This window comes from Paraburkholderia acidicola, assembly GCF_002362315.1.
Classification (GTDB): domain Bacteria; phylum Pseudomonadota; class Gammaproteobacteria; order Burkholderiales; family Burkholderiaceae; genus Paraburkholderia; species Paraburkholderia acidicola.
This window is the reverse complement of the sequence record NZ_MTZV01000005.1, coordinates 111827-168757: the sequence shown is the minus strand read 5'-3', so window position 1 is coordinate 168757 and position 56931 is coordinate 111827. Positions and strand designations below refer to the sequence as shown.

Here is a 56931-nt window from a genome sequence, read left to right as displayed (position 1 = left end):
ATCTGTCACGGCGGCCTGATCTTCACGCTCGCCGATTCGACCTTCGCTTTCGCGTGCAACTCGTACAACGTGAACACCGTGGCATCCGGATGCTCGATCGAGTTTCTGCGCCCGGTGCCCGGCGGCGACGTGCTGACTGCCGAAGCCGTCGAGCAGACCTTGAGCGGACGCACCGGCATCTACGATATTCGTGTGACCAATCAAACCGGCGAGACCGTCGCGATGTTCCGCGGCAAATCGGCACAGATTCGCGGCAGCGTGATTCCGCCGGCGGCCGGCTAGCCCGTACCAGCGTCAATTGCCCGCGCGCGCATCTATTCTGAAGAAGACAAGGAGACCTTCGATGACCACCTCGCTCCCGCTCGACCCGATCGAAACAGCGAGCCGCGACGAACTCGCTGCACTGCAGCTCGAACGATTGAAATGGTCGCTCACACACGCGTATGAGAATTCGCCGGTGTACCGCCGCAAGTTCGATGACGCCGGCGTTCATCCGGCTGAGCTACGCACGCTCGCCGACCTGTCGCGCTTCCCGTTCACGACGAAGCAGGACCTGCGCGACAACTACCCGTTCGGTATGTTCGCGGTGCCTCAACAGCAGGTTTCACGAATCCACGCTTCGTCGGGTACGACCGGCAAACCGACCGTGGTCGGCTACACGAGCCGCGATATCGACACATGGGCGAATCTCGTCGCACGATCGATCCGCGCGGCCGGCGCGCGGGCCGGCGACAAGGTGCACATCAGCTACGGCTATGGCCTCTTCACCGGCGGACTCGGTGCACACTACGGCGCAGAGCGCGCGGGTCTCACTGTCATTCCGTTCGGTGGCGGCCAGACCGAAAAACAGGTCCAGCTGATCCAGGATTTCCGGCCGGACATCATCATGGTGACGCCGAGTTACATGCTCTCGATCGCCGACGAACTCGAGCGGCAAGGCATCGACCCCGCTGCGTGCTCGCTGCGCATCGGCATCTTCGGTGCGGAGCCGTGGACCAACGACATGCGCCGCGCGATCGAGCAACGCATGGGTATCGATGCGGTCGACATCTACGGTCTGTCGGAAGTGATCGGCCCGGGCGTCGCGTCGGAATGCGTGGAAACCAAAGACGGTCCGACCATCTGGGAAGACCACTTCTATCCTGAAGTGATCGACCCCGTCACCGGCGAAGTATTGCCCGACGGCGAACTGGGCGAACTCGTATTCACGTCGCTAACCAAAGAAGCGCTGCCTATCGTCCGCTACCGCACCCGCGATCTCACGCGTCTGTTGCCCGGCACAGCACGCACGATGCGGCGGATGGAAAAGATCACTGGCCGCTCGGACGACATGATGATCGTGCGCGGCGTGAACGTCTTCCCGACGCAGATCGAGGAACTGCTGCTCAAGCAGCACGCGCTCGCGCCGCACTATCAGATCGTGCTGACGAAGGAAGGCCCGCTCGACGTGCTGACGCTGAACGTCGAGCCCTGCCCCGAATCGGCACCCGACACGACTGCGCTCCATGCAGCAAAACAGGCGCTGACCTACGACATCAAGGCGCTGATTGGCGTGAGTGCGGTGGTCAACGTGCTGGCGGTGAATGGTATCGAGCGGTCGGTGGGTAAGGCGCGGCGGGTGATCGACAGGCGCCAGGCGGGCGCCTGAGCGAAAGAAGGACAGCAGGAAAATGCAGCTTCGTGGTATCAGACCACGAAGCTGCGCATCTGCGCATCTGCGCATCTACGTATTACGACCTCGGCAGCAACAACCACATCCGGCCAGCCTGCTTCATCTTGCCAGCCAGATCGCCGGCATCGTCGCCGAGCCCCCAGAAGTAGTCGGCACGTACGCCGCCCTTGATCGCGCTGCCGGTGTCCTGTGCGAACACGAGACGGTTCATCGGCTGGTTGGTGAGCGGACGTGTGGTCTGCAGGAAGACCGGTGTGCCGAGCGGGATCGAGGATGGATCGACGGCGATCGACCGCTCAGGTGTGAGCGGCACGCCCAGCGCACCGATCGGACCATCCGCGCCGCCGCCTGGTGCCGGTTCCGAGTTCGGCATCTCGCGAAAGAACACGAAGCGCGGATTCGTATCGAGCAACGCATCGACTCGCCCAGGATTCGCGCGCGCCCACGCCTTGATGCCCTGCATCGTCGCCTGGGCAGGCGTGACTTCGCCGCGATCGAGCAGCCAGCGGCCAATCGACCGGTACGGCTGATTGTTCGTCCCGCCGAAGCCCACACGCATCACGCTACCGTCTTCCATCACGACGCGGCCCGATCCCTGGACCTGCAGGAAGAACGCCTCGATTGGATCGTCGACCCACACGAGTTCGTTGCCGTTCAGCACGCCGGCGCGTTCGAGTTGCGCGCGCGTCGGCAATTCAGACCCTGCACGATAGCCGGCAGGCCAGCGGTACAGCGCAGTCTGATAGATACCGTGACGCGTACGCGAACCACGCAGCAGCGGCTCGTAATAACCGGTCACGAGACCATCGAGCGTGCCGTCGTTGTTCGCGAGCTGAAATGGTGCGAAATAGGCTTCAAAAAACGTCCGCGCACCGGATACATCGAGATCGTCGATCTGCGCCGCCGCTGCGCAGGCGCGCTGCCAGTTTTCCATACGGGCCAGCCGCACGCAGTTCTGCCGCAGCGCTGCGGTCGCACCGATCAGCGAATCGTCGCTCCAGCCCGGCACCTGCTGCCACGTGACCGCCGTGAGACGCGCGGGCGCAATCTGCCCCGGAATGATCGCAGCCCCGGTGGGCGGCGACACCGGGCGCCGCACCGGCGCACTACCGCACGCAGCAAGCAGGACTGCCATCGAAACAGCACCGGCCCACGCTACGGCGCGCCGGACAAAACGCATACAATGTTCGCTCTTGATGGAAACCGCCATGTCTGAACTACTCGACGAATACCCGATGCTCATATTCGCGCTGGAATCACTTCTGGCGCTCTCGCTGCTGATTTTCATCGTGGTCTGGACCGCGTCCGGAAAGAAGAAGACGTCGCGCAACAAGCCGCGTTAGGACCTGCTGCAAACCTGTTAGCAGACCCTGAACGCGCCGCGACGTTCAATGCAGCGTGCGCGGCATGCGCAGAATGAACTCGGGCACCGGCGCGTCGAAGCGCTCTCCGTCTTCGGCGACGCAAAAGTACTCGCCGCGCATCGTACCCACGGGTGTCGCGATCACCGCCCAGCTCGTATATTCGAATTGCTCGCCGGGTTTGAGCAGCGGCTGATGCCCCACCACACCGAGCCCTTTTACTTCCTGCACACGCTCTTCGCTGTCCGTGATCACCCAGTGGCGAGCGATCAGTTGCGCGGGTACCTGCCCGCTGTTGCGGATGGTCAGCGTATAGGCAAACGCATACTGGCGATGCTCCGGGTCCGATTCCTCGGGCAGATACTGCACCTGCGACGACACGTTGAATTCGTACTGACTCATCCTGATTCCGCCCGCTTCCGGTCTGGTAATGGTGTGTGGTTAAAGTCCTCGCGAAGCCCGTACGCCAGTGCTTTGCGACGCGTCGGCGGGAACCTCGTTCATGGGTTGGCATTCTGCTTGATGCCGCGCAGGCCCGCAACCAGACTGTCCCGCCCCGCACAAGGCCGGGTTGCCCGCGAACCGGTAAAATAGCCGTTTTCCGTCGATCTCTCCTCGCCATGACGCAATTCCGCATCGCTCCCAGCATCCTGTCCGCCGATTTCTCGCGGCTCGGCGAAGAAGTTCGCAACGTCGTCGCCGCCGGCGCCGACTGGATCCATTTCGACGTCATGGACAACCATTACGTGCCGAACCTGACGATCGGACCGCTCGTCTGTGAGGCGCTGCGCCCGCACGTTCAGGTGCCGATCGATGTGCATCTGATGGTGCGTCCGGTCGACCGGATCGTGCCGGATTTCGCGAAAGCCGGTGCAAACAGGATCAGCTTTCACCCTGAAGGCTCCGATCACATCGACCGTACCCTGTCGCTAATCCACGATCACGGCTGCAAGTCGGGGCTCGTGTTCAACCCGGCCACGTCGCTCAGTTACCTCGATCATGTGATGGACAAGGTGGATCTCGTGCTGATCATGTCGGTGAATCCGGGGTTTGGCGGACAGTCGTTCATTCCCGAAGCGCTCAACAAATTGCGCGAAGCGCGTGCGCGCATCGATGCGTACAAAGAAAAGACCGGCCGCGAAATTCTTCTCGAAGTGGATGGCGGCGTAAAAATCGACAACATCGCGGAGATTGCCGCGGCGGGGGCGGACACGTTCGTCGCCGGATCAGCCATATTTGGCAAGCCAGACTACAAGGCTGTGATCGACCAGATGCGCAGCGAGCTCGCCAAGGTCGCGCATTGATGACGATAGACGAAGCACATCCGTATGCCGCGCCGGTTTTCACCGGGCCGCGCCTGCAGGCCGCGATCGTCGACCTCGACGGCACGATGATCGATACCGTCGACGATTTCACCGCCGGCCTGAACGGCATGCTCGCGCAACTCGACGCGGCGCCGATCTCGCGTAGCGAAGTCATGGGCTATATCGGCAAAGGCTCGGAGCATCTGGTTCGCACCGTGCTCGTGTCGCGCCTCGGCGAAGATCGCGCGCAGGCGCACTTCGACAACGCACTCGCGATTTATCAGACCGAATACGCGAAGATCAACGGTCGCCATACCCGTCTTTATCCGGACGTCGAAGCCGGTCTGATCGCGATGCGCGCCGCGGGTCTCAAGCTCGCCTGCGTGACGAACAAGCCGCACCGCTTCGCCGTCGAACTGCTCACACAGTACGGATTGCTCGACTACTTCACTCTCGTGCTGGGCGGCGACAGCCTGCCGAAAAAGAAACCCGATCCGCTGCCGATCCTGCATGCGTGCGCCACGCTAGACGTCGCGCCGCAAGCGACGGTTGCCATCGGTGACTCGGAAAACGACGCGCTGGCGGGCCGTGCGGCGGGCACAGCGACCCTCACCGTCCCCTACGGCTACAATCATGGCCAGGCTATACAAACGATAAAATCGGATGGTATAGTTGCCTCGCTGCTCGATGCCGCCAAGGCGATCGCGGCACACAACCCACCGGCTTAATAAAGTCCTTCCTCATGTTTCTGAATAAAAAACGGAGTCTGAGCAGCATCGACCGGGGAGCATGGCCCTGGCGTCGCTGGTCGCGCTGATACCTCGCTGAGGTATGCTGAAGCTTCGCTTCGGCACCGTTTTTTACTTCGCTGCGCTCGCGCGCTTTCCCTGGTTTTCCGCTGCTGGCTTCGCTGTACCGTTTCGATTGCCGCCATGTACACGATGTAACACGATGTACGGCAGCTAACCGGACGATGCGCGCGTAGCGGTCAACCTCCGGTCAAGCTCGCACAGGTCGTCCCAGCAAACCCCGGCCACACACCGTCGGCGGCACGACCAGGCAGCAGCGCAATACCCCGCATTGTCCGGCGCATCCAGGCCGCCGAACGCATGAACAGGATCGGAACATGACCGAACTCGAATTCCAGTCCCTCGCCAACGAGGGCTACAACCGCATCCCGATGATCGCCGAGGCGCTCGCCGATCTGGAAACGCCACTGTCGCTGTATCTGAAGCTCGCGCAACCCGAGCGCAACGGCGCGAATTCGTTTCTGCTCGAATCGGTGGTGGGCGGCGAACGGTTCGGCCGTTATTCGTTCATCGGCTTGCCGGCGCGCACGCTGCTGCGCACCCGCAACGGTGTGTCGGAAGTGGTGCGGGACGGCAAGGTCGTCGAAACACATGAAGGCGATCCGCTCGAGTTCATCCAGCAGTTCCAGAAACGCTTCAAGGTTGCGCTACGACCGGGTTTGCCGCGTTTCGCGGGCGGTCTTGCCGGATACTTCGGCTACGACGCCGTCCGCTACATCGAGAAGAAGCTCGCTCACACTGCCCCGCCCGACGATCTCAACCTGCCCGACATCCAGTTGCTCCTGACCGAAGAAGTCGCGGTCATCGATAATCTCGCGGGCAAGCTCTACCTCGTCATCTACGCCGATCCGTCTACTCCTGAAGCCTATGCCCGCGCGAAACAGCGCCTGCGCGAACTGCGCCAGCGTCTGCGTACCACCGTCCAGCCGCCGGTAACGTCGGCGAGCGTGCGCACCGACATCTACCGCGAGTTCGCCAAAGACGATTACCTCGCCGCCGTGCGCAAGGCGAAGGAATACATCGCGGCCGGTGAACTGATGCAGGTCCAGGTCGGTCAGCGGCTCACCAAGCCGTATCGCGACAATCCGCTGTCGCTGTATCGCGCGCTGCGCTCGCTGAACCCATCGCCGTACATGTACTACTACAACTTCGGCGACTTCCATGTGGTCGGCGCATCGCCGGAAATTCTCGTGCGCCAGGAAAAGCGCGGCGAGGATCGTATCGTGACGATCCGTCCGCTCGCCGGTACGCGGCCGCGCGGCAACACGCCGGAACGCGACGCCGAACTCGCCACCGAACTGCTGAACGACCCGAAAGAAATCGCCGAACACGTGATGCTGATCGACCTCGCGCGCAACGACGTCGGCCGCATCGCGGAGATCGGCTCGGTCGCGGTGACCGACAAGATGGTGATCGAAAAGTATTCGCATGTGCAGCACATCGTCAGCTCGGTGGAAGGCAAGCTGAAGCCCGGCATGACGAACTTCGACGTGCTGCGCGCCACCTTTCCGGCCGGCACGTTGTCGGGTGCGCCGAAGGTCCGCGCGATGGAACTGATCGATGAACTCGAACCCGTGAAGCGTGGCCTGTACGGCGGTGCGGTCGGCTACCTGTCGTTCACCGGCGAAATGGATCTGGCCATCACGATCCGCACTGGCGTGATTCACAACGGCAATCTATATGTGCAGGCCGCGGCGGGCGTCGTCGCGGATTCGGTGCCCGAGTCCGAATGGCAGGAGACCGAGAACAAGGCGCGCGCGGTGCTGCGCGCAGCCGAGCAGGTGCAAGACGGCCTCGATAGCGACTTCTGACCGGAGACAGACCATGCTGCTGATGATCGACAACTATGATTCGTTCACCTATAACCTGGTCCAGTACTTCGGCGAACTCGGCGAAGACGTGCGGACCTATCGCAATGACGAAATCACGCTCGACGACATCGCGAAGCTCGCGCCGTCGCGCATCTGTCTGTCGCCGGGACCGAGCAATCCGCAACATGCGGGCATTACGCTCGACGTGCTGCGCGAGTTCTCCGGCAAACTGCCAATTCTGGGTGTGTGCCTCGGCCACCAGGCCATCGGCGAAGCGTTCGGCGGTCGCGTCGTGCGTGCGCAGACCATCATGCACGGCAAGGTGAGCCAGATCGAAACCGACGGCCGCGGCGTGTTTGCCGATCTGCCCAAGCACTTCATCGTCACCCGCTATCACTCGCTCGCGATCGAACGCGAGTCGCTGCCCGATTGCCTCGAAGTCTCGGCGTGGACCGAAGACGGCGAGATCATGGGTGTGCGTCACAAGGAACTCGCCGTCGAAGGCGTGCAGTTCCATCCGGAGTCGATCCTGTCCGAACACGGTCACGCGCTGCTCGAGAATTTCGTCAAGCAGTCGAAGCTGGCCAGCCAGCAGCAGCATCACGCATGACGATCGAGAGCGACACCATGACGATTACTCCGCAGGAAGCATTGCAGCGCACGATCGAACATCGCGAGATCTTCCACGACGAAATGCTGCATCTGATGCGCCTCATCATGCGCGGCGATATGTCGCCGGTGATGTCGGCGGCGATCATCACCGGGCTGCGCGTCAAAAAAGAGACCATCGGCGAAATCACCGCGGCCGCCACGGTGATGCGTGAATTTGCCCGGCACGTCGAGGTGCAGGACAACTCGAACTTCGTCGATATCGTCGGTACCGGCGGCGACGGTGCGCATACGTTCAACATTTCGACGGCGACGATGTTCGTCTCGGCCGCCGCGGGCGCGAAGGTCGCAAAGCACGGCAACCGCGGCGTGTCGAGCAAGTCGGGCAGCGCGGACGTACTCGAAGCGCTCGGCGTGAACATCGATCTGCAACCGGACCAGGTGGCAGCATCGATTGCCGAAACGGGCATGGGCTTCATGTTCGCGCCGAACCATCATCCCGCGATGAAGAACATCGCGCCGGTGCGCCGCGAACTCGGCGTGCGCACCATCTTCAACATCCTCGGCCCGTTGACCAACCCGGCCGGCGCACCGAATCAGTTGATGGGCGTGTTCCACCCCGACCTCGTCGGGATTCAGGTTCGCGTGATGCAGCGGCTCGGTGCAAAGCACGTGCTGGTCGTGTACGGGATGGACGGCATGGACGAGGTATCGCTCGGCGCGGCGACTCAGGTCGGCGAGTTGCGCGATGGCGAAGTGCGTGAGTACGAGATTCATCCGGAAGACTTCGGTATGCAGATGGTGTCGAACCGCTCGCTGAAAGTGACCGACGCGCAGGAATCGAAAGTGAAGCTGCTCGAAGCGCTCGACAACAAACCGGGCGTCGCGCGCGAAATCGTCGTTCTCAACTCGGGCACCGCACTCTATGCGGCGAATGTCGTCGAATCGATCGAGGCTGGTATCGAGCTGGCGCGCGAGGCAATCGCAAGCGGTCGTGCGCGCGCCAAGGTCGACGACCTGATTCGCTTCACCCAGCAATTCAAGCAGTAACTTCTGTACGGAACTCTCATGAGCGATATCCTCAACCGCATCATCGACGTCAAGCGCCAGGAAGTTCGCGTCGCCCAGCAGAGCGCGCCGCTTGAAGAACTCAGACTCGAAGCGTCAGCGCGCGATCACCGCGACTTCGTCGGCGCACTGCGCGCGAAGCACGCGGCCGGCGTGCCCGCAGTGATCTCCGAAGTGAAGAAGGCCAGTCCCTCGAAAGGCGTGATCCGCGAGCATTTCGTGCCGGCCGACATTGCGCGATCGTATGCGAAGCATGGCGCAGCCTGCCTGTCGGTGCTGACCGACGTGCAGTTCTTTCAGGGCAGCACCGCCTACCTTGAAGAAGCGCGCGCCGCGTGCGATCTGCCGGTACTGCGCAAGGATTTCATCATCGATCCGTATCAGATCGTCGAAGCCCGCGCGATGGGTGCCGACGCGATCCTGCTGATCGCGGCCGTGCTCGATACGCCGCAGATGCAGGACCTCGAAGCGTTTGCTCATTCGCTGGGACTCGCGGTGCTCGTCGAAGTCCACGACCGCGACGAGCTGACCGAGGCACTGACGCTAAAGACACCGCTGATCGGCATCAACAACCGCAACCTGCGCACGTTCGAAACCACGATCGAAACGACGATCGGCATGCTCGATTCAGTTCCGGACGACCGTATCGTTGTCACCGAATCGGGCATCCTGTCGCGTGCCGACGTCGAGCAGTTGCGTGCGATGGACGTGCATACGTTCCTCGTCGGCGAAGCGTTCATGCGCGCCGACGAACCGGGTGTGGAACTCGCGCGTATGTTTTTCTGATCGCGGCATAGAACGGACACAGCACACGGTAACGCACCATGGGACTTGAACGCGAAATCAAACTGGCGTTGCCGGCTGACCAGACGGCCGCGGCGACGCAGTGGTTTGTCACGCGTACGGGGCAAGCCGGACAAATTGTGCCGCTCGCGAACCGCTATTTCGACACGCCTGCGCTCGCGCTTGCGCGCGCGAAAAGTGCGCTGCGTCTGCGCCATACGCCGGAAGGCTGGCTGCAGACGTTCAAGACGGCGGGCACGTCGCGGGCTGGCCTGCATAGCCGGCACGAATGGGAAATGCCGGTAGCCGGCCCAGCGCTCGACATCGATGCGCTGCTGCGCGCCTGCGACGACGAACCTTCCGCCGCGGCACTGCGCCAGGCCGCACCGGAACTCGTCGAACTGTTTCGCACCGACTTCACGCGCACGATCTGGCACATCGACCACGCAGATGCGGCAATCGAAGCCGCGATCGATCAGGGCGAGGTCGTGGCCCAGGTGAACGGCGAAACGCGCCGTGCGCCGTTGTGCGAGATCGAACTTGAATTGAAGCGCGGCGACGAAAGCGCACTGCATACACTCGCCGCCGAGCTTCGCGCTCATATTCCCGGCCTCGCACCCGACGACATCAGCAAGGCGCAGCGCGGATACCATCTGCGGGAACGCTAGGCGACGATCTCCGCTCGCCTTCGCCTTGAGCTGCCGCAAGTTTGCTGCGACACTTGCGCCTCATGACCTCTTCCTCCCGCTCACGCGACCGCGCGTCGCACGCTTCGCAGGCATCGCTGTTTGCCGACGAGCCAGCCACTACCGCACCCGTACCTGTTCCCACCGGCGTTCAGCCGCTCGAAGCGCAGTTTGGCGCGCTGCCGCCCGCGTGGCGCGCGCTGCTCGATCCGTTTATCGGCAGTGAGGCTTATACGGCGCTGTGCCGTTTCGTCGATGGAGAGCGCGCCGCCGGCAAGACCGTCTATCCGGCGGATGTATTCCGCGCGTTACGTCTGACGAGTCCCGACGAGGTCAAGGTCGTGATCCTCGGCCAGGACCCGTATCACGGCGAAGATCGCGACACGCCGCAAGCGCACGGGCTCGCGTTTTCGGTGCCACCCGGCGTGCGGCCGCCGCCGTCGCTCAAGAACATCTTCAAGGAAATCGCCGCCAGCCTCGGGCATGAGCCGCCCGCTCACGGTTGCCTCGATGCATGGGCACAGCAAGGCGTGCTACTGCTGAACACCGTGCTGACCGTCGAGCGCAACAACGCCGCGAGTCACGCGAAACGTGGCTGGGAAAAATGCACCGACATGCTGATTCATGAGCTTGCGCAGCGTCATGACGGTCTCGTGTTCATGCTGTGGGGTGCGCATGCGCAGGCCAAACGTGTGCTGCTCGGCGGTCGTTCGCACAAAGTGCTGGAAGCACCGCATCCGTCGCCGCTATCGGCACATCGTGGCTTTCTGGGCTGCGGACATTTCGCGCTTGCTAACGCGTATCTCGTCGAAACGGGGCGTAAGCCTATCGACTGGCGTCTGCCCGAGATCGCGCGAACGCTTGCATAGGGTTTGCTCTCGCGCCCCGCTGAGCACTGAACGTTCAACAGCAAGAAGCAAACGCCAACAACCCGGTTCAAACAAAAACGCCACGAAAAGATTTCGTGGCGTTTTGCCGTGCATTACATCTGCACATCGCGGCACACACCGTGCCGCGCAACATCTACAGCGAGTACGCGAATCAGGCAGCCGTCGCGATCGCTTCGCGTGCACCGGCCAGTGCGGCAGCAGCAGCGTCCGGGCCCATGTTCAGACCTTCCGCATAGATGAAGTCCACGTCGGTCATACCGAGGAAACCGAGGAACGTCTTCAGGTACGGCGTGTGGGTGTCGCCGGGCGTGCCAACGTACTTGCCGCCGCGCGCCGCGACGATAAATACCTTCTTGCCCTTCACCAGACCTTCCGGACCCGATGCGCCGTAGCGGAACGTGATGCCGGCGCGGGCGATGAAGTCGAAGTAGGTCTTCAGTTGCGACGAGATGCCGAAGTTGTACATCGGCGCGGCGATCACGACGATGTCGGCGGCTTGCAGTTCAGCGATCAGCGCTTCGCTGCGTGCGGAGATGGCTTGCTGCTCGGCGGTGCGTTGTTCGGCCGGCGTGAAGAACGCTCCGAGGATCGCGTCGTCGAGATGGGGCAGCGGTTCAGCGTGCAGCTGGCGGACGACGACTTGCGCGCCCGGGTTCGACTGTTGCAGCTTGGCGGTCAGTTCATCGGCAAGCAGGGTCGACTGCGCGCCTTGCGAGCGGGCCGCCGAATTGATTTGAAGGATCGTGGTCATCGTTGACTCCAGTTGGGGCGCGCAGCGTTGCGCGAGTGGAGTCATTGTGTTTTTTTGCGAGGCCGCGAAAAAGTAGCGCGGCAGCGACGCATTGTTGCATCAGTAGAACAATCGGCTGCCTGAACGGACATACAGCCGTCGCATTGTATCGACCCCGACAGGCAATCGAAAGCCGCGGAGCGCCCGCGAGCGAGTGGGCACTCCGTCGCAGCGCGTTGCACGGCGGGGCTTTGCGCTTTCAGGCCTTCAGCCAGCGTTCGCGGGCACGGGTCGCGGCGGCACGGGAATCGGCGGTGGAGAGCACGTAGCGTGCGACCTCCGGAGCATCCAGTTTCAGCTGAACAACCCGCAGTTCGTCGCGCCGGAACGCATGGATTTCCACTTTCGCGCCCGCCAGGTAGCGCGCGAGCAACGCGTCGAGGTTGGCACCGGTGACACGCAACCCGTCGATCGCAACCAGCACATCGCCGGCCGAGAGCCCCGCTTTCTGCGCGGCACTGCCGTCGTGAACGGCAGCCAGCGTGCAGTCCGCGCCGCCCCGCACGCGTGCGCCCAGCGAAGGCTTCGCGCCCGCATCGGTTTCAGGCTTCAGCGACACGCCGAACGGCGCGAGCAACGCCGCCAGCGGCAGGTCGACCGTGCCGCGTACGCCATCGGTGAACAGTTCCGCAAGGTTTGCACCGGTCGCTTCGGCAAACAGCGCTTCGACATCCGCTTCCTCGACACCGACCGGCTTGCCGCGGTAAAAATCGCGGCCGTAGCGTTGCCACAGCAGGCGCATCACGTCGTCGAGCGATTTGCGGTTGCGGGTTTGCGCGCGAATCGTCAGATCGAATGCCAGTGCGATGAGCGAACCCTTCGTGTAATAGCTGACGATCGCGTTCGGTGCGTTTTCGTCCTGCCGGTAGTACTTGACCCACGCGTCGAACGAGCTTTCGGCAACCGTCTGCTTCAGGCGACCGCTGCCGCGCTGCACGCCGCCGACCACCTTGCCGACGAGGCCGAAGTAATCGTCCTGCGTGATAACGCCGCTACGCACGAGGATCAGATCGTCGTAATAGGACGTAAAACCTTCGAACAGCCACAGCAGCGACGTGTAGTTCTCGCGCGTCAGATCGTACGGTGCGAACGCGGCGGGCTTGATCCGCTTCACGTTCCACGTATGGAAGTACTCGTGGCTGCACAGGCCCAGGTAGGTCCGGTAGCCTTCGGTCATCGGCTCGCGCCCGGTCACCGGCAGATCGCCGCGATTGCAGATCAGCGCCGTCGACGCACGATGTTCGAGCCCGCCATAACCATCGCTGACCGCCTGGGTCATGAACACATAGCGGTCGACGGGCGCCTTCTTCGATTTCGGTTCGAAGAGCGCGATCTGCGCTTCGCAGATGCGCTTCAGGTCGGCGGCGAGCCGCTCCATGTCGAGCCCGACGACGCGCCCGGCAATCACGATGTCGTGCGGCACACCGTGCGCCTTGAAGGTCGCGAGCGCGAATTCGCCAAGCGTGACCGGATGGTCGATCAGCTCATCGTAGTTCTGCGCACGATATTCGCCGAAGCCATAGCGCTTCGTGCCGCGCGCTTCGGGCAGCGCGGTTGCGACACGCCATTGCCGGTACTGCGCGCCGGCCGGCTTCTGGATCTCGACGACGCAAGGTGCGTCTTCATGCCCCGGCACGGCGAGAAACACGCTCGTGCCGTTGAAGAAACCGGTCGTGTCGTCCAGATGCGCCGCACGCACCGACAGATCCCACGCGTAGACCTCGTAGCGCAGCGTCAGCGCACCTTTAACCGCCGCGGCCTGCCACGTGTGCTTGTCGGTCTTCGTGACGCGAACCTTGCGGCCCGCATCGTTGAACGCGCGCAGCGTGACGATGTTGCGCGCGAACTCACGCACCATATAGCTGCCGGGAATCCACACGGGCAGCATGAAACGCTGTCCGGCCGGATCGGGATCGGCGACGGTGACGGTGACTTCGAACAGGTGGGCAGCGGGCTGGCTGGGGACGATGGTGTAGCGGATCGGCTTCATCTGCGGGGTGGGTGCGAGCGATGAGATAGGGACGGCAGGAGGCGGTACCGTGCGCAGCGCGCTGAATCAGGCTGTGCCCGTGGGGCTACCTGCCGGTACGACGGAAGGAGGCGACGCTTTTAGCAACGCGCCGCCCGCCATCCGCGGTACCAGCACGTTTAGCGCACTGCCGAGATCTGTTTGTTCAGTTCGTCAGCGGGAACTGCGCCGGGCAAACGCCGGCCGTCGGCGAGGAACACCGTCGGCGTGCCGGTGACGTTCATCTCATGACCGAGCTTGAGGTTCTTGTCGATGGCGGCGGTATCGCAGGTACCCGCGGCTGTCGGCGCGGTGCGGTTCTGCATCCACGATTCCCATGCCTTCGCGCGATCGGTCGAACACCAGATCGACTTCGACTTCACCTCGGAATCAGGCGACAGCACTGGGTACAGGAACGTATAGACGGTGACGTTATCAACCGATTTCAGCGTGTTTTCGAGCTGCTTGCAGTACGGGCAGTTCGGATCGGAGAACACCGCGATCTGGCGGCTGCCGTTGCCCTTCACGACCTTCACTGCATTCGCGAACGGCAGGCTCGCAAAGTTGATGCGGTTGGTTTCCGACAGGCGCGCTTCGGTGAGGTTCTTGTGATTCTTCGCATCGATGAGATCGCCGAGAATCAGGTAGTCGCCGGTAGCGTCGCTATAGATGATCTGCGAGCCGAGATTCACCTCGTACAGCCCGGCGATCGGCGACTTCTCGATACTCTTGATCGTCGCGTCGGCGAGGCGCGTTTGCAGCGCCGCTTTCAGCTTGTCGGTGGTCTGATCGGCCTGCGCGGTGCAACCGAGCGTCGCGGCAGCGACAGCAAGGACAAGCGCAGCGATTCGGATAGGCTTTTTCATGCTGGATTCCCTGATTCGTTCACGCGCGCCCGATGCGCGCGCCTGCTTCGACTGTGATGTGGCGTGCTGCGTGATCATTTGAGTGTGCCCGAATGCGCTGCGACTTGCATCCGCGGCATCCGCGACGACCGCACACTTCTTCTTCCCTCTTGCTCAACCGAGCGCCGCAGAAACCAGCCAGCGCTTGACGAGCGGCTGCGCACCGATCATCGCCATCCCCGCGTTACGCACCGCGCGGGCAAGCGGACCGGGCACGGCGAAAAGCTTTTGCAGGCCGTCGGTGGCGAGCATCAGCGCGCGGATATCTTCGCGACGCGAGCGCTCGTAGCGGCGCAACAGCACCGTGTCGCCGAGATCGCGGAACGCTTCCTTCTGCGCGACGACTTCCGCCAGCGACATGACGTCGCGCAGCCCGAGGTTCATCCCCTGGCCCGCGAGCGGGTGGATCAGATGCGCGGCGTCGCCGACGAGAGCGACGCGCGGCGCGATTAAACGGTCGACAGTTTGCAGTGCGAGCGGAAAGCCCTTCGCCGGTGTCACGCATTCCAGCGTGCCCAACGTGCCTTGCGTCACGCGCTCAACTTCCGCTGCAAGCTTCGCCGGATCGTGTTCGAGCAGCGCATCGGCATGTTCGGTGCGCGCCGACCAGACCAGCGACACATGGCCATCCGGCAACGGCAGCAACGCGACAATCTCGCCGCCGCTGAACCATTGATACGCCGTTTCGCCGTGCGGGCACTCCGCCTTGAAATTGGCGACGACACCGGTCTGCTGATAGTCGCGCCGCAGAACCTTCGAACCGATCTGGGCGCGCACCCATGAATGCGCGCCGTCGGCACCGACCACCAGATCGGCTTCGATCGTGCGCCCGTTTGCCAGCGCAATCGTCGCGCCGGACGTTTTCACATCGAGCGCCTGGGCGCGTGCGTCGAGCCAGGTCAGATTCGGCTGGAAGCGCAGCGCGGCATCGAGTGCCTGTTCGATCAGCGATGATTCCGCGATCCATGCGAGCTGCGGCACCGATGCCTGGAACGCGGAGAAATGCAGCTCGGCATGCGCATCGCCGAATACACGCATGTCGTAGACCGGCGACAGACGGGATGGATCGAGTGCCTGCCAGACCCGCAGACGCTCGAACAGCGCCTGCGAACTCGCGGATAACGCGTAGACGCGCGCATCGAAAGCGGCATCGGCGGGCGGCGGCACGCACGGCTGCGCGAGTAGTGCGACGCGCAGACCGCCCTGCGTCAATGCCAGCGCCGCAGTCTTGCCGACGAGCCCGCCGCCGATCACGGCGACGTCAAAAGTCTGGTGGTGAGCATTCATCCGGGCATTATAGCCGCGGGGGCCACGCCGTCCGGGCTCGTCCAGCAGTGCTGCAATCGGTGCGCCACGGGCATGCGCACCGCCCGTCGCCAGTCCGCCGCGCTCGAACCGGCACCCCCGACAGGGTTACAATTGCGGTTTTCCGGTGATTACGACCACCGGCAAGACGTACTGCTTGCACCGTGCCGTCCGCCGCCCTTCTCCATCGGGCCGTAGCCGGCGCGTGAGTCGAGCCGCAGGCAGCAAGCTCCGCCGCGCGCGACGAAGCCCCGTCACCACCCGTTTATTAGAGAAATTCCATGAGCCTCAAATGCGGCATCGTCGGCCTGCCTAATGTCGGCAAGTCCACCCTGTTCAACGCACTGACCAAGGCCGGCATCGCCGCCGAAAACTACCCGTTCTGCACGATCGAGCCGAACGTCGGCATCGTCGAAGTGCCGGACGCGCGCCTCACGGCACTCGCCGACATCGTCAAGCCGGAGCGCATCGTGCCGGCGATCGTCGAGTTCGTCGACATCGCGGGGCTCGTGGCAGGTGCCAGCAAAGGTGAAGGGCTCGGCAACCAGTTCCTCGCCAACATCCGCGAAACCGACGCGATCACGCACGTCGTGCGCTGCTTCGATGACGAGAACGTGATTCACGTTGCAGGCAAGATCGATCCGCTGTCGGACATCGAAGTCATCAACACCGAACTCGCGCTCGCCGACCTCGCCACGGTCGAAAAATCGCTGACACGCTATTCGAAGGCGGCGAAATCGGGCAACGACAAGGAAGCAGGAAAGCTCGCCGCGGTGCTCGAAAAAGTGCGTGCACAACTTGATCAGGCGAAGCCGGTGCGAGCGCTGGATCTGTCGGAAGATGAAAACGCGCTGCTCAAACCGTTCTGTCTAATCACCGCCAAGCCGACGATGTACGTCGCGAACGTGAAGGAAGACGGCTTCGAAAACAATCCGCACCTCGACGCGGTGCGCAAACATGCCGAAGCTGAGAATGCGCCGGTCGTCGCGGTGTGCGCCGCGATCGAAGCTGAGATCGGCGAACTCGGCGACGAGGACAAGGAAGTCTTCCTGGCCGACATGGGTATGGACGAGCCGGGCCTGAACCGCGTGATCCGCGCGGGTTTCAAGCTGCTCGGCCTGCAGACCTACTTCACCGCGGGCGTGAAGGAAGTGCGGGCATGGACGATCCATATCGGCGACACGGCGCCGCAGGCTGCCGGCGTGATTCATACCGACTTCGAACGCGGCTTCATCCGTGCGCAGACCATTGGCTTCGCCGATTTCGTATCGTACAAGGGTGAGCACGGTGCGAAGGAAGCCGGCAAGATGCGCGCGGAAGGTAAGGAATATGTCGTGCACGACGGGGATGTGATGAACTTTCTGTTCAACGTTTGAGCGTGACTGGCTGATTCCGGGCCCTTGGCAGGTTGCCAAGGGCTTTTTTGTTTTCTGGTGCCCGTTTGTGTTCTGCCGCGTTAAAATGGGTGTAAATGGGTGTGAAAATGAGTGGCCACGCCCAATAAATGGGTGTAATCGGGTGTATTATTGGTGCAATGATCCTAGCCCACACCACCCAGATCACTCCTGAGATCCTGAAACTTATCGCCGGAATCGATGAGTTCAAGGGCGCATGGCGCGCGCTGGGGACGCTCGCGCCGGATCGGCTGTCGGCGTTGCGCCGGGTGGCGACCATAGAGAGTGTCGGCTCCTCTACCCGTATCGAAGGCAGCAAGCTCTCGGATCGCGAGGTAGAACGACTACTGTCCAATCTGCAGATCAAGTCCTTCACGACACGCGACGAGCAGGAAGTGGCAGGCTATGCCGAGGTCATGGAACTGATGTTCTCCTCATGGCAGGACATCACCCTGACCGAGAATCACATCAAGCAACTACATCGCGATCTTCTCGCCCACAGCGAGAAAGATGCGTGGCACCGGGGCAACTACAAGACCTCCACAAACAGCGTCGTTGCCTTCGACGAAGAAGGCAAACAACTGGGAGTGGTTTTCGAAACCGCAACACCCTTCGACACACCGCGCCTGATGGCGGAGCTGGTGACCTGGTTCAATGACGAGCGGCATGCAGCACGCCTGCACCCGTTACTACTCATTGGTATATGGGTTGTGGTCTTTCTGGAAATTCACCCTTTCCAGGATGGTAATGGCCGGCTTAGCCGCGCGCTGACTACTCTGCTGTTGCTGCAAGCCGGCTATGCCTACGTGCCTTATAGCTCGCTAGAGGGCGTGGTCGAGCAAAGCAAGGAGGCCTACTACCTTGCGCTCCGGCAAACGCAGGGAACAATTCGAACTGATGCACCGAACTGGCAGCCGTGGCTCGTTTTCTTCCTGCGTGCATTGGCAGAACAGGTTCGCCGTCTCAATCACAAAGTGGAGCGCGAGAAGCTGGTACTCGCTCCATTGCCCGAGCTATCGTTGCAGATTGTCGAGTTTGCAAAGGAGCATGGCCGCATTACGATGGCAGATGCGATACGGCTGACGGGTGGCAATCGCAACACACTGAAGCAGCATTTTCGGGCACTCGTTGAGCGAAGCTATCTTGGCCAACGTGGGGCAGGCAGAGGTGTCTGGTATGAGCTTGCGTCGTCACTCGCTACGCAGTCCGACAGCCCCTTGGGCAGATCCGAGAAGTGATGGACTGTACGCGGCCCCGCCGCACAGTCGCCTCGCAAAGCCGCGCATTGCCGCGGCTTTTTTATTTCCACCTGTTCCCATCAGTAAGGCATTCCCTTACCGCCCTTCTGTTTGCCCAACGCCGGTGATAAATTGCGCGTTTTAGGGGCCTTCGCACGACCCGGTAGTTCGACCAAACAATCGGAATGCGCTCGATCTGTGCGACGCAACAACGCGACGTTGTTGTTCCGCTCGAAAGGACTCCCACACTTTATTTTCTGTCATCGACCACCACTACAATCGCGTACTCGCAACTTGCGCGACTTTAGACCCTGGAGACCTATCGATGAAATTCAAACCCTTGTTTCGTTCGTTTTCCGTGGCGGCCGTGCTGGCCCTCGGCGTGGCGCAGAGCGCGCACGCAGCCACCGAGATCCAGTTCTGGCATGCCATGGAAGCCGCACTGGGCGAACACCTGAACGATATCGCGACCGCGTTCAACGCGTCGCAAAGCGACTACAAGATTGTTCCGGTCTTCAAGGGCAGCTACGACCAGACGCTCGCCGCAGGCATCGCGGCATACCGCAGCGGTAACGCGCCGGCCATCCTGCAGGTCTACGAGGTCGGTACCGCCACGATGATGCAGGCGAAGAAAGCCGTGATCCCGGTCTCGGATGTGTTCAAGCAGGCTGGTGTGCCGCTCGACGAAAAAGCCTTCGTACCGACCATTGCAAGTTATTACAGCGACGCGAAGACCGGTGAGCTGATCTCGATGCCGTTCAACAGTTCGACGCCGGTGCTCTATTACAACAAGGATGCGTTCAAGAAAGCCGGGCTCGATCCGAACAAGCCGCCGAAGACCTGGCAAGAGCTGCAGCAGGACGCACAGAAGCTGAAAGCGTCGGGCATGTCGTGCGGTTACTCGTCGGGCTGGCAGAGCTGGATTCAGCTCGAGAACTACAGCGCATGGCACGGTGTGCCGTTCGCGTCTGAAAACAACGGCTTCGATGGCGCCGATGCGGTGCTCGAATTCAACAAGCCGCTGCAGACCGCGCACATCCAGTTCCTGCAGACCATGTTGAAGGAAGGCACGTTCACCTACGTCGGACGCAAGGACGAACCGGTCTCGAAGTTCTATAGCGGTGACTGCGGAATCATCACAAACTCGTCGGGCTCGCTTGCCACGATCAAGAAGTATGCGAAGTTCAGCTTCGGCACCGGCATGATGCCGTACGACGCGAACGTGAAGGGCGCGCCGCAGAACGCGATTATCGGTGGGGCGAGTTTGTGGGTGCTGTCGGGCAAGGATCCGGCCACCTATAAGGGTGTTGCGAAGTTTCTCGCTTACCTGAGCTCGCCGGCTGTCGCCGCGAAGTGGCATCAGGACACCGGCTACCTTCCTGTCACGACGGCGGCTTATCAACTGACGCAGCAACAGGGCTTCTACGACAAGAACCCGGGCAGCGACACGGCGATCAAGCAGATGCTGAACAAACCGCCGCTGCCGTTCACGAAGGGCCTGCGTCTCGGCAACATGCCGCAGATCCGCACGATCATCGATGAAGAACTCGAACAGGTGTGGGCGCAGAAGAAATCGCCGAAGGATGCGCTCGACTCCGCGGCGTCGCGCGGCGACGAGTTGCTGCGTCGTTTCGAAAAGGCCGGTAGCTAAGCTGTCCCGAGCCGCGACGATCGACCTCACCGGCCGGTCGTCGCAGACTTGACGTAGAGTCGCAGCAATCCGCGCGTCTCCCTGCATCTCAAGCATCACGGCTGGAAAATCTCGATGGAAAAACGCTCCCGCTTCGGCACCGGCGTACTGCCCTACCTGCTGGTCGCGCCGCAACTCCTGATCACCGCGGTGTTCTTCCTGTGGCCCGCCGGCGCCGCGCTATGGCAATCGACGCAGTCGCAGGACGCGTTCGGCACGTCGAGCGAATTCGTCGGTCTCGCGAACTTCAAGCAGTTGTTCGCCGACCCGCTGTACCTGTCGTCGCTCACGACGACGCTGATCTTCTGCGCGCTCGTCACGGTCTTCGGTCTCGTGATCTCGCTCTTGCTCGCGGCCTGCGCCGATCGTGTGACGCGCGGCGCCAAAGCCTATCAAACGCTGCTGATCTGGCCGTACGCCGTCGCGCCCGCGATCGCCGCGGTGCTGTGGTCGTTCCTGTTCAATCCGAGCATCGGGATCGTCACGTATGCGCTCGCGAAGTACGGCATCGTGTGGAATCACGCGCTGAACGCCGGCCAGGCGATGTTCCTCGTCGTGCTCGCGTCGGTGTGGAAGCAGGTCAGCTACAACTTCCTGTTCTTCTACGCGGGATTGCAGGCCATTCCGCGCTCGCTGATCGAAGCGGCGGCGATCGACGGAGCGGGTCCGGTGCGGCGCTTCTTCGGCATCGCACTACCGCTGCTGTCGCCAACCAGTTTCTTCCTGCTCGTCGTGAACTTGACCTACGCGTTCTTCGACACGTTTCCGGTCATCGACGCGGCCACCGGCGGCGGTCCTGCACAGGCCACGCGTACGCTGATCTACAAGATTTTCGCCGAAGGTTTTCAGGGCCTCGACATCGGTAGCTCGGGCGCGCAGTCGGTCGTGCTGATGGTGATCGTCGCTGGGCTGACCGTCGTGCAGTTCCGTTTCATCGAGCGGAGGGTTCAATACTCATGATCGAGAATCGCCGCGGTTTCGACCTCTTCTGCCACGCGGTGCTGCTGATCGGCGTCGTGCTGGTGGTCTTCCCCGTGTACGTCGCGTTCTGCGCGGCCACGATGAGCGAGCACGAGGTGTTCAGCGTGCCGCTGTCGCTGATCCCGAGCACGCATCTGTTCGAAAATATCGCTGCCGTCTGGTCGCACGGTAGTGGCAATGCGGCCAGCCCGTTCGGCCGCATGTTGTTCAACAGCCTCGTGATGGCGCTCATCATCTCGATCGGCAAGATCGCGATCTCGATGATCTCCGCGTATGCGATCGTGTTCTTTCGCTTCCCGTTTCGCAACACCGCTTTCTGGCTGATCTTCGTCACGCTGATGCTGCCCGTCGAAGTGCGCATTTTCCCGACGGTGCAGGTCGTGTCGTCGATGCATCTGAGCAATTCGTATGCGGGTCTCACGTTGCCGTTGATCGCCTCCGCGACTGCAACGTTCCTGTTCCGCCAGTTCTTCATGACGTTACCCGACGAATTGATGGAAGCCGCGCGCATCGACGGCGCCGGGCCGCTGCGTTTCTTCTGGGACGTCGTGGTCCCGCTGTCGAAGACGAACCTGGCTGCGCTCTTCGTGATCACCTTCATCTACGGATGGAATCAGTACCTGTGGCCGATCCTGATTACGAGCCAGCAGTCGTTGACCACGGCGGTGGTTGGCATCAAGAGCATGATCGCGTCCGGCGACACCGCGACCGAATGGCACCTCGTGATGACTGCGACGCTGCTGGCGATGTTGCCACCGCTCGCCGTCGTGCTGACGATGCAGCGCTGGTTCGTGCGCGGCCTCGTCGATGCGGAAAAATGAGCCGGCCGGTCCGGGTTTCGTCAATGAACATATACGGCGGTGGCGCATTTCGCGCCGGCCGCCTCTGCACTGAAGGGCGAGTGGAATGGCTGCGCTGACGCTAAAGGCTGTCAAGAAAACGTACGACGGCAAACAGTTCGTGCTGCACGGTATCGACGTGGACATCGACGACGGCGAGTTCGTCGTGATGGTGGGTCCGTCGGGCTGCGGCAAGTCGACATTGCTGCGGATGGTCGCCGGACTGGAGAGCATCTCCGATGGCGAGATCTCGATCGGCGGCAAGGTCGTGAACCGGCTCGAACCGAAAGACCGGAACATCGCGATGGTGTTCCAGAACTACGCGCTGTATCCGCATATGAGCGTCGCGCAGAACATGGGCTACGCGCTGAAGATCGCGGGCACGGACGCGGCGACGATCGCGCGACGCGTCGATACCGCGGCGAAGATCCTCGAACTCGGCCCGCTGCTCGAGCGCAAACCGCGCGAGCTGTCGGGCGGCCAGCGGCAGCGCGTTGCGATGGGTCGCGCAATCGTGCGCGAGCCGGCGGTGTTCCTGTTCGACGAACCGCTGTCGAATCTCGACGCGCGGCTGCGTGTGCAGATGCGGCTCGAAATCCAGCGGCTGCATGCACGTCTTGCGACGACGAGCCTGTACGTCACCCACGATCAGGTCGAAGCGATGACGCTCGCGCAGCGTGTGATCGTGATGAACCGCGGTTACGCGGAACAGATCGGTTCGCCGACGGACGTCTACGAACGGCCCGCGACGATCTTCGTCGCGAGCTTCATCGGTTCGCCGGGGATGAATCTGCTGCACGGCCGCGTGTCCGCCGACGGCGCGACGTTTGAAGTCGCGGAAGGCGGTCCGGCGTTGCCGATCGCAGGCACACCGTCGATTGGTCGCGAGGTGGCGGCGGGACGCGAGTGGATCGTCGGCATTCGTCCCGAGCACATGACGCCCGGTCAGCCGGGCGCGGCGCATGCCACGCTCACCGTCGATTCGTGCGAACTGCTCGGCGCCGACAATCTCGCGCACGGTCGTTGGGGCAAGCACGACGTCACCGCGCGGCTGCCGCACACGCATCGCCCCGCTGCGGGCGAAGCGCTGCAGGTTGCGCTGCCGGCACAGCATCTGCATTTCTTCGATCCGGCTAGCGGGCAGCGGGCGAACTGAGCGGCACGATGAGACGCGAAACGGAGCGCGCGGCAAATCACGGCAAAGCACGCCATCGAGAGATCATGAAAGCTATCGTTCTCGCGTCTGTCCGGTCGTGCACGGCATTTGCCGCGGCCCTGTTGCTGAGCGTGCCGCCTGCATTCGCCTACGTCGCTCCAGACGCCGCATCCGGCACGAACGCCGACGAATCCAGCCTCAGCAATCACAACACCTATACGAACCGCGACGGCAATACGGTGCACGCGCCGGCCCGCTCGCTGTCCGGCAAGGTTCCGCAAGGCGCAAGCGCGCGTTGCCGCGACGGCACCTACAGTTTCAGCCGGCATCGCAGCGGCACCTGTTCGCGGCACGGCGGCGTCGCAGACTGGCTGTGACCCGGCATAAGGCCGCACACCGCTCCCCCGTTCCGTTCGCCCCCGCCGATTTCCGCTGCCGACCGTTGCCCGCCGCGAAGTACAATGCCACCTGAACCATCCGCGCGTGCGGGGGTGTCGCTGAGCCCGGCACAGCGCCGGCCGGCGCCGGGCGCTCTGCCCGGCCTGTACCGCGGCCTGTATCGATTACCCATTCACCCCGATTGCCCGCCGAATATGGCAGGCGTCGTCAACGTCTATTGCAAGCAAATGGCCCAATACGTCTTCACCATGAACCGGGTCGGCAAGATCGTGCCGCCCAAGCGTCAAATCCTCAAGGACATCTCGCTGTCGTTCTTCCCCGGCGCGAAGATCGGTCTGCTCGGCCTGAACGGTTCGGGCAAGTCGACATTGATCCGCATCATGGCGGGCGTCGACAAGGACATCGAAGGCGAAGCGACGCCGATGCCGAACCTGAACATCGGCTATCTGCCGCAGGAACCGCAGCTCGATCCGCAGAAGACGGTGCGTGAAGCCGTCGAGGAAGGTCTCGGCGAAGTATTCGGCGCGCAAAAGAAGCTCGACGAAATCTACGCAGCGTACGCCGAGCCGGACGCCGATTTCGACGCGCTCGCCGCCGAACAGGCCAAGTACGAAGCGATCCTCGCCACCGCCGATGGCAGCGCCGAACAACAGATCGAAATCGCCGCCGATGCGCTGCGTCTGCCCGCATGGGACGCGAAGATCGAAAATCTGTCGGGCGGCGAAAAGCGTCGCGTCGCGCTGTGCAAGCTGCTGCTCGAAAAACCGGACATGCTGCTGCTCGACGAGCCGACCAACCACCTTGACGCGGAATCGGTGGAATGGCTCGAGCAGTTCCTGACGCGCTTTCCAGGCACTGTGGTCGCCGTTACCCACGATCGCTACTTCCTCGATAACGCCGCCGAATGGATTCTCGAACTCGACCGCGGCCACGGCATTCCGTGGAAGGGTAACTACAGTAGCTGGCTCGATCAGAAGGACGAGCGCCTGAAGCAGGAAGAATCGTCGGAATCGGCTCGCCAGAAAGCGATCAAGAAGGAACTGGAGTGGGTGCGGCAAAATCCGAAGGGCCGTCAGGCGAAGTCGAAGGCACGGATCGCGCGCTTCGAGGAACTGAATAGCCAGGACTACCAGAAGCGCAATGAAACGCTCGAAATCTTCATTCCGGTCGGCGATCGCCTTGGCAATGAAGTGATCGAGTTCAAGAATGTCAGCAAGGCGTACGGCGATCGTCTGTTGCTCGATAACGTGAGCTTCAAGGTGCCTGCGGGTGCGATCGTCGGGATCATCGGGCCGAACGGCGCCGGTAAGTCGACGTTGTTCCGCATGCTGACTGGCAAGGAGCAGCCGGATTCTGGCGAAATCGTACAAGGGCCGACTGTGAAGCTGGCCTATGTCGATCAGAGCCGCGACGCGCTCGACGGTTCGAAGACCGTGTTCGAAGAAATCTCCGGTGGCGCCGATGTGCTGACGGTGGGCAAATACGAAACGGCGTCGCGTGCGTACATCGGCCGCTTCAACTTCAAGGGCGGCGACCAGCAGAAGAATGTCGGCAATCTGTCGGGCGGTGAGCGCGGCCGGTTGCATCTCGCGAAGACGCTGATCGCAGGCGGCAACGTCCTGCTGCTTGACGAACCGTCGAACGACCTCGACGTTGAAACGCTGCGTGCGCTCGAAGATGCGTTGCTCGAATTCGCCGGCTCTGTGATGGTGATCTCGCACGATCGCTGGTTCCTCGACCGTATCGCGACGCATATTCTCGCGTTCGAAGGCGACTCGCAGATCACGTTCTTCGACGGCAACTATCAGGAATACGAGGCCGACAAGATCAAGCGTCTCGGCGAAGAAGCGGCACGGCCGAAGCGTCTGCGTTACAAGCCGATCGCTCGTTAAACGTTTGCAAGGCGGCGTACACGGTACGCCGCTTTTTTAAGTACCTCGCCAGCTTGACACGTGCCGCATAAAGCACGACGATTTGTCCATAATACGAAGTAAAAATCCACATAATGGACAGCGCAACTCCGTTGCATGGGATAGGAGTAAGCGCTAAAGCGCTAACTCCTATCGACAGAGACACGAATGCCTGCCCCCACCACAGGCGCCGATGCACTGACGCCCTATCAACTCCCCAATCCGCCCGAAGCCCTGCGCGAGATCGTCGTCGAATCCGCGATTCCAAAAGATGAACGTCTGTGGGTGCCGCAAGCCGAGAACGTCTGGTTCCGGCCGCTGTGCCTGAACGTGTCGAGCGGCTACTGGATGAACCTGCTGCGTGTGCGCAAGTCCGGTGTGCTGAGCCGCCACCGTCATCCGCAGGCAGTGCACGGCATGGTGCTGAAAGGCAAATGGCGCTACCTCGAACACGACTGGGTCGCCACCGAAGGCAGCTACGTCTTCGAGCCGCCCGGCGAAACGCACACGCTGTACGTCCCCGAAGACGTCGAGGAAATGATCACCTACTTCCAGGTGAACGGCGTGATGTACTACTGCGACCCCTACGGCAACTTCACCGGCTACGAGGACGTGTTCACCAAGCTGGAGATGTGCCGCACGCACTTCGAACAGGTCGGGTTAGGCGGCGGCTTCGTCGATCAGTTCGTGCGGTAACCACAACACGCCGCAGCGCAGCACCGCAGCACCGCAGCACCGCATCCATCCATAGACTCAAAAGAGCACCGGAGGAGACAACCATGCAGGCAAAGACACCGCGCCTCAGGCGCATCCAGTGGGTAGCGCTCGCGTTCCTGATGCTGGCGGGCATCGTCAACTACCTCGACCGCAGCACGCTATCGATCGCCAATCACTCGGTCAGCGGCGAACTCGGCCTGAGCGCCTCGCAGATGGGTTTGCTGCTCTCGGCGTTCTCGTTTTCCTACGCGTTCTCGCAACTGCCGATCGGCGTGCTGCTCGATCGCTTCGGCGCGCGGATCATGCTCGGTCTCGGCATGCTCGTCTGGTCGGTGGCGCAGCTGTTTGGCGGGCTCGTGCACACATTGCCGCAATTTCTCGCGGCGCGGATCTGTCTCGGCATCGGCGAGGCGCCGCAGTTTCCGGCCGGTGCGAAAGTCGTCAGCGAATGGTTCTCGCTACGCGAACGCGGCCGGCCCAGCGGCATCTTCGTTGCATCGTCGACGATCGGCCCCGCCCTTGCACCGCCGATCCTCACCTCGCTGTTGCTCGTGTTCGGCTGGCGCTGGATGTTCATCGTGATGGGCGTGCTCGGCATCGCAGTCGCCCTCGGCTGGTATGCGGTCTACCGGAACCGCAGCGAAGTCGCGCTCGCTCCCGAGGAAGTCGTGCATCTGACCGAAGAAGAACCGCACGCGCGCGCCGAGCGCCGCGTAACGTTCGCCGAATGGCGCGGCCTGTTCGCCGCACCGATCACGTGGGGTTTGATCTTCGGCTTCATGGGCGTGGTCTACATGGTGTGGCTGTACCTGACGTGGTTGCCCGCCTACCTCGAGCACGAACGCCATCTGTCGATCGCGCGAACCGGCTGGATCGTCTCGATTCCCTATCTGTTCGGCACGCTGGGCATGCTGTCGAGCGGCTTCGTCGCCGATGGCCTGATGGCACGCGGCGTCGCACCGATCCGCAGCCGCAAGTGGCCGATCTGCACCGGCCTTATCTTCGCGGCGATCTTCACCGTGCCCGCCGCGTACACGCCGAATACCACGCTCGCCATCGTCTATCTATCGCTGGCGATGTACTTCATCAACCTCGCGAGCGGTGGTGCGTGGGCGCTTGTTAGCGTGGCGGCGCCGCGGCATCTGGTGGCGTCGCTGGGCAGTATCCAGAACTTCGGTGGCTATTTCGGCGGCTCGTTTGCGCCGTTCATTACCGGCGTCGTGGTGGATCGGACGCATTCGTTCGTCAACGCGTTTTTGATCAGCGCGGGTGTGTCGGTTGTCGCGGCGCTCGTGTACATGTTCGTCGTGCGGGTGCCGATCGCGGAATGTGCTGATCAGGGGGCTACGGCCCGCCTCGCGTGATGCGTCTTCGTCTTTTGTCCGCTTGACACTCATTCGCCGATCATGACTTTTCAGCACGATCTTTTCGCAGGTAAAACGGCCATCGTGACCGGCGGCACTCAGGGCATCGGCGCGGGTATCGCGCATCGTCTGGCGTCGCTCGGCGCACGCGTTATCGCAGCCGGCCTTGCACCGACCGATGCGCAACGCTCAAGCTTCGGCACCGGCATCGAAGTCACCGCGCTCGACGTCAGTTCGAACGATGATGTCGCCGCGCTATTCGCTCCGCTGACGTCGCTCGATATCCTCGTGAACTGCGCAGGCATGATCCGCCGCGGCGACGAACATGAGATCGATGTGTTCGAACAGGTGATCGACGTGAACCTGACCGGCACGATGCGCACGTGTTCGACGGCGCGTGCCCTGCTCGCAGCGAGCCGCGGCACGATCGTCAATACCGCGTCGATGCTGAGTTTTTTCGGCGGCGGGCTCGTGCCGGCCTATAGCGCGAGCAAAGGCGGCATCGCGCAATTGACCAAGTCGCTTGCGCTGGCCTATGCGCGCGACGGCATTCGCGTGAATGCGGTTGCGCCGGGCTGGATCGCAACGCCGCTCACGCAGGCGCTGCAGGACGACGACGTCCGCTCACGGGCAATTCTCGAACGTACGCCGCTCGGCCGCTGGGGCGAGCCCGACGATATCGCGCAGGCCGTCGCGTTTCTGTGTTCGCCGGCGGCGGCGTTCATCACCGGAACGATCGTGCCTGTCGACGGCGGCTATCTCGTCGCGTGAGCTGTGTCCGCTCTACCGTTATTACCTGATCGACATCATGCCGACCTCCGCCGATACCATCGACATCACCACTAGCCACGACGCGCGCGCCACGGGTACCGCCGCGTTCTCGAAGTTCATGACGGTGCTGCAACTGATCGCCGACGCCACGTCGCCATTGGGTATTGCGCAACTTGCCGCGCTAAGCGGTTATCCGCGTCCGACCGTGTACCGGATCGTCGGCGCGTTGATCGCGGAAGGGCTCGTCGTCGACAGTCTGCGGGGCAGCACGTTCGAACTCGGTCCGCGACTGATGACGCTCGCGAGCCGAAGCTGGGAGCGCTCCGACCTGCGCGTCGCCGCCATCGATGCGCTGCAGACGCTGCGCGACATCACACAGGAAACCGTGCATCTCGCAGTGCGTAGCGGCTCGGAAATGGTCTTCATCGAGAAGCTGGAGAGTCCGCATGCGGTGCGGATGGCGTCGCGCATTGGGACACGCGTGACGCTTTATTCAAGCTCGGTAGGCAAGGCGTATCTCGCCGCGCTCGATGCGAACACGCGCACTGCACTGCTGCGCGGTGTCGCGCTCGAACGCTTGACGCCGAATACGATCGTCGAACCCGCCGTGCTCGCCGCCGAACTCGACACGACACGCGAGCGCGGCCATGCAGAAGATCGCGAAGAGAACGAAGCGCAGATATTTTGTTATGGCTGTGCGATTCCAGACGCGGACGGTCGGCCTGTTGCGTGCATCAGCGTGAGCATTCCGCTGTTTCGCCGCAGTGCTACGCCGCAGGAAACCTATATCGCACCTTTGCGTGACGCATGCCGCGCAGTCGCGGAAAGACTCGCGCCGATGTCGCGCGGTGGGGTTTAAATGCGTGACGTCTGCCGCGGAGTCGCGGAACGGCCCGCGCCGATATCGCGCTGCAGAGCTTAAGGGCTTGAGGGAGCACTAAGATCGCGTCGTGCGACAGCGTCAGACCGGCAGACCCAGCTCGCGCAATGCAGCCGCTGTAGTGACAGCGCTCGTGTGATGGATGGCGTGCCAGCCGAGCGTGGTTGCCGCTTCGACATTCTTCCGGTTGTCGTCGATGAATGCGAGTTCGTCCGGTGCAATACCGGGCAAACGCACTTCGATCCGCTCGCGCATCGCCGCGAAAATCGCCGGATCGGGTTTAACGAGTTTCACGCGACCGGACACGACGATGTCGTGGAAACGTCGCAGCATCGGAAAGTGTTCCCACGCATAGGGAAACGTCTCGTCCGACCAGTTGGTGAGCCCGTAGAGCGGCACGCCCGCGGCTTCGAGCGTGTCGACGATCGCCATCGTGTCTTCGTGCAGCCCGCCGATCATCTCGTGCCAGCGCGTGTAGAACGCGCGGATCAGCGCTTCGTGTTCGGGAAACTGGCCGACCAGTTCGGCGGTGCCTTCGGCAAGCGGCTGGCCGCCGTCCTGGCGAATCACCCAGTCCATCGTGCAGACGTGGGTGAGAAACCAGCGGCGCTCGGCGTCGTCAGGAATCAGCTTGCGATACAGATGCTCGGGACTCCAGTCGATCAGCACACCGCCGAAATCGAACACGACCGCCTTGATGGTCATGCAAACTCCGCGGCGAGCACGTCGGCGAGCGGGCGCACAGCGACGCGGTTGCCGGACAGCGACGCGCGTGGCCACAACTGGTTGTAGTGATCGACGATCTGCTTCGGTGTCAGCGAAGACGTGTGCTGCGTGGTGTGCAGATCGCTGACAACCGTCGTCCGGTAGCCGAGAAACGCCGCGCGACGCGCGGTGGCATCGATGCAGAGTTCGGTCGCGTAGCCACAGATCAACAGGCTGTCGACATCGCGCTGCGTGAGCTTGTCGGCGAACGGCGTCTCGTGAAACGAATCGCCGACCGTCTTGTTGATGACGACGTCCGTATCGCTGCGCACGAACCCCGGGTGTAATTGCCAGCCTTCGGTGTGCGGTTCGACTTCGTCACCGGCTTCGCCGTCGTGCTGCACGAAGAACACCGGCGCACCAGCGGCGCGCGCGGCACTCGTCAGCCGGTTGATGTCTGCGACCACTTCGTCACCGCGATATGCGGCGTCAGGGCCGAAGAAGAAGGCCCGCTGCACATCGATAACCACAACCGCTACGCCCGCCATTCCGTGTCTCCGCTGCCACATCGAAGTCAGATCAATCGTCCCGCACGCGTTAAACGCACGATCAAACCGGTTGCGTCCGCGCTTCGAGCCACGCCTTCGCGTCGCCCGATACATGCGGCGATACACGTGCGCGCACCGTCTCGTGATAGCTGTTCAGCCACGCACGTTCGTCATCGCGCAGCAGCGGCAACGCGAGGCAGCGTGTATCGATCGGGCACAGCGTGAGCGTCTCGAACTGCAGGAAATCGCCGAACTCGGTTTGCTCCGCGGCACGGTTCAGCACGAGATTCTCGATCCGCACGCCCCACTTGCCCGGCCGGTACAGACCCGGCTCGATCGACGTGATCATGCCTTCTTCCATCGCGGTCCACGATTCGGCGGCGGCGTAATGCGCGATCACCTGCGGACCTTCGTGCACGTTCAGGAAGTAACCGACGCCGTGACCGGTGCCGTGACCGTAATCCGCGCCCGCTTCCCAGATCGGTGCGCGTGCGATCGCGTCGAGCATTGGCGAACGGATGCCGCGCGGAAAGCGCGCACGCGACAGCGCCATCGTGCCCTTCAGTACCGTCGTGAAGTCGTGCCGGTGTGCATCGCTGATCGTACCGATCGGCACGACGCGTGTGATGTCGGTCGTGCCGCTCAGATACTGGCCGCCCGAATCGATCAGCAGCAAACCATTGCCTTCGATCGTCGCATGCGATGCTTCGGTCGCGCGGTAGTGCGGCATCGCACCGTTGCCGTTGAACCCCGCAATCGTCGCGAAGCTCAGCGACGTGAAGCCAGGGCGCCGTGCACGTGCTGCGGTGAGACGTTCGTCGATGGTCAGCTCGGTGATCGTCTCGCGGCCAAGCGCGCCTTCGAACCACGCGAAAAATTCGGCCAGTGCCGCACCGTCCTGCTCCATCGTCGCGCGAATGTGTTCGGCTTCGGCTTCGGTCTTGCGCGACTTGAAGAAGATCGACGGATTGACCGCCTCGATCACCTTCACCGTCGCGGGCAACGACTTCATGACGCCCAGCGTGACGCGGCGCGGATCGATCAGCAGCGTCGCGCCGGCGGGCAGCGCCACGAGCGCGGGCACCGCATGTGCATAGGGCTCGACGCGCACACCGTCGCGTGCCAGCGATGCCGCAAGCGCCTCGGGCACCTTGCCGTTCGACACGAACAGCGTGGCGCTGTCGAGACCGATCAGTGCATGCGCAACGAACACCGGGTTATAGCTGACATCGGCACCACGCAGGTTCAACAGCCACGCGAGATCGTCGAGTGTCGAGATGAAATGCCACTGCGCGCCCTTTTCCTGCATCGCGCGGCGCACCTGGTCGAGCTTCTCGGTGCGGGTGACGCTCGCGTGCGGCGCGGTGTGCTCATAGACGGCATCGACGGGTAAGGCGGGCCGCTGCGGCCAGATCGTGTCGAGCAGGTCGACGTCGGTACGCAGTTGCACGCCACGCGCGGTCAGCGCATCGGTCAGCGTGCGGGCAGCGGCAACGCCGAGCACCGCGCCGTCTACGCCAACCGCGCTGCCGCTTGCCACGTTCTGCGCAAGCCACTCGAAATGCGGCGCGCTTTGCTGGCCACCCAGCATTTTCATCAGTTGCACGCCGGTGCCGGCCAGCTGCGCTTCAGCCTGCGACCAGTAGCGGCTGTCGGTCCACAAGCCGGCAAAGCTGCCGGTGACCACCAGCGTGCCGGCCGATCCGGTAAAGCCGGACAGCCATTCGCGGCTCTGCCAGCGGCCCGGCAGGTATTCGGATAGATGCGGATCCGCCGACGGCACGAGGTACGCGGCGAGCCCTTCGCGGGTCATCGCTACGCGCAGGGCGGCGATCCGCTCGGGGATCGTGGAGGTTTCAGGAAGACGGGCATTCATCAGATTCACCTGCAAACATTCAGCGACGGGAGAACAAGCCGACCGTCAGGGCGACGGCAATGAACGCGAAGGCCGTGCAAAAGGGCCATTCGAGCGTGTCGCCGTCATGAAAGAGACCGGTCACATTGCCGGCCATCAGACCCAGCGCCGCGCCGGCGATACCGGCTACGACAGCGAGCCACCAGCGAGCGCGGGTTGCGCGCCGCAGGGGATGCAACCATGCACCCGCCAGACCGACTGTGGCGCCCAGCACGATAATGCCGAACCAACCCATCAGTCGACCTCGCCATGAATCAGATTAATTGTGTGGGCGAAAATCGTTTCCCCAAGGAGCATTTTTATTCCGTTTTACTGAGGGCCGGCATTGCTGCCTGGGTCCATCGAATGAGTTTACGGGGCGCAATAATCTATGGCAAGCCGCGTAATCCGCATTCTGCCTACGTTTTGACCATTCGGACGGCTATGGTTCTACGAATTCGTTTCGGTCGCGCGAAGCCGGAATTACGGTAAGTTGGCTGGCTTTTATTTACCGTTTATTCCGCGCACCGTGATTTTTACATGACCGGCGGTCCGAAAACCAGTCCAGTTTGTCACTCGGTTCGCCGCGCCCGAAGCGGACCGGCAAAACCGCGCCGCGGCGTAAGGTCGCGTGTGCGGCAACGTACAGAAGTCAGCTCCGACTTCGCCTCATTTGTCACATCCACCGGCCAGACTGCCGCGTAACGGCCTCCTCACCCTTGCCCGACGCCGCTTTGCCACCCCGGCCGCGGTCTCTGAAGCCGCATGACAACCCCACGGTGCCGGCCGCCACCGGCCGTACGTAATAGCCCGAATATGCCGGACGGACTGAAAGAATCGTGAAAACGCTATAATATTGGCCGCAACCATAGCCCCGCATATGCAGCTTCTAACGATCGGAATCAATCACCACACCGCACCCGTCGCCTTGCGCGAACGTGTGGCGTTTCCGCTCGAACAGATCAAACCTGCCCTCGCGACGTTCAAGGACCTCTGGCTGGGGCGCATGGCCCCCACGGCCCCCGAAGCCGCCATCCTGTCCACCTGCAACCGCACCGAACTCTACTGCGCCACCGACGACCAGGCCGCCCGCGAAGCCGCCATCCACTGGCTGTCGAAGTACCACAACCTCCCCGTCGACGAACTCGCGCCACACGTCTATGCGCTGCCGCAGTCGGAAGCGGTACGCCATGCGTTTCGCGTTGCGTCGGGGCTCGATTCGATGGTGCTCGGCGAAACGCAGATTCTCGGGCAGATGAAAGACGCGGTACGCACGGCATCGGAAGCCGGCGCGCTCGGGACTTACCTGAACCAGCTGTTCCAGCGCACCTTCGCAGTCGCGAAGGAAGTGCGCGGCACCACTGAAATCGGCGCGCAGTCGGTCTCGATGGCCGCCGCCGCCGTGCGGCTCGCGCAGCGCATCTTCGACAAGATCGCGAACCAGCGCGTGCTGTTCATTGGCGCGGGCGAAATGATCGAACTGTGCGCGACGCACTTCGCCGCCCAGCAGCCGCGCGAACTGGTGGTCGCGAATCGCACCGCCGAACGCGGCTCACGGCTCGCTGAACGCTTCAACGGTCGCGCCATTCCGCTCGCCGAGCTGCCCACACGGATGCACGAGTTCGATATCGTCGTGTCGTGCACGGCATCGACGCTGCCGATCATCGGGCTCGGCGCCGTCGAGCGCGCCGTGAAGGCCCGCCGCCACCGGCCGATTTTCATGGTCGACCTCGCGGTGCCGCGCGACATCGAACCCGAAGTCGGCAAGCTCGAAGACGTCTTCCTGTACACCGTCGACGACCTCGGCGCGATCGTTCGCGAAGGCAATGCCTCGCGCCAGGCCGCAGTCGCCCAGGCCGAAGCGATCATCGAAACGCGCGTACAGAACTTCATGCAGTGGCTCGATGCGCGCAGCATCGTGCCGGTCATTCGCCACATGCACACCCAGGCGGACGCGCTGCGTCGCGCGGAAGTGGAGCGCGCGCAAAAGATGCTCGCGCGCGGCGAAGATCCCGCTGCCGTGCTCGAAGCGCTGTCGCAGGCGCTCACCAACAAACTGATCCACGGTCCCACACATGCGCTCAATCGCGCGAGCGGTGCGGACCGCGACGCGCTCATCGACCTGATGGGCGGCTTCTACAAACACTCCGGCTCTACGGAGCGTTAGCGGCCCTGCCGCCACCGCGCCCCGGGCCCGCTTGCCGTTTCCCCGCGAGCCCGCCCGGCGCCCGCCTCAGGGCCCGCGCCCAGTCCGTTCCTTACTTACCCCGCCGTCCTTTCCGGAACACGCTCCGACCGACCGATGAAAACGAGCATGCAAAGCAAGCTCGACCAGCTCACTACCCGACTGGCCGAACTAAACGATCTGTTGAGCCGTGAAGACATCACGGCGAATCTCGACCAATACCGCAAGCTCACGCGTGAGCATGCCGAACTCGGCCCGGTCGTGGAGCAGTACGCGCAGTGGCGCCACGCGGCCGGCGATGCGGCGACCGCGCAGGAACTGCTCGCCGATGCATCGATGCGCGACTTCGCGGAAGAAGAAATCCGCGCGGCACGCGAGCGCATGGAACAGCTCGCCGCCGAACTGCAGAAGATGCTGCTGCCAAAAGATCCGAACGACGAGCGCAACATCTTCGTCGAAATCCGCGCGGGCACGGGCGGCGACGAATCGGCGCTGTTCGCGGGCGATCTGCTGCGGATGTACCTGCGCTACGCGGAACGCAACCGCTGGCAGGTCGAGATGATGTCGGCGAGCGAATCCGACCTCGGCGGCTATAAGGAAGTGATCGTGCGGATCGCGGGCGAAGCGGCGTATTCGAAGCTGAAATTCGAATCGGGCGGGCATCGCGTGCAACGCGTGCCGGCCACCGAAACGCAGGGCCGCATTCACACGTCTGCTTGCACCGTCGCCGTGATGCCCGAAGCGGATGAGATTGGCGAAGTCGAAATCAATCCAGCCGATCTGCGTATCGACACGTTCCGCGCGTCCGGCGCGGGCGGCCAGCACATCAACAAGACCGACTCGGCGGTGCGCGTTACCCACCTGCCGACCGGTATCGTCGTCGAGTGCCAGGACGATCGCTCGCAGCACAAGAACAAAGATCGCGCGCTGAAGGTGCTAGCTGCGCGCATCAAGGACAAGCAATCTCACGAGCAGCAGGCGAAAGAAGCCGCGACGCGCAAGAGCCTGATCGGCTCCGGCGACCGCTCGGAACGTATCCGCACCTACAACTTTCCGCAGGGGCGGTTGACCGATCACCGGATCAACCTGACGCTGTACCGGCTCGACTCGATCATGGACGGCGATCTCGACGAACTGATCGCGGCGCTCGTCAGCGAGCATCAGGCCGAACTGCTGGCGTCGCTGGGCGACGCTGACTGACGGCAGGCTCGCATGGATACCGTCGCCGCCCTGTTGCGTGCCTCGCCGCTAGCGCCACTCGAAGCGCGCATCCTGCTCGGGCATGTGCTCGGCTGGCGCCGTACCGAGTTGATTACGCGCAGCGACGAGCCGCTCGATGCCGCGCCTGTCGATCGTTTCCGCGCGCTCGAAGCACGCCGTGTGGCGGGCGAGCCGGTGGCGCAACTGATCGGCTCGCGGGAATTCTTCGGGCTCGACTTCGAGGTCACGCCGGATGTGCTGATTCCGCGGCCCGAAACCGAATTGCTCGTTGAAACGGCGCTGGCGGTACTTGTCGGGCGCCGGGCGCCGCGTGTCCTCGATCTGGGCACCGGCACCGGCGCGATTGCTGTCGCGATCGCCTCGGAGCGGCCCGATGCGCGCATCCGGGCAACTGACCGCTCGGCCGGAGCGCTCGGCGTCGCGGCGCGCAACGCCGCTCGATTGCTCGATCCAGCGCGTCCCGGCGGACCGCTGCAATTCGCACACGGCGACTGGTACGCAGCACTCGATACTGCGCTGCAGTTCGACGTCATCGTCAGCAATCCCCCGTATATCGCCAGCGACGACCCTCATCTGAGCCAGGGCGATCTGCGCTTCGAACCGCGCGGCGCATTGACCGACGAGGCCGACGGCCTGGCGGCGATCCGCATGATCGTCGCAGGCGCGCCGCCCCACCTCGTGCCCGGCGGCGCACTCTGGATCGAGCACGGCTACGACCAGGCAGCGGCCGTACGCGCACTGCTCACGGAGCGCGGTTTGCTCGCCGCCAGTTCGGCCCGCGATCTTGCCGGGATCGAGCGTATCAGCGGTGGCCAGATGCCCGGCTGAGGCGCGCGAGGCCGCTCTACGCGAAATCCGCTATCATTTCAACCTATCCCCACATCACTCTGGAACCGCAAGGTCAGCCTCATGGACACGCAACAACGCATCAAGCAAATCGTCGACGAAAACACCGTCGTGCTCTTCATGAAGGGCACCGCGCAATTCCCGATGTGCGGTTTTTCGGGCCGCGCCATCCAGATCCTGAAGGCATGTGGCGTCGACGAACTGAAGACCGTCAACGTCCTCGAGGACGACGGCATCCGTCAGGGCATCAAGGAATTCTCGAACTGGCCGACCATCCCGCAGCTGTACGTGAAGGGTGAGTTTGTCGGCGGCTCGGACATCATGATGGAGATGTATCAGTCGGGCGAGCTGCAGCAACTGTTCGCTGCCGCCTGAGCGGCATCCTCACGAACCGCTCGTCCGCACGATGGTGCCGCCCTCCCTCGACCCAAGCGTGGCGGCACCGCACCGGCTGATCATCGCGATCACCGGCGCGACCGGCGCTGTGTACGGCATCCGGCTGCTTGAAACGCTACGGCGGCTTGGCGGCGTTGAATCCCATCTGCTGATCTCCAGTGCCGGCTGGCTCAATATCCGGCACGAACTGCAGTTATCGAAAGAAGACGTTCATCCGCTCGCCGATGTGGTCCATTCGGTGCGCGATGTCGGCGCAACCATTGCGTCCGGGTCCTTCCGCACTGACGGCATGATCGTCGCGCCGTGTTCGATGAAAACGCTTGCGAGCATTGCGCACGGGCTCTCCGACAACCTGATCACGCGCGCGGCCGACGTCACGCTGAAGGAGCGCCGCCGGCTGGTGCTGATGGTCCGCGAGACGCCGCTCAATCTCGCGCATCTGCGCAACATGACGGCCGTGACTGAAATGGGCGGTGTGATTTTTCCGCCGTTGCCGGCGTTCTACAACGCACCGGCATCGATCGACGAAATGGTCGATCACACGGTGGCGCGCGTGCTGGACCTGTTCGCACTCGGCGGGCCGGGTCTCGCGCCGGTCTGGGGCGGTCTGCGTAGTACGGAAGAGTGATCTGCAGCGTTTGCACCGGCCCGGGTTCAGTGGAGTTGCGCAGGCCACTCCGCGCCAGGCCGATTAGCAACAGCCGCGACGCAGTTAAATCCGCGCCCGCGTGTTTATCCACAGCGGGTTCGCCTCTATATTCAACGCAACGAAACCTTCTAGCCGCTTTTGCCGCGGCCTCGCTGCGATGACCCGTCTACCTGCTCTTTTCCTCTCGCACGGTGCGCCAACCCTGCCGATCGATCCGTCCATGCCGTCGGGCGAATTCGCGGCGTTGTCGACCCAGTTGCCGCGTCCTGACGCGATCCTGATGCTCTCCGCCCACTGGGGCACGGCAGCGCCGGTGGCCAGCACCGCGCAACAACCCGAGACGATCCACGACTTCTACGGCTTTCCGCGCGCGCTCTACGAGATCCGCTATCCGGCCCCCGGCGCGCCCGACGTGGCACGCCGCGCCGCCGCTCAGCTGAGCGAGCACGGCCTGCTTGCAACCACGCAAGCACACGGGCTCGACCACGGCGCATGGGTGCCGATGCTGCTGATGTTCCCTGCCGCCGATATCCCCGTCGCACAGTTGTCGATCCAGCCTCACATGGACGCCGCTCACCACTTCCGTGTAGGCCGGGCGCTGCGCGCGCTGAAGGACGATGGCGTGATGGTGATCGGCTCCGGCCAGATCACGCATAACCTGCGCAGCGCCGACTTCTCGGCAAGCCCGCAAGACGCCGATCCGCGTGTCGCCGAATTCACGGACTGGTTCGAAGAGCGGCTGGCCGCACACGATATCGATGCGTTGCTCGACTATCGCAGCCGTGCGCCGCACGCGGTGTTGATGCATCCCACCGACGAGCACCTGCTGCCGGTATTCGCCGCACTCGGCGCCGCGGATGACGATTACACGCTGTCGATCCAGTCGCTGGGCACCTACCAGCGCACCCTGGCGATGACGAACTACGTATTCGGCAGCGCATAACAGCGACGTAGCGGCGGTGGTATCAACGCCGTAACCAGAAACGACGAGGCCCGCCTTGACCTGAATCAGTCAAGGCGGGCCTTGTCGTTTACCGCATCCGCTCTGCTGCGCGGTCTGCCCACCATTCAGGCAGGCAGACCGCGTATGTAATACCTCAAGCGCCGATCCCTTCGAGAATCTCGTCCGGGTTCTCACGCTCGTTGAGGTAGTCGGTGCGATAGCCGGTATGCACACCCCAGTAATAGAAGATCAGCGAGCAGATGATCACGACGAGCATGTCCCAGCCGTACGGCAGGATGTTGTGGCCGCCAAACTGCTTGCTGCCGATCAGCGACAGAACCGCCATCACCGGCAGATACGCGACGAGCCACCACGCTGCCTTCAGATCGCGGCCCCAGCCGGCGAAGCCTGCCTTCGCCTGATAGTAGAAGTACACCGGGAGCGCGACGATCATCAGCAGGATGATTTCGCCGGTGAGCGGCCATTTCGCCCAGAACAGGATCAGCGATGCGCAGACGAAGGCGAACGGCGCGATCACCTTCATGCCCGGAATGTGCAGCGGCCGGTCGAGATCGGTTGCTGCGCGGCGCAGGGCCATCAGGCTGATCGGGCCCGTCAGGTACGAGATCACCGTCGCCACCGAAATCACCGCCGCCAGCGAGCTCCAGCCGCGGAAGAAGAACAGGAAGATGAACGACACGAGCAGGTTGAACCACATCGCCTGACGCGGCACGCCGTAGAGCGGATGCACGTTGCCGAACATCTTGGGCATCGTGTTGTTGCGCTCCATCGCGTAGATCATGCGGGTCGTCGTTGCCATGTACGTCGTACCGGTGCCGCTCGGGCTGACGAATGCGTCGACATACAGCAGGATGGCGAGCCAGTTCAGATTCAGCGCGAGCGCGAGTTCGGCGAACGGCGAGGCGAAGTTGAAATGGCTCCAGCCCTTCAGCACGTCGGTCGGATTCACCGCGCCGATGTACGCGATCTGCAGCAGCACGTAGATCACGAGCGCCAGCAGGATCGAGCCGATCACCGCGAACGGCACGCTCTTCGCCGGATTGCGCGCTTCGCCGGCGAGGTTGATCGGGCTCTGGAAACCGTTGAACGCGAACACGATGCCGCTCGTCGCCACCGCGGTAAACACCGCCGACCAGCCGTACGGAGCAAACGTGCTGGCTTCACCGAAGTTCTCGTGGTGAAAGCCCGTCAGCATCAGGCCCAGGATCGTGGCACCGGGAATCAGGAACTTGAAGACCGTGATCGCCGAATTGGCCCGGGCGAACAGCTTGACGCCCCAGTAATTCAGCATGAAGTAGATGACCACGAGCACCGCGGAAAGCAATAACCCTAGTGTGGTTAGCGATCCGTTCACGAATAGATCGTGTGCCCACTGGTATGGCCAGGTGCTCATGTACTGGATCGATGCTTCGGCTTCGATCGGAATCACCGAGACGATGGCAATCCAGTTGGCCCATGCGCTGATAAAACCGACCAGTGCGCCGTGCGAATAGCGCGCGTAGCGCACCATACCGCCCGACTCCGGAAACATCGCGCCCAGTTCGGCATAGGTGAGCGCGATAGCGAGAATCACGACCGCACCGATAATCCATGCACAAATCGACGCCGGACCTGCAATTTTTGCCGCTTTCCATGCGCCGAACAGCCAGCCCGAGCCGATGATCGAACCGAGGCCGGTCAGCATCAGCGCCACCGGCCCGATGTTCCGTTGAATAGAACTTTTCACGTCTTCTCCTGTGTTCGAGAGCCTGCCGGTCTCTATCGTATCGCCGCGGCGCCCTGCAAAAAGAGCTGTTGAAGCGGGATCTGTTCTTAACGGCGACCGACCGCCGTGCGTGGTGCGCGAACCCGGGCCGGGTGCAACCATCACGCGGCGCGTAGTTTAACGGTTGCCCCAGATCATTGCAGTGAAAATGCGGGTTGTCCCCAGGAAAAAATCCAGATGAATAGAAAGCTTTGTAAGCAATACTTGGGCCAGGAGCTAAAACCTTGTGCGGCTGCGGGTTTCGATTGACCTTCTCTCGAAATGTCCGTATAACGGACGGGCAGGATTTCAAGCGGCGAGTGAATTGGTCTTTCGTAGTTCGCCCATCAACGGTACTCCGGTTGGTCCCATTACCCCCTTCCTTGATTTTCATGCACCCCACGGGCTTCGGCCTTATTCATCATCTTTAGGAACAAGTAATATGGAAACCGGTACCGTCAAGTGGTTCAATGACGCAAAGGGCTTTGGCTTCATCACTCCCGACGGCGGCGGCGAAGATCTGTTCGCGCATTTCTCGGAAATCCGCACGGAAGGCTTCAAGACGCTGCAAGAAAACCAAAAAGTGTCTTTCGAAGTGAAGACCGGCCCGAAGGGCAAGCAAGCTGCGAACATCAAGCCGGTGTAAGCTGCACGCTTCCTTTTCTGGACGCACAAAACCCCGCCTTGGCGGGGTTTTTTGTTTTTAGCACAGGCTTATGCGAGTTTTATTTCAGACGAACAGACGTTGCGCGTGAATACCGAGCCCGGTTGCGACGCTCGCGAGGCGATCGCCGAACACCGGTTGTGCGTCCGGAAATGCGGCCGCCAGCGCGCTCGACAGAAACCTCAGTCCTGTCGATCCACCGGTGAAGTAGACCGCCGTCACGTCGCGTGGGGCAATGCCCGCGGCCTGCACGGTATCGCGTGCGGCGAGGACGATACGCCGGGTTTCTTCCAGTCCCGCCTCGACGAGCTGGGCTTCATCGAATGCGAGCCGCAGATCATCCTCCACTTCATCGAGGTCGATTACCGTCTCGCCGCCCGCCGCCACGCCGATCTTCGCTTCTTCCGCGTGTGCCGCCAGCGCGTGTCCCAGATGCCGCTCGACGACCCGCATCAGGCGGTCGTGATGCCGGAGGTTGGGATACAGATGCCGCATCAGCGACAGTTCGCTGACGCGCTTGGGCGAGTAGACGGTGTTGATCAGGTGCCATGTGGCCAGATCGAAATACACGCGGTTCGGGATCTCGCGACCTTCGGGATCGAACGTCTGATAGCCGAGTTCGCGCAGGATCGTCGCGAGTTCGACGCGGCGGTCGAAATCGGTTCCGGCCACGTGCACACCGTGGTGCGCGAGCACATCGTCTTTCCGTTCGAGCCGATGCATGCGCTGCGGCCCGACGCGCACCAGCGAGAAGTCCGACGTACCCCCACCGATATCGGCCACGAGTACGAGCCCTTCCGCCTCGAGATGCGATTCGTAGTCGAAGGCAGCGGCAATCGGTTCGTACTGGAAGTGGATCTCGCGCAAACCGACCGAGCGCGCCGCCGCCTCGAGCTGCTGCTGCGCAAGCTGGTCGGCGCGAGGATCGTCGTCGACGAAAAACACTGGCCGGCCCAGCACTGCACGATGAATCGGCGCGCCCGCGGCCGTTTCCGCAGAGCGCTTCAGATGCTCGACGAACAGCGCGATCACATCGGTATAGCGGATCGCGGACCCATCGCCGAGATCGGTCGTCGTTTCCGCCAGTGATGACCCAAGGATGCTCTTCATCGAGCGCATCAAGCGCCCGTCGAAGCCATCGATATACGCCTCCAGCGCCGCGCGGCCGAACTCGCGGGTATTCTCGTCGACATTGAAGAACACGGCAGTAGGCAGCGTCGTGTAGTCACGCTCGACGGGCGCGAGACGCAGCGTCCCGGCGGCGTCGGGCAACGCGACCGCCGAATTCGACGTGCCGAAGTCAATCGCACAATAAGTCATCGCAGGAAGTCGCCGCTCGCGGCGGGCGCTGACAGAAAGAGGGGGACCGGCTTTTTATCACGAAAGCGCCACGCACGGCAACCGGCGCGCGGAACGGAAATTGCTCATGATGGCCGGTTATACCGTCCAATCACGCGACGCCAGGAGACAAGCCGAAATGACCGGGCCGTCCACCGCCATACCGCGCGATACATCGCCCGCGATCGTCGTCACCGACCTGCCTGCGCGGCTCGACCGCCTGCCGTGGGGTCGTTTTCACTCGCTGATCGTTGCGGCGCTCGGCATCACCTGGCTGCTGGATGGGCTTGAAGTAACGCTGGCGGGCGCCGTCGCGAGTGCGCTGAAAACGAGTCCGGCGCTGCATTTTTCCAACGCGGATGTCGGGTTGACGGGTAGTGCCTACATCGCGGGCGCGGTGCTCGGTGCGCTCGGTTTCGGCTGGCTCACCGACCGGCTCGGCCGCCGCAAGCTCTTCTTCATCACGCTCACCCTCTACCTCGCCGCGACCGCGGCTACCGCGCTGTCGTGGAATCTCGCGAGCTTCATCGTGTTCCGCTTCCTGACCGGTGCCGGTATCGGCGGTGAATATACGGCGATCAACTCGACGATCCAGGAGTTCATGCCCGCACGCGTGCGCGGCTGGACCGATCTCGCGATCAACGGCACGTTCTGGGTCGGTGCGGGGCTCGGTGCGACGGGCTCGCTGGTGCTGCTCGATCCGGGCCTGCTGCCCGCGGACTGGGGCTGGCGCGCGTGCTTCCTGATCGGCGCGGTGCTCGCTCTCGCGATCCTGCCGATGCGCGCATGGGTGCCCGAAAGTCCGCGCTGGCTGCTGACGCATGGCGAAGCCGACGAGGCCCGCACGATCGTCGAAGGTATCGAAGCGCGTTTTCACGCGACCGGCGCCACGTTGCCAACCGTCGATACCACCACGAGCCGTCTGCGGCTGCGCGTACGCAAACATACGGCGCTCAGCGAAGTGTTCAATACGCTGTTCAGGCGGCATCGACAGCGTTCGCTGGTCGGGCTCTCGCTGATGACCGCGCAGGCGTTCTTCTACAACGCGATCTTCTTCACCTACGCGCTGGTGCTCAGCGATTTCTATCACGTGCCAGGAGACCACATCGGCTGGTACCTGCTGCCGTTCGCACTGGGTAACTTTCTCGGGCCGCTCGTGCTCGGTCGGCTCTTCGACGTGATCGGCCGTCGCGTGATGATCGCGACCACCTATGCGCTATCGGGCATTCTGCTAGCCGTGAGCGGCTATCTGTTCGAACAGCAGTGGCTCACGGTGACGACACAAACGCTTGCGTGGATGACGATCTTCTTCTTTGCCTCGGCGGCGGCCAGTTCGGCGTATCTGACGGTGAGCGAATCGTTTCCGCTCGAAATCCGCGCGCTGGCGATCGCGGTGTTCTATGCGTTTGGCACCGCGCTCGGAGGCATTGCTGGGCCGGCGTTGTTCGGCCGGCTGATCGACACGCAGCAGCGTAGTGAAGTGTTCTCGGGTTATCTGCTCGGCTCGGCGCTCATGCTCGTTGCGGCGGTAATCGCGGGGATCTGGGGTGTCGATGCGGAAAGGAAATCGCTGGAGAGTGTGGCTACACCGCTGTCAGCGGTTACAGATAACGAGTAAGGCCGCTGCACAATCGCCACTGCACCGGCGCCATAAACAAAAACGCGCGGCAAAAGCCGCGCGTTCTACGTTGCGCTACCGCGTACTCAAGCTGCCACGAAAGGCTTCTTCCATGCGCCGGCAAATGCAATGTCGCCGAGCGGCGAACGCGTACGCCCAGCCTTCTCGCGATCACGCAACGCCGGGTCGAGTTTCGCCGCATCGCCATAGTGTCCAAGCGAGATCATCGCGATCACTTCAACATCGTCGGGAATAGCAAACGCGCTGCGGAAAGCATTGATGTCGACACCAGCCATCTGATGCGCTGCGAGCCCGAGCGCATGAGCCTGCAACACCAGCGCCATCGCGGCCGCACCTGCATCGTAGGGTGCGCAACGATTGACTTCACCCTTGCTCGTCAGCGTCTGCGTGGTCACGGCGATCAATACCGGCACCGATCCATTCCAGCCTTGATTGAACGGCACGAGCGTTGCGAAGGCGCGCTTGAATGCAGCTTCGTCTGTGCTGCGATCGAATACAAGGAAACGCCACGGCTGTGCGTTGAAGGACGACGGCGCCCAGCGCGCGGCCTCGAGAACCGAATGCAATTGCTCGCGGCTCACCGGCTCATTCGAAAAGGCCCGCGGGCTCCAGCGCCCAGCGAGCAGTTCGTGAATGGAAACGTCGGTCGGTGCGGGTTTAGTCGTCATGCGCTTCTCTCAGTCGAGGTTATATGTCGACGGGCGAACGCCCGGGGGCACATAGCATAACCCGGGCTTCGCACAATGCGCTTAAGCGCACGCATGTTCAACGCAACGAACGTCGTCGGTGCCGGTGCGAACGCACTCAGGCGGCTTGTGCCGCGACCGGCCGGTCGCTCCGGTTGATGCGCAATACCAGCACCGATGCGACGAGGCACAATCCGCCCGAAATCATCGATGCGACGGTGTAGGTGCCAAGGCTCGCGCGCAGCATGCCCGCGCCGAGCGCCGCGAATGCCGCGCCGAGTTGATGGCCCGCGACGATCCAGCCGAACACGACGGGCGCGGCTTCCTTGCCGTAGACGTCGGTGGCGAGACGCACGGTCGGCGGCACGGTGGCGATCCAGTCGAGCCCGTAGAACAGCGCGAAGATCGGCAGGCCGTAGAAGTCGATGCCGAACGCGTGCGGCAAGTACATCAGCGACAGGCCGCGCAGCCCGTAGTACCAGAACAGCAGCACGCGACTGTTGAAGCGATCCGACAACCAGCCCGACAACGTCGTACCGAACAGATCGAAGATGCCCATCGCGGCGAGCAGCGATGCGCCCTGCACTTCGGTCATACCGTGGTCGCCGCACATCGCGATCAGGTGGGTGCCAATGTAGCCGTTAGTGCTCGCACCGCAGATAAAGAAACTGAAGAACAACAACCAGAAATCGCGTGTCTTGCTTGCCGACGCAAGCGTACCGAATGCGATCTGCAGAGGATTCTTCGTTTCGATGCGCGTGGCCACCGCCGCGCCAGGCGCTTCGCCGTACGGGCGCTGTGAGACGCTGTCGGGCCGCTCAGGCAGCAGGAACGCGACGAGCGGCAGGACAACCGCCGCGGCCCCCGCGACGACCCACACCACCTGACGCCAGCCGTGATGCTCCGCGATCGATGCGAGTAGCGGCAGGAACACAAGTTGTCCGGTTGCCGAACTGGCGGTCAGGATGCCCATCACGAGACCGCGATGCGTCGTGAACCAGCGGTTCACGACAGTCGCCGACAGCGACAGCGCCGCGACGCCCGTTGCGCCGCCCACCATCACGCCCCAGATCAGGATCATCTGCCACGGCGCGGTCATCAGCGATGAAAGCGCGACGCCGGCCGCCATCGTCGAGAGCGCCACCAGTACCGTCGGCCGCACGCCGAAGCGCTGCATGGCCGCGGCGGCAAACGGCCCCATCAAGCCATAGAGCGCGATGTTGACCGAGATCGCGAGTGAAATCGTCGCGCGGCTCCAGCCGAACTGATGTTCGAGCGGCAGCATCATCACGCTCGGCGTGGCGCGCGTACCCGCTGCGGCCAGCAACACCAGAAACACGACGGCCACGGTGAGCCACCCGTAATGAAAACGCCCGCCGATCCTTCTTGCTGCCCAGTTCATCGGTTCTCCAGTCGGCCTGCTTCCGCCATGGGCAGTGCGCCGCTTTCAATGAGGCCGGATTGTTACCAATCCGGTAAAGGACTTGTGACCGATCTGTCACAATGGAGTTGCGATCTTAGTGACTGGTCGGTAACATGTCAAGCCATCGATGAACCGAAGGTGGAATGCCATGACCGAGAGCACGACCGTCAAGCCCGAAGCGGGTCGCCGCAGCCGTACGCAGATGGCCGGCGCCGAGGCGCAGGAGCATCTGTTGAACGCGGCCGCCGAACTTTTTTATCGGGAAGGCGTGCGCGCCGTCGGTGTCGACGCGGTGGTCGAACTGGCGGGTGTCAACAAAATGAGCCTGTACCGGCAGTTCTCGTCGAAGGACGATCTGGTTGTCGCTTACCTCGAGCGATCGGACGAAGGGTTCTTCCGGCGCTTCGAACAGAGCCTCGCCCGTCATCCTGGCGAACCGGCAAAACAGCTCGTGCAGTACTTCGAAGATCTGTCGGGACGCGCATCGGTGGATGACTATCGCGGCTGCCCGTTCGTCAACGTATCGACGGAATTCCCGGATGCGTCGCACCCGGCGCGACTCTGCGTGCTGCGCAATAAAACGAAGCTGATGGCGCGGTTGAATGAGCTTGCAAGTGAAGCCGGGGCGGACGACCCCGCCGCGCTTGCGGATGCGCTCGGGTTGTTGATCGAAGGAATCTATGCGGCGAGCCAGACTTACGGCCCGGGTTGCGGGCCGATACGCACGGCGCCGCGTGTGGCTGCGCTGTTGATCGCTTCGGCTTGCACCGGGACGCCGGCCACATCGCAGCCGTGATGACGGACTCATCTCTCTCGCACGACGACGTGCTGGCCGCTACCCACCACTGGCTCACACGCGCGGTGATCGGTCTGAACCTGTGTCCGTTCGCCAAGGCTGTGCATGTGAAGCAGCAGATCCGCTACGCGATCAGCGAAGCCACGAGCCTCGAAGGCGTGCTGACCGATCTCGAAGCGGAGTTGCAAACACTCACCGCCGCCGATCCCGCCGCAATCGACACAACACTGCTAATCCTCCCGCACGCACTCGCCGATTTCACCGACTACAACGACTGCCTGTTTTTCGCGGATCGGCTATTGCGGCAGTTGCGCCTCGAAGGCGAACTGCAGATCGCGAGTTTTCACCCGCGGTATCAGTTCGAAGGGAGCGAAGCCGACGATATCGAGAACTACACGAACCGCGCGCCGTATCCGATCCTGCATCTGCTGCGCGAGGCGAGCATCGAGCGTGCGGTCGATGCGTTCCCCGATGCCGCCGATATCTACGAACGCAATCAGGAAACGCTCCGGCGCCTGGGTCACGCAGGCTGGCTCGACTGGATGAGCCAGCCCGCGCAGGACTAAACCGCGCCAGGCCTCACAACGAAGTTCAAGCCGGCGCGAAAAACCGCTCGCGCATCTCGGCGATACCCAGCGTATCCATCACTTCATTGAGCCGCTCCGCCGGACGGCGCCGCGGCAAGTCCTTGTACTGGGCGATGATCAGCTCGTTTTTCATCGAGTGTTCCCAGCCGACCAGTTCAGTCACGCTCACCTGATACCCGTGCGCCTCCAGTTGCAGGCAGCGCAGCACGTTGGTGATCTGGCTGCCGAATTCGCGCGTGTGCAGCGGATGGCGCCACATCTCCGCGAGCGCCTGCCCGAGCGACTTCCCCTTGTTGCGCCGTAGAACGCCCGCCACTTCGGCCTGACAGCACGGCACCACGACGATGTACTTCGCCTGCTTCTGCAGCGCGAAGCGGATGGCGTCGTCGGTGGCAGTGTCGCAGGCGTGCAGCGCGGTGACGATATCAATTGAAGGCGGCAGGCGGTCCGACACGATCGAGTCCGCCACCGACAGATTCAGAAACGACATCCCACCGAAGCCCAGCCGCGTCGCCAGCTCCTGCGATTTCACCACCAGCTCTTCGCGCGTCTCGATGCCGTAGATGTGCGAACCGTCATGCTGCTCCTTGAAGAACAGGTCGTAGAGGATGAAGCCGAGATACGACTTGCCCGCGCCGTGATCGACGAGCGTCATGTCGCCCTGCGCTGCTTTCAATTCTTTCAGCAACGGCTCGATGAACTGGAACAGGTGATAGACCTGCTTCAGCTTGCGACGGCTGTCCTGATTCATCTTGCCGTCGCGCGTCAGGATATGCAGCTCCTTCAGCAGTTCGACGGACTGGTTGGGACGGATTTCGTGCGTTTTGCTGGACATCGATTGAAACCGCCACCGATTGCATCGCGAACGTGCGACAGGTGACGGAAAAAGAGAAAAGTTGCTGCCAGTTTACCGAAAGCGCGATCGAGCGAGTTTTTTACCGGTGCAACGGGACTGAGGCGCACCAACCTGGAATACTTCCTGCTCTTGATTACGCCAGGCGCGGTGCGGGGCAAACGCCGCGCCGTCATGCTGAATGCCGGCCTGCCTGTCGAGGCCCGCAGAACAACAAGGACAGGCTGCCGGACACCGCTTTCGATCGTGCGGACCGTCAAGCGTGTGGGAGGTCGGACCCGGAACACGGGCTCGAACGTTACGTAACCTGCAGTGCGCCGCGATCTCAACCGGAAGCGCGCTCAGACGATGAAGAGGCGGCAATGGACGCGATACCCAACGGAAGCGCAGAGCAGAAGTTTCAGGAACTGCTTGCGAAGCTGACGGCGACGCCAGCATGGACGGAGAAGCAACAACTCGAACTGGAAATGGCACGCGACATTTCCAGCGAGATGCTGCGGCTCGCCGAGGCGATGCGCGATGGAAGCGTCGACCTCGAAAGCTCGTTGACGCTGCTCAAGTACGCGAAGGTGCTCGACTTCGTGATGACGACGCTCGCTTCGCGGCGCGATATCAAGCCGCAAACCTTGCGGGTGATTTTCAAGCTGGCGGGGTTGAAGGTTGATGAGGCTTATCCGGGGTAGCTGGTTCGCGGGTTGACTGCGCGCGCCAGGTGCCCGGGTGGGCGCGTGGTTGCGCTGGGCAGCGCAGTTGCGTCGTCAACCATGCGTACTACACCTTCATTTGACGCTGCGTGGCGGCTGACGCCTGCATGGCATCGCACGCTTCGCCTGCACGCCGCTCCAGGTCCTTTCGTCGCCAACGTGACGACGCCAAAATCCCCTCCCGATCATCCCTCCACTGGCCGCCTTATTGCGCGGAAACCCAGAATTCGGCATCCGCTATGATGCATAAATCTGCATCGACATCGAGAAGAGCCGCTCAACGTGAAAACGATACTCGACCTGAACGAGCAGCCGGTTGCAGACGCGCTCGCAACGTAGACCGTCACGACGTTAACGCAGCACGCTAGTCCTACCGCAACACCCCAAAGCAGTTCCGCCACCAGAGCAGAACGCACAGGACAGACCGCCCGCCTGCCTGGCATCGCAGCGGACGGCACGATCCATACAATCGATGCCGCCACTGGAGGAGACGTAGTCATGAGGAAAATGCGCTGGGTGGTGATCCTGTTCTGCTTCCTCGCGATCGCGGTGAACTACATCGATCGCGCGAATCTCGCTGTCGCGGCACCGCAGATCGAAAAGGCGCTCGGCATCGGCCCCGCCGAAATGGGCCTGATCCTGAGCGGCTTCTTCTGGACCTATGCGCTGATGCAGATGCCGTTCGGCTGGTTCATCGACCGGGTTGGCGCGCGCATCGCGCTGCCGCTCGCGGTGGGCTGGTGGTCGCTCTTCACCGCCGCGACCGCGGCGACCTCGAGCGTGATGGGGATGTTCGGCTGCCGGCTGATGCTCGGTATCGGTGAAGCGGGCGCCTACCCATCGTGTGCGAAGCTCGTCAGCCAGTGGTTCAAGCCTGCGCAGCGCGCGCTCGCCACCAGCATCTTCGATAGCGGGTCGCGGGTCGGCTCCGCGCTGTCGATTCCCGTCGTCGCGCTGATCATCGGTACGCTCGGATGGAAGGCTTCGTTTGTGATCACCGGGTTGATCGGCGCGGTGTGGATGCTCGGCTGGTTTGCGATCTATCGCAGCCCAGCGCACGGCGACATGACCGGCGAGAAAGACGTCGTGCCGCAGCCGCACGTGCGCAGTGCCGGTGATGCGACGTGGGCCTCGCTGTTCCGCCACCGCACGATGTGGGGAATGATGATCGGCTTCTTTTGCCTGAACTTCGTCATCTACTTCTTCATCACGTGGTTTCCAAGCTATCTCGTGCAGACACGCGGCTTCTCGCTGAAATCGCTCGGCACGCTCGGCATGGTCCCCGCGCTGATCTCGATTCCGGGCGGCTGGCTCGGCGGCTATATCTCCGATGCGCTCTATCGACGCGGCTGGAGTCTCACCGCCTCGCGCAAGACGTGCATGGTGGGCGGCATGCTGATGTCGTCGGTGATCACGTTGTCTGCGTTCACGTCGAACATCTACCTGATGCTCGGGTTCTTCGGCATCGCGTACGGCAGCCTTGCGTTTGCCGCTGCCAGTATCTGGTCGCTGCCCGCCGATGTCGCGCCTTCGCCGCGCCATGTTGCTTCGATCAGCGGTATCCAGAACTTTGCGTCCAACCTCGCGGGCATCGTCATCACGACGTTCACCGGTGTGATGGTCGCGATGACGAAAGGCTCGTTCACGATTCCGCTGATCGTCGCGGGTGGTTTCTGTTTTCTCGGCGCGTTCAGCTATCTGGTGATCGTCGGACGGATCGAGCCGTTGTCTGGCGACTCCGCGCGTCACGATGATCCGGAAGCCGTGCGCTCGCCGATCTGACCGGTCTGATGGAAGCACCCACTTTTGCATTCGAGGAACCCATGTCGACTCTCACCGCCGCCCACGCCGTGATCCGGCTGCATCCCAACGACGATGTCGTGATCGCCACGCGTCAGCTCGTATCCGGTACAGCGATCGAGTCCGAACGCGTTGTCGTCTCGGGATTGATTCCTCCGGGGCACAAGCTCGCGACGCGCGCGATCGCGCAAGGTGAGCCAGTGAAGCGCTACAACCAGATCATCGGCGTGGCACGTGACGCCATTGCACCCGGCCAGCACGTACACGTCCACAACCTCAGCATGGCCGAGTTCGCACGCGAGCATGCGTTCGGTATCGATTTGCATCCAACGGCGTACGTCGCGCAGCCCGCGCATTTCATGGGCATCCGCCGACCAGCCGCAGCGACGAACGGCGAGCGCATCGCCACGCGCAACTACATCGGCGTGTTGACCAGCGTGAACTGCTCGGCCACGGTCGCGCGCGCGATTGCCGATCACTTCCGGCGCGACGTGCATCCGGAGGCGCTGGCCGACTATCCGGATGTCGACGGCGTGATCGCGCTCACGCATGGCCTCGGCTGCGGAATCGACCTGCACGGCGAAGGACTCGCGATCCTGCGTCGCACACTGGCCGGTTACGCCGCGCATCCGAACTTCGCATCGGTACTGTTCGTCGGTCTCGGTTGCGAGACCAATCAGATCGGCGGTGTACTCGAAGCGGGTGGATTCGGCGACGACCCGAAGCGACTGCGCAGCTTCACGATTCAGGACAGCGGCGGTACGCGCAAAACGATCGAGCACGGCATCGCAACGGTCCGCGAAATGCTCGCCGATGCAAACCGCGTGCGCCGTGAGCCGGTGCCCGCGTCGCATCTGATGGTCGGTTTGCAATGCGGCGGCTCCGACGGTTACTCGGGTATTTCGGCCAATCCGGCGCTCGGCGCGGCAGTCGATCGGCTCGTGCGACACGGCGGTACGGCGATCCTCTCAGAGACGCCGGAAATCTATGGTGCGGAACATCTATTGACGCGCCGTGCGGTAAACCGCGAGATCGGCGAGAAGCTGCTCGCGCGCATTGCATGGTGGCAGGACTACTGCGCACGCAACGGTGCGGCGCTCGATAACAATCCGTCGGCGGGAAATAAAGTTGGCGGTCTCACGACGATTCTCGAGAAATCGCTTGGCGCGGTCGCGAAAGGCGGCACGACGAATCTCGTCGACGTCTACGAATACGCTCAACCAATCGACGCAAAAGGCTTCGTGTTCATGGATTCGCCCGGCTACGATCCGATGTCGGCGACCGGTCAGGTGGCTTCGGGTGCGAATCTGATCTGCTTCACGACCGGCCGCGGATCGGCCTACGGCTGCGCGCCATCGCCGTCGCTGAAACTCGCGACCAACACGGCATTGTGGGAGCGGCAGCAGGACGATATCGACATCAATTGCGGTGGTGTGATCGACGGCACGGCGAACATCGATGAACTCGGCGACGAGATCTTCCGGATGATGCTCGATTGCGCATCGGGTACGCGCTCGAAGAGCGAACTGCATGGTTATGGGCAAAGCGAATTCGTACCGTGGCAGGTCGGTGTGATTACCTGAAGTGGGAGCGCATACGACGGTTCGCTCGTGAGGCGTTGTTTCGCGAGGTTTGCTGTGCACCGGTATGGGTGTGACAATGGCGAACCGCGGCGAGCCCTGGCGTACGCCGCGCACGCTGCCCGCCGCCGCTTTCCTTCCCTCCCCTCGATACCGCCCATGCCCGCTCCCCACGATTCCACTTCTGTTGCCATCATCGGTGCCGGCCCAGCCGGTCTCATGGCCGCCGAGGCGCTGAGCCGCGAGCACGTGCAGGTCGACGTGTATGACGCGATGCCATCGGCGGGACGCAAATTCCTGATGGCCGGCAAGGGCGGCATGAACATCACGCACTCGGAACCGCTTGAGCGTTTTGTCGAGCGTTATGGCACGCGACGCGCACAGATCGCACCACTGCTCGACCGTTTCGGTCCCGATGCGCTGCGTGCGTGGCTCTACGATCTTGGCGTGGGGACCTTTGTCGGTAGTTCGGGCCGCGTGTTCCCCACCGATATGAAAGCCGCGCCGATGCTGCGTGCCTGGCTGCATCGGTTGAAGGAACGCGGTGTGCGCTTTCATATGCGGCACAAATGGATTGGCTGGAACGAAGACGACGCTACGAATGCAACACGTCACACGTTGCGCTTCACGACACCCGACGGCGAGCAAAACATCGCTGTCGATGCGCTCGTCCTCGCAACAGGCGGCGCAAGCTGGCCGCGTCTCGGCTCGGACGCCGCTTGGGTGCCGCTGCTCGGCGCTCGCGGCGTGCAGGTCGCACCACTGCGCTCGGCAAACAGCGGCTTCGACACCGTGTGGAGCGATTATTTTCGCGAGCGCTTCGCAGGACAGCCGCTGAAGCCCGTTGCAATCACCGTCATCGATATAGACAAAAAAGTCCAGAATCGAAAAGGTGAGATAGTTATTACCGCGACGGGGATCGAGGGGAGCCTCGTGTATGCGCTGTCGTCGGTGATCCGCGAACGGATAGATACCGACGGCGAGGTAACGCTGCATCTCGATCTCGTGCCGGACCTGTCCATCGAACGCGTCGCCGAAGAAGTCATGCGGCCACGCGGCTCACGTTCGCTATCGAGTCATCTGCACAGCCGCATCGGCATCGCGGGCGTGAAGTTCGCGCTGCTGCACGAATGTCTATCGAAAGAAGCGCTTGGCGATGCAGCGCTGATCGCTCGCACATTGAAGGCGCTGCCGTTACGCTTGCTGCGCGCACGCCCGATCGAAGAAGCGATCAGCAGCGCCGGCGGCATTCCGTTCGAAGCACTCGATGCAAATCTGATGATCGAGCAGTTACCGGGCGTGTTCTGCGCGGGCGAAATGCTCGACTGGGAAGCGCCGACGGGCGGTTATCTGTTGACCGCGTGCTTCGCGAGCGGCCTGGTCGCGGGTGAAGGCGTGCACGCGTATCTGGACCGCCTGGCGCGACGCTAGCGCGCTTTCAGGCGCCACAGCGACGTCACTTCCGCGAGACGCGCGACATGCAGCGGGTCCGAGGGATCGGAAGATTTCGGATGCCGCGGCCGGATGTCCTCGCGTCCAGCCACTTCAAGACCGGCCGCCTTGATCGCGTCGAGCAACATCGCGCGCGTACGCAAACCGAGGTGTTCGGCAAAGTCCGACAGGATCAACCAGCCCTCGCCGCCGGGCTTCAGATGCGCGGCAAGTCCGCTGAGAAAGCCGATCAGCATACGGCTATCGGGATCGAAAACCGCATGCTCGATCGGCGACGACGGCCGTGCCGGCACCCACGGCGGATTGCAGATGATCAGCGGCGCAAGTCCTTCGGGGAACAGATCGGCCTCCACGACCCGCACCTGCCGGTCATAACCGAGCCGCGTCATGTTCTCCTGCGCGCACGCTAGCGCACGCGGGTCCTGATCCGTGGCAACGATTTTCTTCACACCGCGCTTCGCCAGCAACGCAGCGAGCACACCGGTGCCGGTGCCGATATCGAAAGCCTTTTCCAGTGACGGCAACACCATCCGCGCAACCAGATCGACATACTCGCCACGCACCGGCGAAAACACGCCGTAGTACGGATGAATCCGCTCGCCGAGCGCCGGAATCTCGACACCCTTCTTGCGCCATTCGTGTGCGCCGATCAGGCCGAGCAGTTCACGCAGCGAAACAACCGACGCTTCGCCGTCCGCCGCACCCCACGCTTCGATGCAAGCCTGCGCAACTTCCGGTGCGCGGCGCAGCGGGATCGTGTAGTCGCCGGTTAGTGGAATCAGCACCATGCCAAGCGTGCGGGCGCGCTGTGCCTGCGCCTGGCGATGCAGATTGAACGCATCTTTTGCGGTCGCCGCCTGCTTGGGCGGCTTACGTTCGACGCGGCGCGTGATGGCCTGTAGCAACTGCCGCGCGTTCTGGTAATCGCCGTTCCACAGTAGCGCGGTGCCTTCGCTGGCGAGGCGAAATGCAGTGTCGGCGGTCGTGCGGTCGTCGGCGAGCACGACGCGCTTAGGCGGCGGGACCGCGGCTTCCGAACGCCAGCGAGCGGTTTCGGGACCGTCTGCAGCAGGCCAGGTGAGAATCGGATGGGGGGTGGTCATCGGTGGGAGGGATGTATAGGGCAGGCGATGACTGGATGTGGCAGGTCGGTTTGCCGTGCCTTCCGTTCTAGTCACCGATGAGCATCGCCGGGATGCCGCGGCGCGATGTCGAGCCCGACAGGACAAGCAGGATCGTTCGTGTTGCTGGGCGGAGCCTTGCGCGCCGTCAACGGGCGTCAGGTTCGAATTGTAGTACGGCGCGGTCCAGCCGATGCTTTCCCCGCATTCTCTGCGCTGCGAGCGCATGCGCAAGCGTGACGGTAAACGAGCCACGCCGGCTCGCGCCGGCGTTCAAGCGGTGTCCGTCGTAGTCCGACGAACACCGCCTGCTTATGCCTTTACTGCTGGTTCGAACGCCAGGCGGATTTCGCTGACGTTCGTCTTGAAGCGCCCGGTCATCACAACCAAAAACAATGCGCTAGCAAAGGTTGCGCGCCGGGCTACGACTTACCACCACCAGCTACCGAACAAGCCGGACAGCAGACCGAACAGATCCGGCGAACCGCCCTGCGCGTTGCTGCTACCGCCATTGCCCGTGCTCCCGCTCTTGCCACCGCCGGCAGCCACCGGTGTCGAACCATAAGCTGCATTCAGTTGCGAGATGTCGAAGCTGCCCCAGCCCGTGACATAGTCGTAGCCCTGCGTCGCGCTGTAGCCGTAGGTCACACCGCTCTTCGTGATGCCGTTATTGCCCGACGTGACCGGGTGAAAAAGACCGGGCTTCGTGGTCGCATTGCTATAGATGCTCGCCGCGGGAAACGCCAGCGTGTTGTTGTTCGCCGACTGCACGCGCGCCCAGATGCCCGCGAAGATCGGCGCCGCAAGACTCGTCCCGCCGACCTGGTTCGGATCGTTCGGCCCGGCGCCAGGTAGCGTGCCGCTGGTCTGCCCTTGAATGACGAGAATCGCGCCACTGCGACCGTCCGCATCGAAACCAATATCCGGCACCGTGCGCAACTTGCTGCCTGTGACCGACGATTGCCATGTCGGTGCGGCTTCGTACTTGCTGATGCCGCCGCCGGTTGCCCAGAGTCTGCCTTTGGAATCGAGGCCTTCGTTCCACACGTTTTCGTGATCGTACTTGCCGCCCACGGTGTAGAGCCCCGTGCCGCCAACCGAAATCACGTACGGCGAAGTGGCCGGTTCGCTAACGGTGTAGGTGCGCAGATTCGAAGGCGGGGTGCCGTTCTGGCATTCATACACGCCATGATCGCCAGCCGACACCGAGAAGACCTGTCCCTGTGCCATGGCGACCTTGAAGATGGCGTCGTCGGCGGCCTGCGAACCTTCTGACTTCGCACTCGCTTCGCACACGCCGAGCGACACGTTGATCACCTTCGCGACGTTGTCGGTCACGGCCTGGTTGTAGGCGGCGGTGATGTCGCCGAGCGACATCGACGGCGCGGCGTAGAACACCAGTTTGTTCACGGCACCGCCTGCAGCGCCGACGATCGACTGGCTGTCGAGGTTCCACTCGACCGTGCCGTCCGTATCGCTATAGTCGCTGCCGTCCGGTCCGGTTTGCACGACCTGGGTCGCCACATTACCAAGCCCGTTGTTCGTCGTGAACGTCTGCAGATCGGACAGCGTCTGCGTCAGATCGCCTTCCGAAATGATCCCGACCGTCGTGGCCGACGCGGTCGGTGTCGAACCGGCGGCGTAGATATTCGAGAACTCGACGGGATTGTGGCCGGTCAGCACCGGTGTCGCGGCAAGGCTGCGCTTGACCTGGGTACTCGCGCTCGGCTCAGGGCGATAGATACGATAGTTGGTATGCGCCGTCGCTGCGTTCTGCAGTCCCAGCACCGAATCGA

Annotated in this window: 54 protein-coding genes (2 of these 54 only partly in view); 37 read left to right on the top strand and 17 right to left on the bottom strand. The window is 62.8% G+C overall.

The window, feature by feature from the left end; translation table 11 throughout:
- Both paaI and paaK read left to right on the top strand, forming a co-directional pair.
- Positions 1-282 carry the 3' portion of a hydroxyphenylacetyl-CoA thioesterase PaaI gene (paaI, locus tag BWP39_RS19040; RefSeq protein ID WP_096722972.1) on the top strand. Its footprint begins 186 nt before the window's first position, so only the last 282 of its 468 coding nucleotides appear in the window; the start codon falls outside the window, past its left edge; the stop codon is at positions 280-282.
- A gap of 61 nt (positions 283-343) precedes the next feature.
- Positions 344-1648, top strand: a complete 1305-nt coding sequence (paaK, locus tag BWP39_RS19035; RefSeq protein WP_096722970.1) for a phenylacetate--CoA ligase PaaK — start codon at positions 344-346, stop codon at positions 1646-1648.
- A gap of 82 nt (positions 1649-1730) precedes the next feature.
- On the opposite strand, the gene mltA is transcribed toward paaK, so the two are convergent.
- A complete protein-coding gene (gene mltA, locus BWP39_RS19030; protein WP_235851457.1) occupies positions 1731-2915 on the bottom strand; it encodes a murein transglycosylase A in 1185 nt (394 codons plus the stop codon).
- Here mltA and BWP39_RS32505 point away from each other — a divergent pair.
- The gene (locus tag BWP39_RS32505) at positions 2881-3015 is read left to right on the top strand and encodes a hypothetical protein (protein ID WP_268877175.1); all 135 of its coding nucleotides are present in this window, start codon (positions 2881-2883) and stop codon (positions 3013-3015) included. The two genes, mltA and BWP39_RS32505, sit on opposite strands and share 35 nt — an antisense overlap.
- 45 nt (positions 3016-3060) lie before the next feature.
- Here the strand turns inward: BWP39_RS32505 and apaG are convergent, their stop codons facing one another.
- The gene (apaG, locus tag BWP39_RS19025) at positions 3061-3435 is read right to left on the bottom strand and encodes a Co2+/Mg2+ efflux protein ApaG (protein ID WP_096722968.1); all 375 of its coding nucleotides are present in this window, start codon (positions 3433-3435) and stop codon (positions 3061-3063) included.
- A 218-nt stretch (positions 3436-3653) separates the two neighbouring features.
- On the opposite strand from apaG, the gene rpe reads away from it, so the two are divergent.
- The 8 genes from rpe (at position 3654) to BWP39_RS18985 (ending at position 10972) form a co-directional block, all read left to right on the top strand.
- Entirely contained in the window at positions 3654-4337 is a 684-nt protein-coding gene (gene rpe, locus BWP39_RS19020) for a ribulose-phosphate 3-epimerase (protein WP_096722966.1), read from the top strand.
- A complete protein-coding gene (locus BWP39_RS19015; protein WP_096722964.1) occupies positions 4337-5065 on the top strand; it encodes a phosphoglycolate phosphatase in 729 nt (242 codons plus the stop codon). The genes rpe and BWP39_RS19015 overlap by 1 nt, the downstream gene beginning before the upstream one ends.
- Before the next feature lie 398 nt (positions 5066-5463).
- Positions 5464-6957, top strand: coding sequence for an anthranilate synthase component I (gene trpE, locus BWP39_RS19010; RefSeq protein WP_096722962.1), 1494 nt, complete (start codon positions 5464-5466; stop codon positions 6955-6957).
- 13 nt (positions 6958-6970) lie between these two features.
- The gene (locus BWP39_RS19005) at positions 6971-7567 is read left to right on the top strand and encodes an aminodeoxychorismate/anthranilate synthase component II (RefSeq protein WP_096722960.1); all 597 of its coding nucleotides are present in this window, start codon (positions 6971-6973) and stop codon (positions 7565-7567) included.
- Positions 7568-7584: 17 nt separating this feature from the next.
- Positions 7585-8616 carry an anthranilate phosphoribosyltransferase gene (trpD, locus tag BWP39_RS19000; protein WP_096723010.1) on the top strand — a complete coding sequence of 344 codons (1032 nt, stop codon included), beginning with the start codon at positions 7585-7587 and terminating at the stop codon, positions 8614-8616.
- A gap of 18 nt (positions 8617-8634) precedes the next feature.
- Entirely contained in the window at positions 8635-9420 is a 786-nt protein-coding gene (trpC, locus tag BWP39_RS18995) for an indole-3-glycerol phosphate synthase TrpC (protein ID WP_096722958.1), read from the top strand.
- A gap of 38 nt (positions 9421-9458) precedes the next feature.
- Complete coding sequence (locus BWP39_RS18990; RefSeq protein WP_096722956.1) at positions 9459-10085, top strand: CYTH domain-containing protein; 627 nt, start codon at positions 9459-9461, stop codon at positions 10083-10085.
- Between the two features lie 62 nt (positions 10086-10147).
- A complete protein-coding gene (locus BWP39_RS18985; RefSeq protein ID WP_096722954.1) occupies positions 10148-10972 on the top strand; it encodes a uracil-DNA glycosylase in 825 nt (274 codons plus the stop codon).
- Positions 10973-11144: 172 nt separating this feature from the next.
- On the opposite strand, the gene BWP39_RS18980 is transcribed toward BWP39_RS18985, so the two are convergent.
- From BWP39_RS18980 to BWP39_RS18965, 4 genes are all read right to left on the bottom strand, one after another.
- A complete protein-coding gene (locus BWP39_RS18980) occupies positions 11145-11744 on the bottom strand; it encodes an FMN-dependent NADH-azoreductase (protein ID WP_096722952.1) in 600 nt (199 codons plus the stop codon).
- A gap of 238 nt (positions 11745-11982) precedes the next feature.
- The gene (locus tag BWP39_RS18975) at positions 11983-13773 is read right to left on the bottom strand and encodes a M61 family metallopeptidase (RefSeq protein ID WP_096722950.1); all 1791 of its coding nucleotides are present in this window, start codon (positions 13771-13773) and stop codon (positions 11983-11985) included.
- Between the two features lie 158 nt (positions 13774-13931).
- Complete coding sequence (locus BWP39_RS18970; RefSeq protein WP_096723008.1) at positions 13932-14657, bottom strand: DsbC family protein; 726 nt, start codon at positions 14655-14657, stop codon at positions 13932-13934.
- A gap of 153 nt (positions 14658-14810) precedes the next feature.
- The gene (locus BWP39_RS18965; protein WP_096722948.1) at positions 14811-15983 is read right to left on the bottom strand and encodes a UbiH/UbiF family hydroxylase; all 1173 of its coding nucleotides are present in this window, start codon (positions 15981-15983) and stop codon (positions 14811-14813) included.
- Positions 15984-16282: 299 nt separating this feature from the next.
- Here BWP39_RS18965 and ychF point away from each other — a divergent pair, with 299 nt between their 5' ends.
- The 12 genes from ychF (at position 16283) to BWP39_RS18905 (ending at position 29319) form a co-directional block, all read left to right on the top strand.
- Complete coding sequence (ychF, locus tag BWP39_RS18960; protein WP_096722946.1) at positions 16283-17377, top strand: redox-regulated ATPase YchF; 1095 nt, start codon at positions 16283-16285, stop codon at positions 17375-17377.
- A 158-nt stretch (positions 17378-17535) separates the two neighbouring features.
- Positions 17536-18633, top strand: a complete 1098-nt coding sequence (locus BWP39_RS18955; protein WP_096722944.1) for a Fic family protein — start codon at positions 17536-17538, stop codon at positions 18631-18633.
- Between the two features lie 325 nt (positions 18634-18958).
- Positions 18959-20284, top strand: coding sequence for a sn-glycerol-3-phosphate ABC transporter substrate-binding protein UgpB (ugpB, locus tag BWP39_RS18950; protein WP_096722942.1), 1326 nt, complete (start codon positions 18959-18961; stop codon positions 20282-20284).
- A 114-nt stretch (positions 20285-20398) separates the two neighbouring features.
- Complete coding sequence (gene ugpA, locus BWP39_RS18945) at positions 20399-21283, top strand: sn-glycerol-3-phosphate ABC transporter permease UgpA (protein WP_096722940.1); 885 nt, start codon at positions 20399-20401, stop codon at positions 21281-21283.
- Positions 21280-22125 carry a sn-glycerol-3-phosphate ABC transporter permease UgpE gene (ugpE, locus tag BWP39_RS18940; RefSeq protein ID WP_096722938.1) on the top strand — a complete coding sequence of 282 codons (846 nt, stop codon included), beginning with the start codon at positions 21280-21282 and terminating at the stop codon, positions 22123-22125. Before ugpA ends, ugpE begins: the two co-directional genes overlap by 4 nt.
- Before the next feature lie 85 nt (positions 22126-22210).
- Positions 22211-23299: a sn-glycerol-3-phosphate import ATP-binding protein UgpC gene (locus BWP39_RS18935; RefSeq protein WP_096722936.1), complete on the top strand. Its 1089-nt coding sequence runs from the start codon at positions 22211-22213 to the stop codon at positions 23297-23299.
- Positions 23300-23364: 65 nt separating this feature from the next.
- Complete coding sequence (locus BWP39_RS18930) at positions 23365-23676, top strand: DUF3761 domain-containing protein (RefSeq protein WP_096722934.1); 312 nt, start codon at positions 23365-23367, stop codon at positions 23674-23676.
- 249 nt (positions 23677-23925) lie between these two features.
- Positions 23926-25590 (top strand): energy-dependent translational throttle protein EttA, encoded by a 1665-nt coding sequence (gene ettA, locus BWP39_RS18925; RefSeq protein ID WP_096723006.1) that lies wholly within the window; start codon positions 23926-23928, stop codon positions 25588-25590.
- Between the two features lie 186 nt (positions 25591-25776).
- Positions 25777-26304, top strand: coding sequence for a 2,4'-dihydroxyacetophenone dioxygenase family protein (locus BWP39_RS18920; protein ID WP_096722932.1), 528 nt, complete (start codon positions 25777-25779; stop codon positions 26302-26304).
- Between the two features lie 83 nt (positions 26305-26387).
- Complete coding sequence (locus tag BWP39_RS18915) at positions 26388-27689, top strand: MFS transporter (RefSeq protein ID WP_096722930.1); 1302 nt, start codon at positions 26388-26390, stop codon at positions 27687-27689.
- 42 nt (positions 27690-27731) lie between these two features.
- On the top strand, positions 27732-28460 hold the full coding sequence (locus tag BWP39_RS18910) for an SDR family NAD(P)-dependent oxidoreductase (RefSeq protein ID WP_096722928.1): 729 nt from the start codon (positions 27732-27734) through the stop codon (positions 28458-28460).
- Positions 28461-28497: 37 nt separating this feature from the next.
- The gene (locus tag BWP39_RS18905; protein WP_096722926.1) at positions 28498-29319 is read left to right on the top strand and encodes an IclR family transcriptional regulator; all 822 of its coding nucleotides are present in this window, start codon (positions 28498-28500) and stop codon (positions 29317-29319) included.
- A 102-nt stretch (positions 29320-29421) separates the two neighbouring features.
- Here the strand turns inward: BWP39_RS18905 and BWP39_RS18900 are convergent, their stop codons facing one another.
- From BWP39_RS18900 to BWP39_RS18885, 4 genes are all read right to left on the bottom strand, one after another.
- The gene (locus tag BWP39_RS18900) at positions 29422-30045 is read right to left on the bottom strand and encodes an HAD family hydrolase (protein ID WP_096722925.1); all 624 of its coding nucleotides are present in this window, start codon (positions 30043-30045) and stop codon (positions 29422-29424) included.
- Entirely contained in the window at positions 30042-30593 is a 552-nt protein-coding gene (locus tag BWP39_RS18895) for a cysteine hydrolase family protein (protein WP_096722923.1), read from the bottom strand. The genes BWP39_RS18900 and BWP39_RS18895 overlap by 4 nt, the downstream gene beginning before the upstream one ends.
- A 61-nt stretch (positions 30594-30654) precedes the next feature.
- Positions 30655-32469 carry an aminopeptidase P family protein gene (locus tag BWP39_RS18890; RefSeq protein WP_096723004.1) on the bottom strand — a complete coding sequence of 605 codons (1815 nt, stop codon included), beginning with the start codon at positions 32467-32469 and terminating at the stop codon, positions 30655-30657.
- Between the two features lie 19 nt (positions 32470-32488).
- On the bottom strand, positions 32489-32743 hold the full coding sequence (locus tag BWP39_RS18885; protein WP_096722921.1) for a hypothetical protein: 255 nt from the start codon (positions 32741-32743) through the stop codon (positions 32489-32491).
- A 624-nt stretch (positions 32744-33367) separates the two neighbouring features.
- On the opposite strand from BWP39_RS18885, the gene hemA reads away from it, so the two are divergent.
- From hemA to BWP39_RS18855, 6 genes are all read left to right on the top strand, one after another.
- Entirely contained in the window at positions 33368-34654 is a 1287-nt protein-coding gene (gene hemA / locus BWP39_RS18880; RefSeq protein WP_096722919.1) for a glutamyl-tRNA reductase, read from the top strand.
- Positions 34655-34789: 135 nt separating this feature from the next.
- Positions 34790-35872 carry a peptide chain release factor 1 gene (gene prfA, locus BWP39_RS18875; protein WP_091019834.1) on the top strand — a complete coding sequence of 361 codons (1083 nt, stop codon included), beginning with the start codon at positions 34790-34792 and terminating at the stop codon, positions 35870-35872.
- 12 nt (positions 35873-35884) lie between these two features.
- The gene (gene prmC / locus BWP39_RS18870; protein ID WP_096722917.1) at positions 35885-36721 is read left to right on the top strand and encodes a peptide chain release factor N(5)-glutamine methyltransferase; all 837 of its coding nucleotides are present in this window, start codon (positions 35885-35887) and stop codon (positions 36719-36721) included.
- A gap of 81 nt (positions 36722-36802) precedes the next feature.
- Positions 36803-37114, top strand: a complete 312-nt coding sequence (gene grxD, locus BWP39_RS18865; RefSeq protein WP_096722915.1) for a Grx4 family monothiol glutaredoxin — start codon at positions 36803-36805, stop codon at positions 37112-37114.
- A 31-nt stretch (positions 37115-37145) separates the two neighbouring features.
- Complete coding sequence (locus tag BWP39_RS18860) at positions 37146-37763, top strand: UbiX family flavin prenyltransferase (protein WP_096722913.1); 618 nt, start codon at positions 37146-37148, stop codon at positions 37761-37763.
- 178 nt (positions 37764-37941) lie between these two features.
- Positions 37942-38727 carry a DODA-type extradiol aromatic ring-opening family dioxygenase gene (locus BWP39_RS18855; RefSeq protein WP_096722911.1) on the top strand — a complete coding sequence of 262 codons (786 nt, stop codon included), beginning with the start codon at positions 37942-37944 and terminating at the stop codon, positions 38725-38727.
- Between the two features lie 154 nt (positions 38728-38881).
- Here BWP39_RS18855 and BWP39_RS18850 read toward each other — a convergent pair whose 3' ends face one another.
- Entirely contained in the window at positions 38882-40474 is a 1593-nt protein-coding gene (locus BWP39_RS18850) for an APC family permease (RefSeq protein WP_096722909.1), read from the bottom strand.
- A 460-nt stretch (positions 40475-40934) separates the two neighbouring features.
- On the opposite strand from BWP39_RS18850, the gene BWP39_RS18845 reads away from it, so the two are divergent.
- The gene (locus BWP39_RS18845; RefSeq protein WP_091019821.1) at positions 40935-41138 is read left to right on the top strand and encodes a cold-shock protein; all 204 of its coding nucleotides are present in this window, start codon (positions 40935-40937) and stop codon (positions 41136-41138) included.
- 84 nt (positions 41139-41222) lie between these two features.
- Here BWP39_RS18845 and BWP39_RS18840 read toward each other — a convergent pair whose 3' ends face one another.
- Complete coding sequence (locus BWP39_RS18840) at positions 41223-42476, bottom strand: Hsp70 family protein (RefSeq protein WP_096722907.1); 1254 nt, start codon at positions 42474-42476, stop codon at positions 41223-41225.
- Between the two features lie 157 nt (positions 42477-42633).
- On the opposite strand from BWP39_RS18840, the gene BWP39_RS18835 reads away from it, so the two are divergent.
- The gene (locus tag BWP39_RS18835; protein WP_096722905.1) at positions 42634-44112 is read left to right on the top strand and encodes an MFS transporter; all 1479 of its coding nucleotides are present in this window, start codon (positions 42634-42636) and stop codon (positions 44110-44112) included.
- Positions 44113-44198: 86 nt separating this feature from the next.
- On the opposite strand, the gene BWP39_RS18830 is transcribed toward BWP39_RS18835, so the two are convergent.
- Together BWP39_RS18830 and BWP39_RS18825 are read right to left on the bottom strand one after the other, a co-directional pair.
- Positions 44199-44801: a nitroreductase family protein gene (locus BWP39_RS18830; RefSeq protein ID WP_096722903.1), complete on the bottom strand. Its 603-nt coding sequence runs from the start codon at positions 44799-44801 to the stop codon at positions 44199-44201.
- Between the two features lie 136 nt (positions 44802-44937).
- A complete protein-coding gene (locus BWP39_RS18825; protein WP_096722901.1) occupies positions 44938-46221 on the bottom strand; it encodes an MFS transporter in 1284 nt (427 codons plus the stop codon).
- A 169-nt stretch (positions 46222-46390) separates the two neighbouring features.
- On the opposite strand from BWP39_RS18825, the gene BWP39_RS18820 reads away from it, so the two are divergent.
- Together BWP39_RS18820 and BWP39_RS18815 are read left to right on the top strand one after the other, a co-directional pair.
- A complete protein-coding gene (locus BWP39_RS18820; RefSeq protein WP_096722899.1) occupies positions 46391-47038 on the top strand; it encodes a TetR/AcrR family transcriptional regulator in 648 nt (215 codons plus the stop codon).
- Positions 47038-47604: a DUF1415 domain-containing protein gene (locus BWP39_RS18815; protein ID WP_207556954.1), complete on the top strand. Its 567-nt coding sequence runs from the start codon at positions 47038-47040 to the stop codon at positions 47602-47604. Before BWP39_RS18820 ends, BWP39_RS18815 begins: the two co-directional genes overlap by 1 nt.
- A gap of 25 nt (positions 47605-47629) precedes the next feature.
- Here BWP39_RS18815 and BWP39_RS18810 read toward each other — a convergent pair whose 3' ends face one another.
- On the bottom strand, positions 47630-48460 hold the full coding sequence (locus tag BWP39_RS18810) for a class I SAM-dependent methyltransferase (protein WP_096722897.1): 831 nt from the start codon (positions 48458-48460) through the stop codon (positions 47630-47632).
- A 380-nt stretch (positions 48461-48840) separates the two neighbouring features.
- On the opposite strand from BWP39_RS18810, the gene BWP39_RS18805 reads away from it, so the two are divergent.
- The 4 genes from BWP39_RS18805 (at position 48841) to BWP39_RS18790 (ending at position 53993) form a co-directional block, all read left to right on the top strand.
- Complete coding sequence (locus tag BWP39_RS18805; RefSeq protein WP_096722895.1) at positions 48841-49161, top strand: type II toxin-antitoxin system HicA family toxin; 321 nt, start codon at positions 48841-48843, stop codon at positions 49159-49161.
- Positions 49162-49680: 519 nt separating this feature from the next.
- Positions 49681-50964, top strand: a complete 1284-nt coding sequence (locus BWP39_RS18800) for an MFS transporter (RefSeq protein ID WP_096722893.1) — start codon at positions 49681-49683, stop codon at positions 50962-50964.
- 41 nt (positions 50965-51005) lie between these two features.
- Positions 51006-52565 carry a UxaA family hydrolase gene (locus tag BWP39_RS18795; protein ID WP_096722891.1) on the top strand — a complete coding sequence of 520 codons (1560 nt, stop codon included), beginning with the start codon at positions 51006-51008 and terminating at the stop codon, positions 52563-52565.
- A 156-nt stretch (positions 52566-52721) separates the two neighbouring features.
- Positions 52722-53993, top strand: a complete 1272-nt coding sequence (locus BWP39_RS18790) for a TIGR03862 family flavoprotein (RefSeq protein WP_096722889.1) — start codon at positions 52722-52724, stop codon at positions 53991-53993.
- On the opposite strand, the gene BWP39_RS18785 is transcribed toward BWP39_RS18790, so the two are convergent.
- On the bottom strand, positions 53990-55117 hold the full coding sequence (locus BWP39_RS18785) for a methyltransferase (protein ID WP_096722887.1): 1128 nt from the start codon (positions 55115-55117) through the stop codon (positions 53990-53992). The two genes, BWP39_RS18790 and BWP39_RS18785, sit on opposite strands and share 4 nt — an antisense overlap.
- A gap of 447 nt (positions 55118-55564) precedes the next feature.
- Positions 55565-56931, bottom strand: partial view of a S53 family peptidase gene (locus BWP39_RS18780; protein WP_207556953.1) — the 3' portion only. 601 nt of this gene lie beyond the right edge of the window; 1367 of the gene's 1968 nt are visible here — the last part of the coding sequence; its start codon lies beyond the right edge, outside the window — the gene reads right to left on this strand; it ends in the stop codon at positions 55565-55567.

Excerpts from the sequence above, each read along its gene's own strand:
- paaK (WP_096722970.1), top strand. The coding sequence starts at position 344 with ATGACCACCTCGCTCCCGCTCGACCCGATCGAAACAGCGAGCCGCGAC.
- BWP39_RS32505 (WP_268877175.1), top strand. The coding sequence starts at position 2,881 with ATGTCTGAACTACTCGACGAATACCCGATGCTCATATTCGCGCTGGAA.
- mltA (WP_235851457.1), bottom strand. The coding sequence starts at position 2,915 with ATGAGCATCGGGTATTCGTCGAGTAGTTCAGACATGGCGGTTTCCATC.
- apaG (WP_096722968.1), bottom strand. The coding sequence starts at position 3,435 with ATGAGTCAGTACGAATTCAACGTGTCGTCGCAGGTGCAGTATCTGCCC.
- rpe (WP_096722966.1), top strand. The coding sequence starts at position 3,654 with ATGACGCAATTCCGCATCGCTCCCAGCATCCTGTCCGCCGATTTCTCG.
- BWP39_RS19015 (WP_096722964.1), top strand. The coding sequence starts at position 4,337 with ATGACGATAGACGAAGCACATCCGTATGCCGCGCCGGTTTTCACCGGG.
- trpE (WP_096722962.1), top strand. The coding sequence starts at position 5,464 with ATGACCGAACTCGAATTCCAGTCCCTCGCCAACGAGGGCTACAACCGC.
- BWP39_RS19005 (WP_096722960.1), top strand. The coding sequence starts at position 6,971 with ATGCTGCTGATGATCGACAACTATGATTCGTTCACCTATAACCTGGTC.
- trpD (WP_096723010.1), top strand. The coding sequence starts at position 7,585 with ATGACGATTACTCCGCAGGAAGCATTGCAGCGCACGATCGAACATCGC.
- trpC (WP_096722958.1), top strand. The coding sequence starts at position 8,635 with ATGAGCGATATCCTCAACCGCATCATCGACGTCAAGCGCCAGGAAGTT.
- BWP39_RS18990 (WP_096722956.1), top strand. The coding sequence starts at position 9,459 with ATGGGACTTGAACGCGAAATCAAACTGGCGTTGCCGGCTGACCAGACG.
- BWP39_RS18985 (WP_096722954.1), top strand. The coding sequence starts at position 10,148 with ATGACCTCTTCCTCCCGCTCACGCGACCGCGCGTCGCACGCTTCGCAG.
- BWP39_RS18980 (WP_096722952.1), bottom strand. The coding sequence starts at position 11,744 with ATGACCACGATCCTTCAAATCAATTCGGCGGCCCGCTCGCAAGGCGCG.
- BWP39_RS18975 (WP_096722950.1), bottom strand. The coding sequence starts at position 13,773 with ATGAAGCCGATCCGCTACACCATCGTCCCCAGCCAGCCCGCTGCCCAC.
- BWP39_RS18970 (WP_096723008.1), bottom strand. The coding sequence starts at position 14,657 with ATGAAAAAGCCTATCCGAATCGCTGCGCTTGTCCTTGCTGTCGCTGCC.
- BWP39_RS18965 (WP_096722948.1), bottom strand. The coding sequence starts at position 15,983 with ATGAATGCTCACCACCAGACTTTTGACGTCGCCGTGATCGGCGGCGGG.
- ychF (WP_096722946.1), top strand. The coding sequence starts at position 16,283 with ATGAGCCTCAAATGCGGCATCGTCGGCCTGCCTAATGTCGGCAAGTCC.
- BWP39_RS18955 (WP_096722944.1), top strand. The coding sequence starts at position 17,536 with ATGATCCTAGCCCACACCACCCAGATCACTCCTGAGATCCTGAAACTT.
- ugpB (WP_096722942.1), top strand. The coding sequence starts at position 18,959 with ATGAAATTCAAACCCTTGTTTCGTTCGTTTTCCGTGGCGGCCGTGCTG.
- ugpA (WP_096722940.1), top strand. The coding sequence starts at position 20,399 with ATGGAAAAACGCTCCCGCTTCGGCACCGGCGTACTGCCCTACCTGCTG.
- ugpE (WP_096722938.1), top strand. The coding sequence starts at position 21,280 with ATGATCGAGAATCGCCGCGGTTTCGACCTCTTCTGCCACGCGGTGCTG.
- BWP39_RS18935 (WP_096722936.1), top strand. The coding sequence starts at position 22,211 with ATGGCTGCGCTGACGCTAAAGGCTGTCAAGAAAACGTACGACGGCAAA.
- BWP39_RS18930 (WP_096722934.1), top strand. The coding sequence starts at position 23,365 with ATGAAAGCTATCGTTCTCGCGTCTGTCCGGTCGTGCACGGCATTTGCC.
- ettA (WP_096723006.1), top strand. The coding sequence starts at position 23,926 with ATGGCCCAATACGTCTTCACCATGAACCGGGTCGGCAAGATCGTGCCG.
- BWP39_RS18920 (WP_096722932.1), top strand. The coding sequence starts at position 25,777 with ATGCCTGCCCCCACCACAGGCGCCGATGCACTGACGCCCTATCAACTC.
- BWP39_RS18915 (WP_096722930.1), top strand. The coding sequence starts at position 26,388 with ATGCAGGCAAAGACACCGCGCCTCAGGCGCATCCAGTGGGTAGCGCTC.
- BWP39_RS18910 (WP_096722928.1), top strand. The coding sequence starts at position 27,732 with ATGACTTTTCAGCACGATCTTTTCGCAGGTAAAACGGCCATCGTGACC.
- BWP39_RS18905 (WP_096722926.1), top strand. The coding sequence starts at position 28,498 with ATGCCGACCTCCGCCGATACCATCGACATCACCACTAGCCACGACGCG.
- BWP39_RS18900 (WP_096722925.1), bottom strand. The coding sequence starts at position 30,045 with ATGACCATCAAGGCGGTCGTGTTCGATTTCGGCGGTGTGCTGATCGAC.
- BWP39_RS18895 (WP_096722923.1), bottom strand. The coding sequence starts at position 30,593 with ATGGCGGGCGTAGCGGTTGTGGTTATCGATGTGCAGCGGGCCTTCTTC.
- BWP39_RS18890 (WP_096723004.1), bottom strand. The coding sequence starts at position 32,469 with ATGAATGCCCGTCTTCCTGAAACCTCCACGATCCCCGAGCGGATCGCC.
- BWP39_RS18885 (WP_096722921.1), bottom strand. The coding sequence starts at position 32,743 with ATGGGTTGGTTCGGCATTATCGTGCTGGGCGCCACAGTCGGTCTGGCG.
- hemA (WP_096722919.1), top strand. The coding sequence starts at position 33,368 with ATGCAGCTTCTAACGATCGGAATCAATCACCACACCGCACCCGTCGCC.
- prfA (WP_091019834.1), top strand. The coding sequence starts at position 34,790 with ATGAAAACGAGCATGCAAAGCAAGCTCGACCAGCTCACTACCCGACTG.
- prmC (WP_096722917.1), top strand. The coding sequence starts at position 35,885 with ATGGATACCGTCGCCGCCCTGTTGCGTGCCTCGCCGCTAGCGCCACTC.
- grxD (WP_096722915.1), top strand. The coding sequence starts at position 36,803 with ATGGACACGCAACAACGCATCAAGCAAATCGTCGACGAAAACACCGTC.
- BWP39_RS18860 (WP_096722913.1), top strand. The coding sequence starts at position 37,146 with ATGGTGCCGCCCTCCCTCGACCCAAGCGTGGCGGCACCGCACCGGCTG.
- BWP39_RS18855 (WP_096722911.1), top strand. The coding sequence starts at position 37,942 with ATGACCCGTCTACCTGCTCTTTTCCTCTCGCACGGTGCGCCAACCCTG.
- BWP39_RS18845 (WP_091019821.1), top strand. The coding sequence starts at position 40,935 with ATGGAAACCGGTACCGTCAAGTGGTTCAATGACGCAAAGGGCTTTGGC.
- BWP39_RS18840 (WP_096722907.1), bottom strand. The coding sequence starts at position 42,476 with ATGACTTATTGTGCGATTGACTTCGGCACGTCGAATTCGGCGGTCGCG.
- BWP39_RS18835 (WP_096722905.1), top strand. The coding sequence starts at position 42,634 with ATGACCGGGCCGTCCACCGCCATACCGCGCGATACATCGCCCGCGATC.
- BWP39_RS18830 (WP_096722903.1), bottom strand. The coding sequence starts at position 44,801 with ATGACGACTAAACCCGCACCGACCGACGTTTCCATTCACGAACTGCTC.
- BWP39_RS18825 (WP_096722901.1), bottom strand. The coding sequence starts at position 46,221 with ATGAACTGGGCAGCAAGAAGGATCGGCGGGCGTTTTCATTACGGGTGG.
- BWP39_RS18820 (WP_096722899.1), top strand. The coding sequence starts at position 46,391 with ATGACCGAGAGCACGACCGTCAAGCCCGAAGCGGGTCGCCGCAGCCGT.
- BWP39_RS18815 (WP_207556954.1), top strand. The coding sequence starts at position 47,038 with ATGACGGACTCATCTCTCTCGCACGACGACGTGCTGGCCGCTACCCAC.
- BWP39_RS18810 (WP_096722897.1), bottom strand. The coding sequence starts at position 48,460 with ATGTCCAGCAAAACGCACGAAATCCGTCCCAACCAGTCCGTCGAACTG.
- BWP39_RS18805 (WP_096722895.1), top strand. The coding sequence starts at position 48,841 with ATGGACGCGATACCCAACGGAAGCGCAGAGCAGAAGTTTCAGGAACTG.
- BWP39_RS18800 (WP_096722893.1), top strand. The coding sequence starts at position 49,681 with ATGAGGAAAATGCGCTGGGTGGTGATCCTGTTCTGCTTCCTCGCGATC.
- BWP39_RS18795 (WP_096722891.1), top strand. The coding sequence starts at position 51,006 with ATGTCGACTCTCACCGCCGCCCACGCCGTGATCCGGCTGCATCCCAAC.
- BWP39_RS18790 (WP_096722889.1), top strand. The coding sequence starts at position 52,722 with ATGCCCGCTCCCCACGATTCCACTTCTGTTGCCATCATCGGTGCCGGC.
- BWP39_RS18785 (WP_096722887.1), bottom strand. The coding sequence starts at position 55,117 with ATGACCACCCCCCATCCGATTCTCACCTGGCCTGCTGCAGACGGTCCC.